Source organism: Trueperaceae bacterium (assembly GCA_002707365.1).
Classification (GTDB): Bacteria; Deinococcota; Deinococci; order Deinococcales; family Trueperaceae; genus UBA6957.
In genome coordinates this window covers 112501-170171 of the sequence record PAMQ01000007.1, presented here as the reverse complement: position 1 = coordinate 170171, position 57671 = coordinate 112501, and the positions used below count along the sequence as shown (strand labels likewise).

Annotated in this window: 52 protein-coding genes and 3 tRNA genes (2 of these 55 only partly in view); 40 read left to right on the top strand and 15 right to left on the bottom strand. The window is 47.3% G+C overall.

Annotation, left to right across the window (positions count from 1 at the left end; genetic code table 11):
- The 7 genes from CMO31_02945 to CMO31_02915 all read left to right on the top strand — a co-directional run.
- On the top strand, nucleotides 1-824 hold the 3' portion of the coding sequence (locus CMO31_02945; GenBank protein ID MAZ52954.1) for a hypothetical protein. 226 nt of this gene lie to the left of the window's left edge; only the last 824 of its 1050 coding nucleotides appear in the window; its start codon lies off the left edge, out of view; its stop codon occupies nucleotides 822-824.
- The gene (locus CMO31_02940) at nucleotides 787-1791 is read left to right on the top strand and encodes a hypothetical protein (protein MAZ52953.1); all 1005 of its coding nucleotides are present in this window, start codon (nucleotides 787-789) and stop codon (nucleotides 1789-1791) included. Before CMO31_02945 ends, CMO31_02940 begins: the two co-directional genes overlap by 38 nt.
- A gap of 58 nt (nucleotides 1792-1849) precedes the next feature.
- Nucleotides 1850-3004, top strand: coding sequence for a hypothetical protein (locus tag CMO31_02935; protein MAZ52952.1), 1155 nt, complete (start codon nucleotides 1850-1852; stop codon nucleotides 3002-3004).
- Between the two features lie 40 nt (nucleotides 3005-3044).
- A complete protein-coding gene (locus CMO31_02930) occupies nucleotides 3045-4211 on the top strand; it encodes an erythromycin biosynthesis sensory transduction protein eryC1 (GenBank protein ID MAZ52951.1) in 1167 nt (388 codons plus the stop codon).
- A gap of 42 nt (nucleotides 4212-4253) precedes the next feature.
- Nucleotides 4254-5645, top strand: coding sequence for a hypothetical protein (locus CMO31_02925; GenBank protein MAZ52950.1), 1392 nt, complete (start codon nucleotides 4254-4256; stop codon nucleotides 5643-5645).
- A gap of 652 nt (nucleotides 5646-6297) precedes the next feature.
- On the top strand, nucleotides 6298-7038 hold the full coding sequence (locus CMO31_02920; GenBank protein ID MAZ52949.1) for a 3-oxoacyl-ACP reductase: 741 nt from the start codon (nucleotides 6298-6300) through the stop codon (nucleotides 7036-7038).
- Between the two features lie 81 nt (nucleotides 7039-7119).
- Entirely contained in the window at nucleotides 7120-8148 is a 1029-nt protein-coding gene (locus tag CMO31_02915; protein ID MAZ52948.1) for an oxidoreductase, read from the top strand.
- A 105-nt stretch (nucleotides 8149-8253) separates the two neighbouring features.
- Here the strand turns inward: CMO31_02915 and CMO31_02910 are convergent, their stop codons facing one another.
- Entirely contained in the window at nucleotides 8254-9159 is a 906-nt protein-coding gene (locus tag CMO31_02910; GenBank protein ID MAZ52947.1) for a hypothetical protein, read from the bottom strand.
- A 162-nt stretch (nucleotides 9160-9321) separates the two neighbouring features.
- Nucleotides 9322-10761: a hypothetical protein gene (locus tag CMO31_02905; protein MAZ52946.1), complete on the bottom strand. Its 1440-nt coding sequence runs from the start codon at nucleotides 10759-10761 to the stop codon at nucleotides 9322-9324.
- Nucleotides 10762-11180: 419 nt separating this feature from the next.
- Here CMO31_02905 and CMO31_02900 point away from each other — a divergent pair, with 419 nt between their 5' ends.
- Genes CMO31_02900 through CMO31_02890 form a run of 3 tightly spaced genes read left to right on the top strand, consistent with a single transcriptional unit; the run spans nucleotide 11181 to nucleotide 13791 of the window.
- Nucleotides 11181-12011, top strand: a complete 831-nt coding sequence (locus CMO31_02900; protein MAZ52945.1) for a D-mannonate oxidoreductase — start codon at nucleotides 11181-11183, stop codon at nucleotides 12009-12011.
- Nucleotides 12011-13273, top strand: a complete 1263-nt coding sequence (locus tag CMO31_02895; protein ID MAZ52944.1) for a hypothetical protein — start codon at nucleotides 12011-12013, stop codon at nucleotides 13271-13273. The genes CMO31_02900 and CMO31_02895 overlap by 1 nt, the downstream gene beginning before the upstream one ends.
- Before the next feature lie 35 nt (nucleotides 13274-13308).
- Complete coding sequence (locus CMO31_02890) at nucleotides 13309-13791, top strand: gluconate kinase (protein MAZ52943.1); 483 nt, start codon at nucleotides 13309-13311, stop codon at nucleotides 13789-13791.
- 127 nt (nucleotides 13792-13918) lie between these two features.
- Here CMO31_02890 and CMO31_02885 read toward each other — a convergent pair.
- From CMO31_02885 to CMO31_02875, 3 genes are all read right to left on the bottom strand, one after another.
- Nucleotides 13919-13994, bottom strand: a tRNA-Val gene (locus CMO31_02885).
- 206 nt (nucleotides 13995-14200) lie between these two features.
- Nucleotides 14201-14275 (bottom strand) — tRNA-Glu (locus tag CMO31_02880).
- 5 nt (nucleotides 14276-14280) lie between these two features.
- Nucleotides 14281-14356 (bottom strand) — tRNA-Lys (locus CMO31_02875).
- A gap of 307 nt (nucleotides 14357-14663) precedes the next feature.
- Between CMO31_02875 and CMO31_02870 the strand changes: the two genes are divergently transcribed.
- From CMO31_02870 to CMO31_02805, 14 genes are all read left to right on the top strand, one after another.
- Nucleotides 14664-14960, top strand: a complete 297-nt coding sequence (locus CMO31_02870; protein MAZ52942.1) for an NADH-quinone oxidoreductase subunit A — start codon at nucleotides 14664-14666, stop codon at nucleotides 14958-14960.
- Nucleotides 14961-14962: 2 nt separating this feature from the next.
- Nucleotides 14963-15499, top strand: a complete 537-nt coding sequence (locus tag CMO31_02865) for an NADH-quinone oxidoreductase (GenBank protein MAZ52941.1) — start codon at nucleotides 14963-14965, stop codon at nucleotides 15497-15499.
- A gap of 77 nt (nucleotides 15500-15576) precedes the next feature.
- Complete coding sequence (locus CMO31_02860) at nucleotides 15577-16116, top strand: NADH-quinone oxidoreductase (GenBank protein MAZ52940.1); 540 nt, start codon at nucleotides 15577-15579, stop codon at nucleotides 16114-16116.
- Nucleotides 16038-17342: an NADH-quinone oxidoreductase subunit D gene (locus CMO31_02855; protein ID MAZ52939.1), complete on the top strand. Its 1305-nt coding sequence runs from the start codon at nucleotides 16038-16040 to the stop codon at nucleotides 17340-17342. Before CMO31_02860 ends, CMO31_02855 begins: the two co-directional genes overlap by 79 nt.
- 36 nt (nucleotides 17343-17378) lie before the next feature.
- Nucleotides 17379-17969 carry an NADH-quinone oxidoreductase gene (locus tag CMO31_02850; GenBank protein ID MAZ52938.1) on the top strand — a complete coding sequence of 197 codons (591 nt, stop codon included), beginning with the start codon at nucleotides 17379-17381 and terminating at the stop codon, nucleotides 17967-17969.
- Nucleotides 17970-19313, top strand: coding sequence for an NADH-quinone oxidoreductase subunit F (locus CMO31_02845; protein ID MAZ52937.1), 1344 nt, complete (start codon nucleotides 17970-17972; stop codon nucleotides 19311-19313).
- A complete protein-coding gene (gene nuoG, locus CMO31_02840) occupies nucleotides 19310-21754 on the top strand; it encodes an NADH dehydrogenase (quinone) subunit G (GenBank protein ID MAZ52936.1) in 2445 nt (814 codons plus the stop codon). Before CMO31_02845 ends, nuoG begins: the two co-directional genes overlap by 4 nt.
- Complete coding sequence (locus CMO31_02835; protein MAZ52935.1) at nucleotides 21754-22767, top strand: NADH-quinone oxidoreductase subunit NuoH; 1014 nt, start codon at nucleotides 21754-21756, stop codon at nucleotides 22765-22767. The genes nuoG and CMO31_02835 overlap by 1 nt, the downstream gene beginning before the upstream one ends.
- A 51-nt stretch (nucleotides 22768-22818) precedes the next feature.
- Complete coding sequence (locus tag CMO31_02830; GenBank protein MAZ52934.1) at nucleotides 22819-23346, top strand: NADH-quinone oxidoreductase subunit NuoI; 528 nt, start codon at nucleotides 22819-22821, stop codon at nucleotides 23344-23346.
- Nucleotides 23346-23909: an NADH-quinone oxidoreductase subunit J gene (locus CMO31_02825; GenBank protein ID MAZ52933.1), complete on the top strand. Its 564-nt coding sequence runs from the start codon at nucleotides 23346-23348 to the stop codon at nucleotides 23907-23909. The genes CMO31_02830 and CMO31_02825 overlap by 1 nt, the downstream gene beginning before the upstream one ends.
- Nucleotides 23910-23942: 33 nt before the next feature.
- Entirely contained in the window at nucleotides 23943-24263 is a 321-nt protein-coding gene (locus tag CMO31_02820; protein MAZ52932.1) for an NADH-quinone oxidoreductase subunit NuoK, read from the top strand.
- A gap of 16 nt (nucleotides 24264-24279) precedes the next feature.
- Nucleotides 24280-26199 carry an NADH-quinone oxidoreductase subunit L gene (locus CMO31_02815; protein ID MAZ52931.1) on the top strand — a complete coding sequence of 640 codons (1920 nt, stop codon included), beginning with the start codon at nucleotides 24280-24282 and terminating at the stop codon, nucleotides 26197-26199.
- The gene (locus CMO31_02810) at nucleotides 26196-27668 is read left to right on the top strand and encodes a hypothetical protein (GenBank protein MAZ52930.1); all 1473 of its coding nucleotides are present in this window, start codon (nucleotides 26196-26198) and stop codon (nucleotides 27666-27668) included. Before CMO31_02815 ends, CMO31_02810 begins: the two co-directional genes overlap by 4 nt.
- Nucleotides 27668-29131 (top strand): NADH-quinone oxidoreductase subunit N, encoded by a 1464-nt coding sequence (locus tag CMO31_02805; GenBank protein MAZ52929.1) that lies wholly within the window; start codon nucleotides 27668-27670, stop codon nucleotides 29129-29131. Before CMO31_02810 ends, CMO31_02805 begins: the two co-directional genes overlap by 1 nt.
- A 47-nt stretch (nucleotides 29132-29178) precedes the next feature.
- Here CMO31_02805 and CMO31_02800 read toward each other — a convergent pair whose 3' ends face one another.
- A complete protein-coding gene (locus CMO31_02800) occupies nucleotides 29179-29511 on the bottom strand; it encodes a sulfurtransferase (protein ID MAZ52928.1) in 333 nt (110 codons plus the stop codon).
- Between the two features lie 274 nt (nucleotides 29512-29785).
- Between CMO31_02800 and CMO31_02795 the strand changes: the two genes are divergently transcribed.
- Together CMO31_02795 and CMO31_02790 are read left to right on the top strand one after the other, a co-directional pair.
- Nucleotides 29786-30193, top strand: coding sequence for a nucleoside-diphosphate kinase (locus tag CMO31_02795; protein ID MAZ52927.1), 408 nt, complete (start codon nucleotides 29786-29788; stop codon nucleotides 30191-30193).
- Between the two features lie 281 nt (nucleotides 30194-30474).
- Complete coding sequence (locus tag CMO31_02790) at nucleotides 30475-31629, top strand: aspartate aminotransferase (protein MAZ52926.1); 1155 nt, start codon at nucleotides 30475-30477, stop codon at nucleotides 31627-31629.
- Nucleotides 31630-32030: 401 nt separating this feature from the next.
- On the opposite strand, the gene CMO31_02785 is transcribed toward CMO31_02790, so the two are convergent.
- Complete coding sequence (locus CMO31_02785) at nucleotides 32031-33518, bottom strand: phytoene dehydrogenase (protein ID MAZ52925.1); 1488 nt, start codon at nucleotides 33516-33518, stop codon at nucleotides 32031-32033.
- Nucleotides 33519-33886: 368 nt separating this feature from the next.
- On the opposite strand from CMO31_02785, the gene CMO31_02780 reads away from it, so the two are divergent.
- The gene (locus CMO31_02780) at nucleotides 33887-34345 is read left to right on the top strand and encodes a hypothetical protein (protein ID MAZ52924.1); all 459 of its coding nucleotides are present in this window, start codon (nucleotides 33887-33889) and stop codon (nucleotides 34343-34345) included.
- 12 nt (nucleotides 34346-34357) lie between these two features.
- On the opposite strand, the gene CMO31_02775 is transcribed toward CMO31_02780, so the two are convergent.
- A complete protein-coding gene (locus CMO31_02775) occupies nucleotides 34358-35635 on the bottom strand; it encodes a hypothetical protein (protein ID MAZ52923.1) in 1278 nt (425 codons plus the stop codon).
- A gap of 178 nt (nucleotides 35636-35813) precedes the next feature.
- On the opposite strand from CMO31_02775, the gene CMO31_02770 reads away from it, so the two are divergent.
- The 5 genes from CMO31_02770 (at nucleotide 35814) to CMO31_02750 (ending at nucleotide 43625) form a co-directional block, all read left to right on the top strand.
- Nucleotides 35814-37082 (top strand): adenosylhomocysteinase, encoded by a 1269-nt coding sequence (locus CMO31_02770; protein MAZ52922.1) that lies wholly within the window; start codon nucleotides 35814-35816, stop codon nucleotides 37080-37082.
- Nucleotides 37083-37487: 405 nt separating this feature from the next.
- Nucleotides 37488-40208: a pyruvate dehydrogenase (acetyl-transferring), homodimeric type gene (aceE, locus tag CMO31_02765; GenBank protein MAZ52921.1), complete on the top strand. Its 2721-nt coding sequence runs from the start codon at nucleotides 37488-37490 to the stop codon at nucleotides 40206-40208.
- A gap of 42 nt (nucleotides 40209-40250) precedes the next feature.
- On the top strand, nucleotides 40251-41564 hold the full coding sequence (locus CMO31_02760; protein ID MAZ52920.1) for a branched-chain alpha-keto acid dehydrogenase subunit E2: 1314 nt from the start codon (nucleotides 40251-40253) through the stop codon (nucleotides 41562-41564).
- An 86-nt stretch (nucleotides 41565-41650) separates the two neighbouring features.
- Nucleotides 41651-42427 (top strand): LPS export ABC transporter ATP-binding protein, encoded by a 777-nt coding sequence (gene lptB / locus CMO31_02755; GenBank protein MAZ52919.1) that lies wholly within the window; start codon nucleotides 41651-41653, stop codon nucleotides 42425-42427.
- Nucleotides 42387-43625 (top strand): hypothetical protein, encoded by a 1239-nt coding sequence (locus CMO31_02750; protein MAZ52918.1) that lies wholly within the window; start codon nucleotides 42387-42389, stop codon nucleotides 43623-43625. The genes lptB and CMO31_02750 overlap by 41 nt, the downstream gene beginning before the upstream one ends.
- Nucleotides 43626-43830: 205 nt before the next feature.
- On the opposite strand, the gene CMO31_02745 is transcribed toward CMO31_02750, so the two are convergent.
- The 3 genes from CMO31_02745 to CMO31_02735 form a co-directional block, all read right to left on the bottom strand.
- Nucleotides 43831-44349, bottom strand: coding sequence for a hypothetical protein (locus tag CMO31_02745; GenBank protein MAZ52917.1), 519 nt, complete (start codon nucleotides 44347-44349; stop codon nucleotides 43831-43833).
- A gap of 88 nt (nucleotides 44350-44437) precedes the next feature.
- The gene (locus CMO31_02740; protein ID MAZ52916.1) at nucleotides 44438-44815 is read right to left on the bottom strand and encodes a glyoxalase; all 378 of its coding nucleotides are present in this window, start codon (nucleotides 44813-44815) and stop codon (nucleotides 44438-44440) included.
- A 14-nt stretch (nucleotides 44816-44829) separates the two neighbouring features.
- Nucleotides 44830-45654 carry an rRNA methyltransferase gene (locus CMO31_02735; GenBank protein MAZ52915.1) on the bottom strand — a complete coding sequence of 275 codons (825 nt, stop codon included), beginning with the start codon at nucleotides 45652-45654 and terminating at the stop codon, nucleotides 44830-44832.
- Nucleotides 45655-45688: 34 nt separating this feature from the next.
- Between CMO31_02735 and CMO31_02730 the strand changes: the two genes are divergently transcribed.
- Genes CMO31_02730 through CMO31_02720 form a run of 3 tightly spaced genes read left to right on the top strand, consistent with a single transcriptional unit; the run spans nucleotide 45689 to nucleotide 47991 of the window.
- The gene (locus CMO31_02730) at nucleotides 45689-46531 is read left to right on the top strand and encodes a sulfurtransferase (protein ID MAZ52914.1); all 843 of its coding nucleotides are present in this window, start codon (nucleotides 45689-45691) and stop codon (nucleotides 46529-46531) included.
- 52 nt (nucleotides 46532-46583) lie between these two features.
- Nucleotides 46584-47147 carry a DNA-3-methyladenine glycosylase I gene (locus CMO31_02725; GenBank protein ID MAZ52913.1) on the top strand — a complete coding sequence of 188 codons (564 nt, stop codon included), beginning with the start codon at nucleotides 46584-46586 and terminating at the stop codon, nucleotides 47145-47147.
- A 37-nt stretch (nucleotides 47148-47184) separates the two neighbouring features.
- A complete protein-coding gene (locus CMO31_02720; protein MAZ52912.1) occupies nucleotides 47185-47991 on the top strand; it encodes a phytanoyl-CoA dioxygenase in 807 nt (268 codons plus the stop codon).
- A gap of 44 nt (nucleotides 47992-48035) precedes the next feature.
- On the opposite strand, the gene CMO31_02715 is transcribed toward CMO31_02720, so the two are convergent.
- Entirely contained in the window at nucleotides 48036-48920 is an 885-nt protein-coding gene (locus CMO31_02715; GenBank protein ID MAZ52911.1) for a phytanoyl-CoA dioxygenase, read from the bottom strand.
- Between the two features lie 284 nt (nucleotides 48921-49204).
- Between CMO31_02715 and CMO31_02710 the strand changes: the two genes are divergently transcribed.
- The 4 genes from CMO31_02710 (at nucleotide 49205) to CMO31_02695 (ending at nucleotide 52880) form a co-directional block, all read left to right on the top strand.
- A complete protein-coding gene (locus tag CMO31_02710; protein MAZ52910.1) occupies nucleotides 49205-49402 on the top strand; it encodes a hypothetical protein in 198 nt (65 codons plus the stop codon).
- A gap of 267 nt (nucleotides 49403-49669) precedes the next feature.
- The gene (gene fabF, locus CMO31_02705; GenBank protein MAZ52909.1) at nucleotides 49670-50905 is read left to right on the top strand and encodes a beta-ketoacyl-[acyl-carrier-protein] synthase II; all 1236 of its coding nucleotides are present in this window, start codon (nucleotides 49670-49672) and stop codon (nucleotides 50903-50905) included.
- Between the two features lie 275 nt (nucleotides 50906-51180).
- Nucleotides 51181-52104 (top strand): cation transporter, encoded by a 924-nt coding sequence (locus CMO31_02700; GenBank protein MAZ52908.1) that lies wholly within the window; start codon nucleotides 51181-51183, stop codon nucleotides 52102-52104.
- Between the two features lie 38 nt (nucleotides 52105-52142).
- Nucleotides 52143-52880: a 5,10-methylenetetrahydrofolate reductase gene (locus tag CMO31_02695; protein MAZ52907.1), complete on the top strand. Its 738-nt coding sequence runs from the start codon at nucleotides 52143-52145 to the stop codon at nucleotides 52878-52880.
- Nucleotides 52881-52936: 56 nt separating this feature from the next.
- On the opposite strand, the gene CMO31_02690 is transcribed toward CMO31_02695, so the two are convergent.
- Together CMO31_02690 and CMO31_02685 are read right to left on the bottom strand one after the other, a co-directional pair.
- Nucleotides 52937-56647, bottom strand: coding sequence for a methionine synthase (locus tag CMO31_02690; GenBank protein MAZ52906.1), 3711 nt, complete (start codon nucleotides 56645-56647; stop codon nucleotides 52937-52939).
- Nucleotides 56613-57032: a hypothetical protein gene (locus CMO31_02685; GenBank protein ID MAZ52905.1), complete on the bottom strand. Its 420-nt coding sequence runs from the start codon at nucleotides 57030-57032 to the stop codon at nucleotides 56613-56615. The genes CMO31_02690 and CMO31_02685 overlap by 35 nt, the downstream gene beginning before the upstream one ends.
- A 185-nt stretch (nucleotides 57033-57217) precedes the next feature.
- On the opposite strand from CMO31_02685, the gene CMO31_02680 reads away from it, so the two are divergent.
- Complete coding sequence (locus CMO31_02680) at nucleotides 57218-57553, top strand: FmdB family transcriptional regulator (GenBank protein ID MAZ52904.1); 336 nt, start codon at nucleotides 57218-57220, stop codon at nucleotides 57551-57553.
- 30 nt (nucleotides 57554-57583) lie between these two features.
- On the opposite strand, the gene CMO31_02675 is transcribed toward CMO31_02680, so the two are convergent.
- Nucleotides 57584-57671, bottom strand: the 3' portion of a protein-coding gene (locus CMO31_02675; GenBank protein ID MAZ52903.1) for a glutaminyl-peptide cyclotransferase. It continues 788 nt past the right edge of the window; 88 of the gene's 876 nt are visible here — the last part of the coding sequence; its start codon lies beyond the right edge, outside the window — the gene reads right to left on this strand; its stop codon occupies nucleotides 57584-57586.

Genomic DNA, 57671 nt, shown 5'->3' with positions numbered 1-57671 from the left:
GTAACGTTCTTGCCGTGCCGGTAGTTAATCGTGTTGGATTTGAGCTTGGCGAGCGAGGCTCAAGCGTTGATAACAAAGATATTAGTCGCTTGTTCCCGGGCAAATCTGATGGGAGCGTTTCTGACCAGATTGCTCACGTTTATTTTGAAGAGGTTGTACGTCAAGCAGACGTAATGCTTGATTTTCACGCTGGAGCTCGTACCGCGTACGAGCGTTATGTCCTTTTCGGGGCTGAAAAAGATCCAAATAACCTTACTGCGATGGAGGCTAAACGCCGTAAGCTTGTGGTTGCATTCGGACTCGATCAAGCAGCATTTTTTCCACCAAATACGTTTGGTGCAAATTTAGCTAAGGATGCCATTGAGAATGCTGGTGTATTGCAAATCACTTTGGAATTCGGCGGAGGCACTGGTTGGTTTAAGAACGGTGCAGATAATGTAGCTGATGCTGAACGCGGAATCTGGAACACGATGAAAGCCATGAGGATGATTGATGGCGAACTCGAAGCTGATACCCCTGAATGCACTGTTTATAACGCCAACGTTGTCCTATGGAAGCCTGATGTCGACGGTCTTTTTGTTCGCCAACGGCGTTTCGGCGAACATGTTTCTGAGGGTGAAGTTTATGCGACTTTGGTGGATCCCTATACTGGCGAGTTGCTAGCTAATATTCCCAATACAGAGGATGCAATAGTTATCCCGAGTGGTCAAGAGTGGGTCACTATCGGTGCGACTTCTATTGGCATATTAGGTGAGATAGATCGAGTTGAGGATCGACGTAGTATGGATGTATACGTATCATTCGACGAACAAGGAGGTGAATAAGATGAAAATTGGGGATATCCAGGCTCAACCAGGGGAGAAGGTTTTCGGTAAGTTCGAAGTTGGAAAGACTCACGCGCGGTTTCCGGTACATGTTCCTATTCACATAATTCAGGGTCAGTCTGAGGGCCCAGTGTTACTGGTGCAAGCGGGACTTAGTGGACTTGAGGTCGAGCCATCATTGACACTACCTGGTTTGGTAGCTGAACTGGATCCAGCCAAAATCACTGGAACGCTAATCGTCGTTCCGTTACTCAACACCTCTGGTTTCGAATTTGAACAAGTCAATGCGATTTGGGACGATAAGGATCTTAACGCTCTGGGGCGGGGTAACGCTGATGGAACCGTAAGTGAGCAGTTGATTTACCGCTATTACAACGAAGTTATATCCCAAGCTGATGCAGTGATCGATATACGAACTGGTGCTCAGTGGGGCTACTTCCGCTATGCCGGGATTTATCGGACTGGCGCCATACAAGCTTCCACCGATCTTGCTATTTCACTTGGTTTGCCACAGGTGCTTCTAGGTCAACCCGATGATGCTTCTAGTTCGTTTGAGGCAGCTCAGGACGGTAAGGCAGTGTGTTCTACCTGGATTGGTGGTGGACCAGGTTTACGTGACTACCGTGATGACGACATGAGGCGCACCCGAAATGCAGTCTTAAATGGCCTCCGACACCTCGGGATGATTGAAGGAGAACTCGAGTCAGAAGGGCCTGTAAAAATCATAGATGGTCACACCTTTATTAAACCTAACGGCGAGCGCGGGTTCACATTTATGGATTCCGAAAAGCGTGGTGAATCGGTGGCAGCCGGCGAGCAGATTGGTTACGTACTGCACCCCTATACGGGAGAAACACTAGAGGAGATCCGGGCTCCTAGGGATGGCGTAATGCTGCATGCAGGCGCGTCCTGGCCGTTGTTGCCGGAAGGAGTCACTCTAGCGATACTAGGTGACCCTGTAACTTAGGGGCAATCTTGAGGCACCTCAACTTTTACACTCGACCTGAAACTAGAAGGGAAAAGTAATGCTAACTCACGATGCTTTAACACGCGACGTTTCTCAACGTATCAATAGGATACAGGCCATGATGGCAGAAAAAGATCTAGGAGCGATAATTATTGTTGGGGGTGGGGCCCCTGGCGGTCTCGGTGCACTCCGTTACATTACAAACGTACACCTCTGGGGTGGCGCAGCGTACGGAGTATTAGGTTCTGAAGATCCTGACCCGTGGCTCTTGGTGTGGAGTAGTTATCAGGGAGTTTGGAGTCGAAATGAAACTACCACCCAGAAGGATCGCGTGATTTCACCAGGTGACATAGTCGGTGAAACTACCAACCTTGCCCGCAATTACGCAGAAAAGAGCCGGCGCATCGGGATGGTAAATATGAATAAATTACTGAGCGTTGGTGAGCACGCCAAGTTCATGGCGGCACTTAACGGTTACGAGGTAGTCGAGGTTACTGACGCCTATAACACTATTAGGCAGATTAAGACGCCATTTGAGTTGGAAGCCTTACAGCAGAACGGAGCTATTCTCGATGGTTGTTTAGATGTGTTTAGGGATTCTGCATACGTTGGTGCGCGCTATTGGGATGTTTGCGCTGCAACCGAAGCTTACGTGAAGTCACACGGTGCTTTCTGGGGACGGACAAAACTGTCTCTAGACATTACCCCTTATACGGTTCCTACCGACAAGAACCATAGAATGGGCGTAGACGACATCATCAATTTTGAAATAGTGTACGAGTCTCCCTGGGGATATTGGCTCGAAATGACGACCGTGTTTTCCTTTAACGAGCTTCCTGACGAAATCGATAGCCTCTTACAGGGTTATTTAAGAGCGGTCGAGGCTTCTTCCTCCGCCGCGCGGACAGGAAACACTTTTGCAGATGTATCGGCAGCCAATGACGACACACTCCGAGGACTTGGTTTTCCCGTTGCAGGTAAACATACTCCTGATTGTCACAGTACTGGGCTTGATGGTAGTGATGGGCCTAATTCCCTAGGGGCACCCGATTTCGAGTTGAAAAGTAATATGGTCTTGTCGTTCCACCCTGGAACTGTTCTGGAAAACGATCGAGGTTTCCTAATATCCGACAATTTCCTAGTGACTCCTGAAGGTGCGGTTAGGCTCTCGCCTCACAACGCGAGCAGATACTACATTCGTCTCGACAAATAACCTAGTTCCATAATTAGCATAGGTAAGGAGGGCCTAAAATATGCACCCGACCGAAAAATACCCTACAGGGTTTAAGGTCCCCCGATCTCGTGTTCATGAAACGCATCAAATTTTGCAAGACGAGATACGATCCGCCCTTGAGCCACTACTCTTTGGTCCGGTAGGAGGCGAAGGTCGAGATATACGATTAGAACTGGAACGTTCTTTTGCAAAGCTTGCGGGTCGGGCTTATGCTATTTCAGTCCACTCAGGTACGATCGGATTGGTAATTGCACTACGAGCCTGTGGTGTCGGTCCGGGAGATGAAGTTATTACCGTGGCTAACTCCGATATTTCCACGACGGGAGCGATTTCTCTCTGTGGGGCTGTACCAGTTTTGTGTGACGTTATAGCTGCTGATTACACTATAGATCCTAGCTTGGTTGAACCTCTGATTACAGATCGTACGAAAGCAATTCTTCCAGTCGACCTTCACGGACACCCAGCTGATGCCAAGGCTCTTTCCGGGGTAGCCCAGCGCCACGGCTTAGCCATTGTAGAAGATGCTGCACTGGCAACGGGCGCTGAGGATCACAACCGGCCTATAGGTGCTTTTGCTGACGCTGCTGTGTTTAGCTTTGCCCCGATGAAGCCATTGGGAAGTGTCGGTAGTGGCGGGATAATAGTTTGTGACGATCCGGGTATAGCGGAACGGCTAGAGTTACTAACTGGATATGGACATGATCCAACTCCAAGTGAAGATCCGGGTAGCCAGAATTATCTTGAGGAGGGCTACAATGTACCTCTTGATCCGTTGCAGGCTGCTCTTGTCCGGATCAAGTTACCGCATTTAGCAGGTTGGACTCAGAGGCGTCGTGAGATTGCGGAGGCATATAAGCAAGGTCTTGCTGATACTAACGCAATTCTTCCGGATTTCCGTTCAGAATCAAACCCTACGTTCCGTTCTTACACGATTAGGGTCCCCAATCAAAAGTTTACTCACGATGCCCTTAGACGGGTTGGAGTGGAAGCAGTATTACATTACACTCCTCCTGTTCATCATTACACCGTGTACGATGAAGGCTTAAAGGGGTCACAGTCCTTACCAATAACGGAAAAGTTATCTAGAGAACTTCTTTCTCTGCCGGTAACGGTCGAGTTGACTGATGATGATGTCAGGTTTGCGATAGATGCATTACGGCCACTTATAGGCGGCAATGCCCAATAGGTGCAGTAGACTTTAAGAAACAAGTTGATAGGGAGGCAATACATGGCGGCAAGCGGAACTTTAGTTCATCGACTGGTCGATTATGCGCTTGGACTAAGGTATGAGGAGATCAGTGAGGAAGCCATTCGCATTGCGAAATGGCTCGTATTCGATTCTATTGGCACTGGACTAGGTGGATACCAGACAGAACGTGGTCGTAAGGCATTCGCTTACGTTAACGCTATGATGCCAGGTGACCAAGCCACGGTATTAGGTAATGGAAGTCGCTCAACAACAGAAGGAGCTGCTTTCGCAAACGGAACAATGATAAAGGTACTAGGAATGGACGATTCCCATCGAGGTGCCGGCCACATAGCTGCTGAAGTGATTCCTGCTGTTCTAGCTACAGCTGAAGTATACAGGACCCCAGGTCGTACCGTGATAGAAGCCATCGTTGCGGCCTATGATTTAGCTGTTCGACTCGGAATGGCTGTTCGAAAAGAGCAGCGCAGCCGTGGCCTTGATTTGAAAGGTACCCTTGGACCGATTGCTGCTGCTTTGGCAGCTGGTAGGTGTGCAGGGTTGGAGGGAGAAACCCTTGCTAATGCGGTAGGCATAGCAGCCGATATGGCTTCGGGAACTGAACAATACGTATATGAGTCTGGTAATTGTGATACTAAGGATCTGATATCTGGCTTTGCGGCCCGTAATGGCGTGTTCGCTGTCCAACTCGCACAAGCTGGATTCTTTGGACCCGATGGAGCTATTGATGGGGAATATGGTTTCCTAAGGGCATTTGGTGATGGTAGTGGCACCGAATTATTCGATGATCTTGGCAGTAGCTTTTCTATTGTTTCCACTGCTTTTAAGCCACACGGTGGATGCCGTCACACTCACCAAGCTGTGGATGCTGTACAAAACATCCTTGCGACAGAAGAGCTAGATCCTTCCGATATTGACCGGGTTTTGGTCCGCACATACCGTTATGCTCTCCAACCCTCGTTTCGCGTTGATCCTAACCCAGGTTCACGTGAGGTAGCAGGTTTAAGTATAAGGGTAGCTACCGCTGTCGCACTAACAAGGGGAAGTACGTGGCCAGCAGATTTAGTTCACTGGGATGACCCAGATGTACGTCGATTACGTCAGCTTGTTGACATTGAGGTTCACCCAGAGATTGAAAGTAAATATCCTGACGGTAATGGCGCTTCGGTCGAAGTCTACCTTCGTAATGGCCGACAATTGGAAGGTAGCGTACCGTTCGCTAAAGGCGAGCCAGAATTCCGAATGACTGAAGACGAACTCCGCACTAAATTTGCTGCCTTAACACAAGATATCTTGCCTCTCGATCAAGGGAACGCATTGTTCGAAATGTGCTCCGATCTAGAAAAAGCAGCGATTGTTAGCCCAATTTTGGAGTTAACGGCAAGCAAGTTACCGGTTGGGATGAACGCCTGAGTATTGCAGAAGGTTAACTCAAAGATACTTGGCTATTGATTAAGCAACTCCGTAGTCTTAGCTAATAGCCAAGTATGTAGTGGTCCTGTTGGGGATTTGTCGCCTATTCTTTCAAAGTTTTGCTGGCTTTATCTTAAGCGCATAATTGATTTGGTCAATAGTATTTTCTCAAAACAGACCTTTCGTTACGTTGCTTAACTTTGGGCATAAAACTGTGGGTCGATTCAATTGACTCACTGTTTAAATAGGGGAGATGCCCAATCGAGGTAAAGGTAAACCGTGGCGTAGTTTAAGGGTACTGAATCGAGGTGATAGCATAGCTTATAACTAGTAAGCCTCGGAGGTGCAAGTGAGTCAATGTGTGCCCCACTTAGCCAGATTGCAATCGGTGTTGGTGCAGGTACCTACCGGGAGTGTCGAACGGCCTTAGAGGCTGACGTAGGGGATCAAAAGGAGGGTGCTCACCAGACATAGCAGAGACCACTATAGGGCCCTAAGGAATGATTGAGTCGTTAGCTCACGAGGTCAGAATGTTTCTTTAGCCTTCTAATGCCAGGATGATGTTAAGCCAGAAGGGTGTTGAGGTGTCTTTGTCAATTGATTGCCACCAGCATTCTTTACTGCCTTCAGGGTTATAGGGTAAGGAGTAACTATGAATCGGTTGCGAGGTGTAGTCACGATAGTGACAGGGGCAAGTAGTGGGTTCGGTTGGGTTATTGCGAAGACATTGGCAGCCGAGGGTGCCCTTGTCGGACTGGTTGCCCGGAGGAGAGATCGGCTTGAAGCCCTGCAAGCTGAGATCGAGGGAGCAGGTGGTAATGCCCTGGTTTGTCCTGCTGATATCAGTTCTGAACAAGAAATATTAACTGTCGTAGAAGAGGTAAAAGAAGCTTGGGGAACCGTAACGTTGCTGGTAAATAATGCAGGAACCAACGTAACTACGCGCAGCATTACGGATACCGACGTTCAAGCTTGGCGAATGATTCTCGAGGTAAACCTCACTAGCGCTTATATATTAACGAAAGCAGTTTTACCAGGGATGATGAAACAAGAGTGCGGAACTATTATTAATATTGCATCTAAGGCAGCCTCAAACCCAAGCCTCCTGGGTGGCGTTGCGTATAGTTCGTCAAAGCGTGGTATGGAAGCTTTAACGGTTGTGACTAATCAGGAGGGTAACCCCCGAAATGTTCGGGCTACGGTTCTGAACCCTGGAGAGGGTAACACCCCAATTCTGGATAGGCGATCGGCACCTCCTAATGCTGAGTCAAGATCAGTCATGATTCAACCTCAGGATCTCGCTGATCTTGTTGTTTTAGTGGCTACCCTTCCTCAGAATGTAACCGTCGAGACAGTAGACCTTAGGCCAACTAAAAAACGGTCAGCCCGTTAAATCATCGTTTCTACGGAAAGTTCGACAGATCAAACAGAAAACGAGCCGAGCTGTCATATCAAGAGTTAAAGAAAGGATTACATGCCTCTAGGATTTGCTATCGTTGGTGCTGGCAACATTGCAGGTGTACAAGTTGAAGCCATAAAACATATTACTGAGGCCCGGGTTGTGGTAATTACAGGTCGAGGTGAGGAAAATGGTCGTGCATTAGCCGCTACTGCCGAGGCTGACTGGATTCGTGATTTGGCGTCTGCCGTAAGTCACCCGGATGTTGACATCGTTTCAATATGTACTCCAAGTGGTGCTCATTTGGAGCCTGCTTTGGTTGCAGCCAAAGCAGGGAAACATCTTATGATTGAGAAGCCCCTAGAAATTACGACTGATCGCATGGATTCTATAATTGCGGCAGTTAAGGAAGCTGGGGTCACCTTAACTTGTTTTTTCCCTAGTCGCTTTATGATCGGGGTTAAAAAGGTTAAAGAGGCAATTATTGAGGGTAGGCTCGGGAAAATAGTCCTTGCAGATGCATTCGTGAAGTGGTACCGCTCACAAGAGTATTACGATGTCGGTTGGCGCGGTACTTGGGCGTTAGACGGTGGTGGAGCTTTAATGAATCAATCGATACACAGTATAGATATGTTGCAATGGTTAGCTGGCCCAGTTGAAAGTGTTTTCGGCTTGACCCAAACTTCTAGGCATGGAATGGAGACCGAGGACACTGCGACAGCAGCCCTCTCCTTCCGTAGTGGTGCGATGGGGGTAATCCAGGGAGCTACGAGTTGCTGGCCAGGTCAGCCCGCAAAAGTAGAATTACGCGGTACAGAAGGCACCATTGTGCTTCAGGAAGGAAGGATTGTCACTTGGAAGCTCAAGGATTCTAGCGAAGACGAAGAACTTGAAATGCTTTCTCTAGAGGCACCCCTTGGCAGCGGATCATCCGATCCCTTGGGTATAGGTTTTGAAATGCATCAACGTCAGATTTCTGAAACCATCGCAGCGATTCAATCTGGTGACAAGCCCAGTATCGATGGTATTGAGGCTAGGAAATCAGTAGAGATAATTCTGGCGATCTATCAATCGGTACGTGATGGAAGTCCAGTGTTACTGTAAGAAGAGTACGGTGCGACTTACGAATTACCTAATGGGATTTTGGGTATAGAACCGTCTATGGGAACCTAATAGACAGAGTGACTTTTCGAATGTCCATGATCAGCCCTACCGATCATCTAGGGCTTGCCGAAGAACCTCTTTAGCTGCAACTACACACACATGCGCTGCCCACTCTTTAGTGTGACCCTCAGGGTGGAAATGGGGTTCTAGAACTAGGCTTCCTTGATAACCGTTTTCCTTGAGATTTCTCAGTTGTTGAACGTAATCTATGGTTCCGTGGCCCATTGGCACATATTGTCGATTTCCGTCTTTGTCAAGTGTCGAATCCTTCAAGTGAATGTGTTTGATACGGGTAGGGTCTAGGAAATCGTAACCGTCAGGATAGGGAGTCTCGCTGTTACCGTAAGAAGCATTACCAGGATCCCAGAGCATTGCTATATGCTTCCGAACTTCGATATCCGTTTTCTGGTCAATTACTTGGAAAAGTTGCCCCAGTTCCTTGCCTGATCCCACTATGCATACAGGTTCGTTTTCCACCAACAGAACAATGTCCAGGTCACGTGCTAGCCGAGCTGCTTCGATCAGTTTATCGCTAACATCATCGACTAAAGCTGTGCTCCAAAGTTCGCGCCAAAAAGTGAATATCCGAATAAAATTAGTGCCGAGCTGTTTCGCAATATCAGATGCCTTACGAATTAAATTAAGTTGCTCTTCAAAGCTATTGAACCCTTCTAGTAGAAAGTCACCCTGCGCCTCCTTGCTAATTTTGCCATCACGGGAAGACTTAAATATCGGAGAAGCAACCGCAGTGACCGTAAGGCCATGTCGTTTTACTATCCCCGCAGCGTGTTCAACCTCTTCAGGATTTAACTCGAGAATGTTTTTGCCCCACATTCGTCGGAGTTCAACGTGGTTCAAGCCCCACTCGCGGATTAGATTGCAAGCGCAGTCAACATCGTCACTAATTTCGTCACTAATAATGCCCAGTTCAAACACTGTTTCGGGATTCATTGGTTAATATTAACCTCCGTGATCAGTGGCTGGACCCTCAGTGGCTGCCAAGACCTTTCCTTCTAGCGTTGCGAGTGAACATTTAATGACTTCACAGGACGCCGGTACCTTTAATAGGCTTTAAATAAATTAATTCTATGGGTTAGTTATTGCGGTTAGCTACTAATACTCTCGCGCCAGTGGTTCGAGCTCGGAAATTACTACTTCAGAAAGATGCGTCTGCCCGGAATCACAGAGTATGCCGAACTGGCCTGATAAGGGTAGATCCGACATGTCCATCGAGAACACCCATACATCGTTGATATAGATTTCCACTTGATGCGCTCTCGAGATGATTCTGATCTGGAGTTTTCCGCAATTGAGCGTCCCAAAGGCATAGTTATCGCGTAGATATCTCGGGTACGTATTACCATTGAAGCGACGAATACTTTGTTCAAGGTACCGAACCTCCATCAAAGAGATGGTGTTCTGTTTGGGATCGATGTGAAGGCCTGAGGCGACAATGGTGCTTCCCGCTCTATGTGAGTGGCGAACAGGTTGGACGTGCCAGAGCAATGTTGCACTATTTGCGTGAGATACGTCGGCAGTGCAGGTCAGCATAAAGTCTTCGACCGTCGTGTCGATCAGCTCACACGCTGTCTCATTTGAAGCGGCATGCACGGAGAAATTCCGATTAACTGTGGCGGCACCTGTTATCAAGCGATCAAGGTCTGGCCAATAACGGAGAACGAGATTGTCGTTGGCATCTTGGGTTATGAGCTTCGGTGTGGCCCAGGAGACTTTGCCTTCACCCCAGGTATGATGGTAGAGCAACCGCTGACCACGAAACATTACCGTGCGACCTACGTAGTTGTCGAATCTGCCCTGGCCCGAGCCCAGAAGTAGAGGCGCTGCAGGCAATTCCCAGGATTCGTTCCCCACATCTGCTCTTATGTACCATGTGCCCATGGCGTCGGTTCTGCCCGAGGTTGAGTGTTTTCTGGACTGGCAGCTCGAGAAGAGCATGTAGCGAGTGCCTTCCATCTCGAAATAGTCTGGAACCTCGAGGTCCACGAATCCGTTGTTGGTCCGACTGTAGGTCTCTTCGCTCATGTAGATCGGTTCGTGATAAGACCAGGTGAAATAATCCTTTGACCGGATGTGGGCGATCGCTGGTTTTCCGGTTTCTCCATGGATCGCATACAGGTACCCATTCCAGACCCCGGCTTCTTCGTCGAGGTATGCCGTAAGGTCACGCCAGGAGTTGCCAGCGTCGTAGGGTGTTTTCGAGGGCAGAATCGGATGATCTCCCACTCGCGTCCATGTCACGAGATCCTCGGAGCGGATCAACCCGATTGGAGTACCCTCACCACGGGAGCCGTAGCACAGATAATACGATTCACCGACCTTGGCTACGCTACCGGTCATCCTCATCCCTGTTTCGTCCCAATCCCCGACGACGGCCATATTCTTGATAGGTGGCAAATGGTTCCAGTGGATCAGATCTGCTGAAACTGCCCTACCTATGTTGCCTTCCGAGAGGAAGAACAGGTGGAACTCGTTTCCGGCCTGGTAGATCCACGTATCCCACATTTTCTCGGGAGAAACGTAAACGATGCCCACGAATTACCTCCTAAATAAACGTCGTCTAATGCCAGATGGGTGCGACCCAGTGTGAACCGAAGAGCATCTCTGTATATGGAGAGGGCCGAGTTCTTTCGTTCTCCAGGTTTACTTTGTGCCCATCGGTCACGGGAGCAAGTATAGCAGTCACCTGGCCCTCAAGGACTTGTTGAATTAGTACAATTCAGGCTTAAGGAGGCCCATAGTTGGCTCCGGTCAGTGTCTGAGGGTATTCCAGAAGCTGACCCCGACTAATGATGTTGTCAGGTATATGCTGCTTGGAGGTTGCAAGATTATGAGCGGAACAAGTAGTCCTGAAATTCCACTTTGCTTACGGACTAAGGGAAGTATAAACAAGTGTCCGTAGGGTATCAAATAGGTCTCGTAGTGGCGTGTAAGGCTTTAGAGTTGGTTTTGTTTTGAGAGGGGAGCCTGATGTGATTTCGTTCCAGCTGGAAGGAAAGACCGCAATAGTGACCGGCGGAAGTGGTGCGTTAGGAGGAGCGATGGCTCGAGGTCTAGCCGCCGCCGGAGCAAGGGTAGTGATTATTAGTCGGCGTCCTGAGGCAGCAAGCCAGGTAGTTGAAGCAATTCGGTTGGAAGGCGGTGCAGCTATGGCCGTTATTGCAGATGTAACTGACAGGAAACAACTAAAGGGAGCTATTGGACAGGTTTTGAAAGCTTGGAACCGTATAGACATCCTAATAAACGCCGCTGGCGGGAATTTACCCGAAGCCACTGTCTTCGATGAAGTCACGCTTTTCAACCTTTCTGATGACGCTTTCCGTTCAGTGGTCGAACTCAATCTCACGGGAACCCTTCTCCCCATCCAGGTGTTTGGCGAAGTTATTGCGTCTGAAGGATATGGGAGCATTGTCAATATTTCTTCAATGGCTGCTCAGAAACCACTTACTCGCGTTCTTGGTTATAGTGCGGCTAAGGGAGCTGTTGATAACCTCACCCGCTGGCTTGCAGTACACATGGCGCAAACTTATGGGCAAGGGGTGCGCGTCAACGCTATTGCCCCAGGATTTTTCGTAGGCGAACAAAACCGGGGATTGCTCCTAAACCCAGACGGTAGTCTTACTGAGAGAGGTACGCAGATAGTCAAGCAAACCCCAATGGGGCGGTTTGGAGAACCTGAAGAGTTGATTGGTACAGCAGTTTGGTTAGCCTCAGATGCTAGTCGTTTTGTGACTGGAGTTGTTGTACCTGTAGATGGAGGGTTCTCCGCGTTCGGAGGCATATGATGGACGCCGCTGTCACAGCTCCGAGAGGAGAAATCCTTACTAAAGAAGTATTGATCGATACATTTCAAAAGGGATTAGCCCAACGTTTTACAGGCAAACATGTTCTGGTGTTGGTCCCAGATCACACTCGTACTTTACCCCTACCTGAGTTGTTTCGTCTAACAACTGACGCTCTTGGAGGGGCTGCGAAGGTTGATTTTATGGTGGCACTTGGTACGCACCCACCTCTCACTGAACAGGACCTTTGCCGCCTATTCGGCCTTGAGTTGTCGGAGCGGAAAGGCCAGTACGGGCATATTGGACTTCTGAACCACCGATGGGATGACCCTAATCAACTCGCAACTATAGGAACACTCACGCAAGACCGCATTAAGAGCGTCGCATCTAACTATTGGCACCCAACTCTTTCCGGTGACGTGGAAATTCGAATTAACCAACTTGCAATCCAAGCCGATCACATATTGATACTGGGTCCCGTTTTTCCCCACGAAGTAGCAGGCTTCTCTGGAGGGGTTAAGTACCTTTTCCCCGGAATAAGTGGACCTGAGATGATTAACTCAACCCATTGGCTTGGCGCTCTGGCAGGCGTGGTTGACACAATTGGTATCGCTGAGACCCCAGTGAGGGCAATGATCAATGCCGCTGCCGAGTACGTACCTACTCCAATTACACTTTGTGGTCTAGTAGTCGAGGATGGAAGTCTATCGGGAGTATTTATTGGGGATCGGGACGAGGCTTGGGAAGCAGCAGCTGCGCTTTCTTCTGAGCGTCACATCCGTTGGGTTAAGCGGCCTTTTCGCAAAATCCTTTCGTGGGCCCCGACCATGTATGACGAATTATGGACTGCTGGCAAGGCAATGTACAAGTTAGAACCAGCTTTAGCTGAGGGTGGCGAAGTGATAATATTTGCTCCCCATCTTTCGGAAGTAAGTCGTGTTCACGGCGCTTATATACATAGGATTGGTTACCACGTACTTGACTACTTTCTATCGCAATGGAATCGCTTTAAAGACGTACCTCTTGGCGTGATTGCGCACAGCACTCATGTGAGAGGGGCTGGACGTTATGAGGGAGGTATTGAACACCCAAGGGCAAAGGTTACTTTATCAAGCAAACTAGATGCTGAGACATGCCAACGGCTTGGTTTAGGCTATATCGATCCACACACTATTGATCCCCAATCCTGGAAAGACAGAGAAGATGAGGGCATTCTGTTTGTTCAAAAAGCGGGCGAAATTTTGTACCGAGTTGAGCCTGAATGAAATTTGACCGGCAAGATCCCAAAGCTGTAGTCCTAATGGGCGTATCGGGCTCCGGGAAGACTGTTGTTGGTGGTCTACTAGCTGAACGTTTAGATTGGCTTTTCCTTGATGCAGATGACTACCATCCGGCAACTAATATCAGCAAGATGTCTTCAGGTAAAGCTCTGAGCGACGAAGATAGAAACCCTTGGTTGTTCAATTTGCGCGAACTCGTACAACAACGGTTAGCTGAAGGCCAATCCTCTGTATTGGCCTGTTCTGCCCTAAAAAAGAGTTATCGAGAAATACTACTTGCGAACGATAACCGTATTCATTTAGTTTATTTAGCGGGTGACTTTGATTTGATCTATTCTCGAATGCAGTCCCGTGAGGGTCATTACATGAAAGAGGGCATGTTGCGGAGTCAATTTGCTACTCTTGAACCCCCTAAAGATGCAATAGAAGTATTAATTACCAGCGGCCCGGAGTGCATAGTAGACACGATTATTGGTGCTTTAATCCAACACAAAGGTATATAAGTTAAGTTATCGGAGTCCAATGGTTTCTTAAGGTTCTGAGACTAAGAGATGTAAGTCGGATGTTGTTCCTTATACTTTGCAGTCTAGAAAAACAATCAAATGCGTCCGGTGATGGCCAGAAATGTTCTGGTGGGCGATGACGGGCTCGAACCGCCGACCTTCCGCTTGTAAGGCGGACGCTCTTCCAACTGAGCTAATCGCCCGGACCAACAGAGAGTTTAAACCATTCTGCACAACATGTGACAGCCCTCTGGCCTAAAAAGGTTCTATCGCCAAAAGTAACCGGGCCATGAGATGAAGGCTTTAGTCACTCCCAAAGGCAACTTGTAAGTAATTAACGTTTTAGAGTCATTCAGCGTTTAAACCAATTTTTGGGATGGTCGGGAGGAGAAACTGCTCCTCCCGATTCTGGTGACCCCTACGAGATTCGAACTCGTGCCGCCACCTTGAAAGGGTGGTGACCTAACCGCTAGTCGAAGGGGCCCTGGGTGGTGGGTCGTATAGGACTCGAACCTATGACCCGCTGATTAAAAGTCAGCTGCTCTACCAACTGAGCTAACGACCCTTCCAGCGGTGGCCGTGATGGCCGCGCAGCCACGTCAGTATATGGAGGAGATCTGAGGCTGTCAAGGGAATCATTTGCACTCTACGTAATCACAGGGCTTTTCGGTAGCTAGAAGCCTACTGTACTGTTGTCTTTCGATACCTACTTGAGTGCTTTGCAGCCCGATGGTACGATAGGTAGGTTGTACGTTGTGAAATGCAGCACAAGGTGGAGTCAATAGCCTTTTGGGTGCGGCCGAAGGGAGACAAGAAAGTCCTTGTATACAGCACTATTTCTTTTATTTCTAGTTGCGGGTTTTATTGGAGTGATGGCACTCATAGTAGGTGGTTTGCTTGGGCCTAAAAAGGGAGGCCAAGTAAAACTAGATGCCTATGAATCCGGTGTACCTGTTTCAAGTAATGCTAGAGAACGCTTTCCAGTACATTTCTACCTTGTTGCTATGCTTTTCATCATCTTTGACATTGAGACGGCTTTCTTCTATCCGTTGGCAGTTAAATTCAAAATGGCGCCTGAATTCCTCTTTGCGCAAGCCATCGTTTTCGTCATCATACTGGCGATTGGTTACGTTTACATATTGCGCAAAGGTGTACTGAACTGGAAGTGAGTATGGCGATACGAGATATTTTTGAGAAAGATTTTCAGGAACTTGAGGCGGAGGGCATTTTATTCTCGACAATAAAGGGCCTCGTTGCTTGGGGCCGTAGTAATAGCCTTTGGCCAGCAACATTCGGACTGGCTTGTTGCGCCATTGAGATGATGCAATCAACAAATTCGCGTAATGATTTGGCTCGATTTGGTTCCGAAGTTTTTCGAGCTAGCCCTCGGCAGGCAGATGTGATGATCGTTGCTGGGAGGCTCTCTAAGAAAATGGCACCCGTAATGCGACGAGTTTACGATCAAATGCCCGACCCCAAATGGGTTATTTCGATGGGAGCGTGTGCTAGCTCCGGAGGCATGTTCAACAATTACGCTGTTGTTCAGAATGTGAATTCGGTAGTACCAGTTGATATTTTTGTTCCAGGATGTCCACCAAGGCCCGAAGCTCTTGTTTACGGTGTTATGCAGCTGCAAAAGAAGGTACGTGGCCAGGTATTTGACCAAGAAGGTATTGCCCTTCCAATGGTAGAGGGTTGGTCACAATGAGTGATGAGACAAGACTTCTCGAGGTGGTTCTTAAAGATCTTGAGGCTGCAGGGGGCAAGAAGTCTGAGTTCAAGGGAATGGTATCTGTCAACTTTGAGAGGAAAACAATACTTGAGGCGGTAGGTGTAGTTAGAGATCATGGGTTTAACCACCTTTCAGATATCTTCGGGATTGATTACGAAAGCTATCCTGGTCATCAGGGCCCCCGGTTTACTGTCGCGTACAACCTCTATGCCATCGCTGAGGGAGAAAGGCTCTTTCTCCGTGTCGATCTCAATGAGACTGAGGAACTACCAACATTAACCGGTTTCTGGCGAGGAGCCAACTTCATGGAGCGTGAAGTGTTTGACATGTTCGGCATTTCTTTTCAAGGCCACCCAAACCTTAGAAAGATAATCACTCCGGAAGACCTTGACGGGCACCCACATCGGAAGGATTTTCCGTTAGATGAGACTGCAACTTTGTTTAACGAAGGGCGATTTCTAGATCCAGCAGCTTTTCGTGCAGGAATGATGGGGCGTGACCCCGGACTTACAGGATGGGCAGGCGGAGCGAGAAAGGGCGTCCGAAGTGGGAATATGTCTGGTGTAGATGCCTCGCAAAAGGAAACCGAGTGAGCATACCTAACACTGGTTACGACGTCCGGGAGATTAGTCGGGAGACAACAGGTTCTTTCGACACGCGCCACATGCGTATTAACGTAGGTCCTCAGCATCCTTCTACCCACGGCGTTTTGCGTTTAGTAGTAGATCTCGATGGCGAGCGTATTGCTAGAATAATGCCGCAAATAGGTTATTTGCATACTGGGTTCGAGAAAACTATGGAGAACCGAACCTACCAACAGGGTGTGACGTATTCCAACCGAATGGACTATCTCCACGGGTTCGGTCATGACCTTGCTTATGTCCTTTCCGTCGAGACCTTGATGGACGCTCAGGTCCCGGAAAGAGCTCAACGAGCACGAGTAATACTCACCGAGCTTAATCGTATAGCTAGTCATCTGGTCTTTTTAGGTACTGGCATTCTCGACATGGGAGCCTTGACCCTATTTTTTTACACCATGCGAGAACGAGAACGGCTCCTAGACATTTTTGAGTTGGTATCCGGCGTCAGAATGAATTACGGTTACTTCCGAGTCGGTGGCCTTTCAACTGACTTGCCAGAAGGGTTCGAGTCAGCTGTTCGTGAGTTTATTTCAGAATTTCCAACCATGATGGAACAATATGCAACCATGTTTGTACAGAATGATATCTTTGTAAATCGTACAAAGGGTGTAGGAGTTATTTCGCAAGATCTTGCGCTGGACTATTGCCTTACGGGACCATCCTTGCGGGCTAGCGGGGTTTCGCTGGACTTCCGGAAAGCACAGCCATATAGTGGCTACGAAAGTTACGTGTTTGATGTCCCCACCTCCGAAGAGGGGGATGCATACGCTCGGTTTATGATGCGATTTCTCGAGATGGAACAGAGTCTCGCTATTGTAAAACAGGCATTAGACGCACTGGAACCAGGACCAATTAAAGACCCTGACCGTCGAATATCCCTTCCACCTCGACATGAGCTTGAAAACTCGATGGAAGCTGTAATTTTCCATTTCAAATTAGTAACAGAGGGCTTTCACCCACCACGTGGCGAGGTCTACGTTGCTACAGAATCGGCTCGAGGTGAACTTGGTTACTATCTTGTTTCGGATGGTGGTTCGATGCCTTATCGAGTCAAGGTACGAGTGCCAAGCCTTATTAATTTGCAGAGCCTTGAGCCGGCGTGCGTAGGGGCCCTGTTTGCTGACATGGTCGTCAATATAGCAACCATGGATCCGGTAATGGGGGACGTGGATAAATGAGGCATACCCTGTATAACTCCCAGTGGGGCGCCAAAGATGATTGAATTGGATGTCATCACGCCATTCTTTGCTGATAAACAAGATCTACTTCTTGAGATCCTTAATAGGTACCCTTCTTACGGACGGCGTACCGCTATCATGCCGCTTCTGTGGGAAGTACAACGCGCGGAACGCCATATATCTGATCATCGCATAGAGGAGATTGCTCAGATTCTCGATATGACCGCTACCGAGGTTAAGGGCGTAATGAGCTTCTATTCGACATATCACGAACAACCGATAGGACGTTTTCACTTACAGATATGTTCAACTCTGTCCTGCTCTCTAGCAGGATCGGATGAAATGTACGATTTCATCACTGAGGAACTAGGTATCGTAAATGGAGAAACAGATAGTGACTCACATTTTTCTCTACAAAAGGTTGAATGTCTTGGTTCTTGCGGTACGGCCCCCGTCTTACAAGTTAACGATACATACTACGAGCGAGTTTCGAGGTCTAGGTGCAGGACGTTGCTTGAAGCCTTGAGTCGGGGCGAAATGCCCGAGTCAACCCGTGAACGTGGTGGCGATAACGTTGAGGGGTCTCCCGCAAAACCTTTTAGCGACAGCAGGGAAGCTGGTAACTAAATGGCGGAACCTGCACAAGAATCTCCTGTGCAAATTACGAGTCGTCACGATCCGCGGTACGAAGTGACACTGTACCGGCATGTGGGTGTTTCTAATTCTCATACTCTCGATTACTATCTTGGTCATGACGGTTATGAGTCAGCACGAAAGGCGTTAACTGCCATGACGCCCACAGAGGTGGTTGAGGAGGTTAAGGCTTCAGGTCTCAGAGGTAGAGGTGGAGCTGGTTTCCCCACAGGTGTGAAGTGGTCCTTTATGCCACCCCCTGATGGGAGACAACGTTTCATTCTCTGCAATGCTGACGAATCAGAGCCCGGCTCTTTTAAAGACCGGTATATCCTAGAAGACGATCCACATCAGCTCATAGAGGGAATGATTATCGCCGGTTATGCAATAGAGGCAACCCGCGGCGTGATCTACGTTCGAGGCGAGTACATGACAGGTTATGAGAGACTGTACGAAGCAATCCAACAGGCTCGTAATCATGGTTTGCTTGGAACAGGATTGTTCGGTACAGACTTCGACTTTGACATAATCCTCCATCGGGGTGCAGGTGCCTACATTTGTGGCGAAGAAACTGCACTAATGAACTCTTTCGAAGGATTGCGTGCTAATCCGCGCCTTAAACCCCCATTCCCCGCGCAGGCAGGAATATATGGGTTACCAACAACCATTAACAATGTCACCTCACTTACCAGTGCAGTTCATATCATTGCCAAAGGTTCAGCCTGGTTTGCTTCAATGGGAACAGAGGATTCCCGAGGTACGAAGCTATACCAGATTAGCGGTCCGGTGCGACGGCCTGGCGTGTATGAATTACCTATGGGAACAACTTTTCGTGAGTTAATTTTTGATCACGCAGGAGGCCCAACAATGCGGGCTAAAGCGTTCATTCCAGGTGGGTCATCAAGCCCAATGTTTCCTTTTCAAAACGAGTATTTAGATGCTTCTATGGAATACGGTACCCTCGCTCGTTTGGGTTCGATGCTAGGTACCGGCGGAGTGATTGTGATACCAGAAGAGAAATGCATGGTTACTGCCATGTATAACGTGGTTCGCTTTTATGCACACGAGTCCTGCGGAAAGTGCACTCCCTGCCGCGAGGGCGTTGCTACTTGGCTTCCAAAGATGTATCAAAAGTTATTGGCTGGCATGGGTACCAAGGAGGATTTGGTTCTAATAGAAGAGATGTCACAGCGGTTACAGGGCACAGCTTTTTGTGTCTTAGCAGACGCTTGTGCAATGCCTGTTGAAGCTAGTTTTAAACATTTCAGGCACGAGTACCAATACCTAGTCGATCATGGAGAACGTATGTACAAGAAGTCGGACTGGTGGCAGGAATGAAAGTAAGAATTAACGATGTGGAGTTAGAGCTCGCTCCTGGAACCAGCGCTATAGATGCTGTATTCGCTGCTGGCCATGATGTGCCGTATTTTTGTTCTGAGACGTACATGTCCCCAATTGGTGCTTGTCGAATGTGCCTAGCCAAGGTCGGTGCTCCTCGCCAAGACCGATCTACTGGAGAGTGGATCCTAGATGAGGAGACGGGAGAGCCTAAAGTCTTTTACTTTCCCAATCTGATGGCTACCTGTACGACGACCGTGATGGAGGGAATGGTAATCGATACTCTCTCTGAGGAAGTTAAAGATGCTCAAAACAGCATGGTCGAGTTTACACTTATTAATCACCCGCTTGATTGTCCCGTGTGTGACAAAGGTGGTGCCTGTGAATTGCAGGATAGAGCCTACGAGTACGGCACTGGCCTAAGTCGATTCCCCTTCGATAAGCGTCATCAAGAAAAGCACCATGCGCTCTCGGAACTAATTACGCTCGACCGAGAACGCTGCATTCACTGTAAGAGATGCGTTCGTTATTTTGAGGAAGTTCCAGGAGATGAGGTTCTTGACTTCATAGAACGCGGTGGCCACACGTATATTGGTACTGCAGATGAGGATTTACCGTCTAATTTTACGGGCAATATCACCGATATTTGTCCCGTAGGTGCACTTCTCGACACCACAAGTCGCTTTCGAGGTCGCAACTGGGAATACCACCACACCCGTACGACGAGTCTTGACGACTCTAGTGGCACACCAATTGTAGTGGATGCCCGCACCGGGCACATTGAGCGCATTAAAGCTGGATTACACCCAGATATAAACAAGCGGTGGATTGATGATGGAATTCGGTTTGGTCACGAGTATGCTAACGCTGACGACCGGATACAAAGCCCCATGATCAGAAAAGACGGAGAGCTTACTCAGGCTACATGGGACGAGGCTATGGCTTTCATTGCTACCAAGATCAACGGTCTTGCTGGTAAGGAGGTGGGTCTAGCCATCAGGGCAGACGCTACTTTAGAAGAAGGTGTTGCGGTACTGGCACTAGCTGAGCACCTTCAAACTGGCCAGGTTGACCATTATCCGCGGCCAAACGCCTCGGTGATTCCACCTGAAACACCAGCTACGTTTGATGATCTTGCTCGGGCTGATGCAATATTTGTCTTGGCTGATGTTACTGAAGAGCTTCCTGCTGCAGATTTAAGAATCAAGGATGCTCTCAAAGGGGTTGTGCCTCCTGAATTAATGGAACATGGAGTTCCTATTGCTGATTTGAGATTGAAAGAGAGAATGGCTCGAAAACGAGATATTCTAACTGTGGGCGCTCCTTTTATTACAGATTTGATGAGCCACTCAGGAAAATCCGTGCTTTACCAACCAGGCTCCGAAGCCGATCTATTGGAAGCCCTAGTTGCTGTAGCAGCAGGAGAATCACTGACTTCTGACACTGATCATTTGGGTTTTGATCAGTCGGAAATGCAGTTATTGGTGACTCAACTAATCGAGGCTCAGAAGCCGGTTATAGTTTGTGGCGGTTTAGTCCTGGCTAACGACGCAGCTGTTGCTGCAGCCAAGACTCTGGCCAAGACCGTTGATGCCCGGCTCATGTTAATCGGACCTATGGCCAACAGCTTTGGACTCGAAAGGATAGGATTATTTCCAAGTCACGATAAATACGACTATGAAGCAATGATCAGTGGTGGGGCTAAAGCTCTAATTCTTTCTGGTCTCGATCCAGCACAGGCTCCAGCTGTAGCTACGAAACTAGAAGACCTTGATTTACTCGTAGTGCACGATCTATTTCTTACAGAAACCGCTACCAAGGCCCACGTTGTCTTACCGGCTCGTACTGGTTATGGCAAAGAGGGAACCGTTATGAATCTTGAAGGGCGACTGCTCCCAGTTAGGTCGGCTCCAATCGAGAACAATCACGCTGAGGATTTCACTGGACTTGTAAGACACTTTGGTGAGGCTTCAGGAGTGCGCCTTGAAGGTAGAAGTACCCGCAGTGCCCGCCGGGTACTCCGGAAGAAATTTGACGTCGACTTAAATGATCTTAATGACCAAGGTGTTCTTGGTGAGGCAGGGACCGAATCGTCTCGTCAGGACAGTAGTAAGGTCAACCGAGGTCAGAAGGGTAATGCTTTTCTAACTAAGGCTATGGTTCGCACCGAATATTTAGACAAGAATCCAAGCCTCCGTGCTTCGAACGGGGGAGTCTTATTACGCATTAACCCCGCCGAAGCCAATGCTTGGGGCCTACACGATTCGGATGTTGTCAGTGTAATGGTTGGAAAACTCCGGCGTCTTGTTACGATCCAGAGTAGCGAACTAATTCCAGAGGGGTTCATGCATGTACCATCTTTACCAGATCAACCAGCAGGCCTAGTTCAGGTCGACTTGGGAACTATTCAGATAGAGCGTTCAGCACTGGAAACAGTCTGATGGATTCTTTGCTTGCCACCCTCATTAAGGCTCTATTAATGTGCGTCATCTTGCTGGGTGTATTCGCTTATATGACGGTTATTGAGCGCCGCCTTTTGGCTCGCATGCAAAACCGTATTGGTCCGAATCGAGTAGGACCCTTCGGCTTGCTACAACCGATTGCTGATGCTATTAAGTCTATTTTCAAGGAAGACATTGTCGTGTCAGCGGCTGACCGATTCGTATATATTTTGGCGCCCTTTGTATCGATTACTTTTGCATTAGCTGCTTTTGGAGCGATCCCAGCAGGACCTGCAGGGAGTTTATTTGGTCTTGATCCATGGATCGTAGATCTTGACATAGGCTTACTATTCATTTTTGCTGCAACATCGATTGGGGTATACGGTATCTTTCTAGGTGGGTGGGCGTCTAACAGTAAATATTCACTGCTAGGTAGTCTTCGATCAAGCGCTCAGCTGATATCGTATGAGCTCGGTTTGGGATTCTCAGCGCTTACTGTACTCATGATAGCGGGAACACTAAACCTACGAGAGATCGTTGACCTTAATGTATGGTCCGTTCATCCGCTTTTATGGGTTCCCCTCGCCGTTGCTTTTGTAACTTTCCTTATTTCCGGAATTGCTGAGGTTAACCGTACGCCATTCGATTTACCTGAGGCGGAGCAGGAGTTAGTAGCGGGTTATTTAACAGAATATTCATCTATCAAGTGGGCGCTTTACCAGATGGCCGAGTATGTCAACATGCTGACTGCATCTGCTGTTGTGAGCACATTATTCCTTGGTGGTTGGCGGGGACCAGAGTTCCTGGATTTTTTCATACCAGGTATTTCGCAATGGCCGTTTATCTGGTTGATACTTAAGATGGCCCTGTTTATGTTTCTCTTCATTTGGTTGCGGGCAACATTACCAAGATTACGTTACGACCAGCTGATGAGGTTTGGTTGGGTCTACCTTTTCGAAATTGCCTTAGGTGCAGCGCTCGTCACTGGGGCGGTGATCGCATTTGTGCTTTAAATATTCTCCTCAACATTGCTCAGCAGGTTTCTCTCTACAGGAGGCGCACACATGAGTGTTCTCGATATAGCTAAAGGGATGGGAGTGACTCTAGGCCATCTTTTCAAGAGACCTGCCACTGTCAGTTACCCGGAGGAGTTAGTAGACATCAAGCCCCGGTTCCGAGGAAGGCATCATTTACTTCGTCACCCTGATACCGGTTTAGAAAAATGCATTGGATGTAGTCTTTGTGCTGCTGCCTGTCCGGCTTACGCAATTTACGTTGAGGCTGCTGAGAATGATCCAGAGGACCCAACTTCGGCTGGGGAACGCTATGCCAGCATTTACGAGATCAACATGTTGCGATGTATTTTCTGTGGCATGTGTGAAGAAGCCTGTCCTACAGGAGCGATAGTCCTTGGTCACGAGTTTGAACTAGCTGATTTTCGTTCTGAAGATTTCACATATGGCAAGGACGACATGATGGTGGGCGTCCAAGGAAGTAAATGGCAACGCCGTGAAGCCGAGCGTCGCAACAGCGATGTTCGGGTAGGATTTAAATCGGGTCCGCGCCCTGAGTTGGAGGGTGTGGATTACTGATGGTTACATTTGTAATCCTAGCCGCCATAATGCTGATTGGTGCTGTTGGGGTCATAACCCTTCGGCAACCGGTGCATGCGGCTTTGTCGCTTGTTGGGACGCTACTTACCCTAGCAGTAGCTTACGTAACTCTTCAGGCTCACTTTTTAGCAGCTGTCCAGGTCATAGTTTATGCCGGAGCCATTATGGTTCTCTTCCTGTTTGTGATCATGCTCCTAAACGTTGAGGGAGACGAGCCTGCACCAACCCTGCGATGGATGCCTCCCTTAGCCTACTTTGCAGCTGTCGGAGCAGCAGCTACGATAGCCATCGTAGCGTTCAGTAATTCGATGCCACTTTTGGATTTAGCTGTCGTTAATGAGGTCCTTAATGGAGGGGGAGCTGGGGAGATTGCTGAATCGTTATTTACGGAATTTATGCTTCCCTTCCAGCTTGTGGGGGTACTCCTGCTCACTGGGATTATAGGTGCAGTTGGTCTTGTACAACGCCGTGCTATCGAGGATGCTCCGGAGTTTGAGCCGTCTGGATCTGTATCCATTGAGGAGGAATCCAATGTGGCCTGATTCGGTGGCTATAGAGAAGGGGGTTGTGGCTGCATGGTGACGACAGAGTACTATCTTGCTCTAAGTGCAGCTATCTTCGCTATTGGGGCAATAGGGGTTTTGACACGGCGGAGCGCAATTCTTATCTTTTTGTCAGTTGAACTCATGCTTAATGCGGCGAACCTCGCACTTGTTGCCTTTGCTAGACAATGGACGCTTGCGGGGGCTCAGGGTGCGTTTGCCGGCCAAAGTGCAGTATTCATAATTTTGGCGATTGCGGCAGCTGAGGTAGCGGTAGGCTTAGGAATACTCGTGGCGATATTCAGGAATCGTGCAAGTACCGATGTCGACTCCCTTTCAGAGATTAGGCTGTGACTGATGCGAGAGTTTTATGAATGATCCAGTATCCATCGCTGCGTTAGCGCCGTTAATAGCTCTCATAGGTGCTTTAACCAACGGACTATTTGGACGTAATATCCGTCCAGGGGTAATTGGTAGTGTAGCTGTCGGTGTGAGTTTTGCCCTATCATTGATAGCGGCCTTCTCACTGTTTAACCGTGACCCTAGTGGCGTTGTTGTTGAATTGTGGCCCTACCTATCAGCGGGTAATTTTGACCTCTCGCTAGGCTTTATGATCGATCGGCTTAGTGTACTGTTGATGCTTGTAATCACCGGAGTGGGATTACTAATACACGTCTATTCTATTGGTTACATGCGGGCTGATAAGGGCCTTAGCCGGTATTTTGCTGGTCTTAATCTGTTTGTGGCAGCAATGCTAGTTCTGGTTATGGCGGATTCTTTCTTGTTGATGTTTATTGGATGGGAGGGAGTAGGGGTTTGTTCGTATCTTTTGATTAGCTTCTGGTATCAGGATCGACTCAATGCTGATGCCGCCCGCAAGGCTTTCATAGTAAATCGCATTGGTGACGTTGGTTTTTTGCTTGCGATGTTTCTCATGGTGACTGCCTTCGGCACTCTTGATATTGCAACCATTAACCAGGCAGCTATTAGTCTTGTGGTTGGATCTGGTACTTTGGTTTGGATCGGTCTTTTGTTACTAGTTGCTGCTAGCGGCAAGTCTGCCCAGATTCCGTTGCAGGTTTGGTTGCCTGACGCGATGGCTGGACCGACTCCGGTGTCAGCTTTGATTCATGCAGCTACCATGGTTACGGCAGGTGTATATCTCGTAGTACGTTCAGCCCCCCTATTCGTAGGAGCACCGGAAGTATCAGTGATTGTAGCTTGGGTGGGGGCTATAACCGCACTGATTGCTGCTTTCGCTGCCTTCGCACAAACCGATATTAAGAAGATACTTGCCTACTCCACTATCAGCCAACTAGGTTTTATGTTTGTAGCTGTAGGTGCCGGTGCCTACTGGGTCGGTATTTTTCACCTCTTTACCCACGCTTTTTTCAAAGCCTTGCTGTTTTTGGGCGCAGGATCGGTTATACATGCCCTTGATGGTGAACAGGATATCCGACGAATGGGGGGACTGGGGCGTCGCATGCGTGTCACTGGAACTACCTCGTTGATTGCTACGTTGGCAATTGCTGGTGTTCCGTTATTGTCTGGATTCTTTAGTAAGGATGCGATTCTTGCTCATGCCTTTAACAGCAATCTGCTTGCAGGTAACGGAGCTGTTGTTATCTACGCAATTTTGCTGCTTTCAGCAGGAATGACTGCTTTTTACATGTTCCGGTGGTATCACGGAATCTTTGTAGGTCAGGAACGTATTGCCGAGGAGCTTAAGGCCAAAATTCATGAATCGCCACAAGTTATGACAGTTCCACTAATAATCCTATCCATTTTTAGTATTGGTGTTGGCTATGTTGGACTACCAGCATTTGCCTTCCCCAATCTTTTCGCTTCTTGGATTGAACCAGCAGCAAGAACCCTAACAGGATTTGCCCACCCAGCTATCGAAATTGAGTGGGCTTTACTCGTGCTTTCGATTGTTGCAGCAGCTATTGGTCTTGGAGTTGCGTACTGGGTGTATGAAGTCAAGAAGGGTGGACCTGTTGTCCGACTACGTGATCAAACCATAAACCGGTTGTCGCAGACTGGTTTTGGCTTCGATAATTTGTACCGCATTATTTTTGTACGGCCAGTTGAAGCTATAGCCGAAGGTGTACGGATAATTGACAAGGATCTTATAGATCAAGTAATTACTAATAGCATTGGTAGTTTTGGACTCCTTTCTCGAGTAGTACGGCGCCTGCAGAGTGGATTCGTCCGCAGTTACGCTTTTGTGATGCTCTTGAGTGTGAGTGTACTGGTAGTGCTCGTTACTTTATTTGGAGGAAAATTGTGACCCTAGCAGCACTCATGATTCCTCTCTTGGGAGGCTTGGTATTGGGGTTAAGCTCACTCAAGTTTCCTTTAAGCCCAAATTTGCTAAGCCAGCGTGCCATTGCTCTTTTGGTTACCATTCTTACCTTCGTTATTGCAATCTTTTTACCCGGTAGCGAGAGCGTCGAGCGGACCTGGATTCCTAGTTTTGGGGCGTATTTTTCCCTGAGCGCTAATGGAGCAGGTAGCGTTCTAGTGCTAGCTTCTTCTTTGGTAATGATTCCTGTAGTGTTATGTGCTGGACTAAGGATTAGAGAGAGAACCGGAGCGTTCTTATCGTTGCTCTTGTTCATGCAAGCAGGTCTCAATGGATTGTTTCTCGCTAAGGATTTAGTACTGTTTTATGTGTTTTGGGAAGCAACTTTAATCCCGAGCCTACTTATGCTCGGCATTTGGGGCAGAAATGGACGCCGTCAAGCGACTATAAAATATCTCATATATGCCGTAGCAGGGTCACTCCTGATGCTTGTTACGGTTCTTGCGATTAAACCAATCTCCGGGGCTGAGAGTTACCGATTAGCTGACTTGCTTGTAGCTACTACGACTCTTTCACTGAAAACCCAAGTATGGTTATTCCTGGGCTTCTCTGTTGCATTCATGGTCAAGTTGCCCCTTTGGCCGTTGCATTCGTGGTTAGCAGATTTTCACACCCAGAATCACCCTTCCGGAGTGGCCGATGTCGCAGGTACTCTGTACAAAGTAGGTGGTTACGGATTTTTTGCTTGGGCGTTACCTTTGCTGCCAGCAGCAGCTGTCACGGTAGGACCTTTTCTCCTGATCCTCGCTGCATTTACCGCTATCTACGGTGCTATGGTTGCCATCGCCCAAAATGAACTTAAACGCCTACTGGCTTTCGCTTCAATATCGCATATGGGCATAGTCGGCGTGGGCTTGTTTGGTCTTCATCTTGCGGGTCTTAACGGGGCCGTCTATTTATTAGCTGCCCAGATGTTTACAACGGGGGGGCTTTTCTTAATTTCTGGAATGCTGTTTGAGCGTCAGGGTAGTTTCAAGCTCGATAAATATGGTGGCCTAGCGGCTAGTGCTCCGGCTCTAGCAGCCGTTACACTCTTTATTCTTTTCGCGAGCATAGGTGTGCCAGGGCTCGCTAACTTTCCAGGAGAATTCTTGAGTCTAGTAGGCGCTTTTCAGGCTAATCCAGTTGCAGCTGCTTTGGCGGTACTTGCTGTCATTGCGGCCGGAGTTTATGGTGTCAACCTCTTTCAGCGTTTGTACCAGGGTAATCAGGGAAAACCCGTACGTGATATAAGTCCGATGGAGTTATTTGTTTTAGTCCCAATTCTTTCTGGGATCTTATGGCTCGGTGTTGCTCCGGCCCCGCAACTCGAGCAAATCGAGTCACAATCCCGAGTAATTGTTGATCAGGTTAAGGCCTCACCTTCGGGCTTAGCGGTAGGAGGGGACCGGTAATGCAATTTCCCATTCCGGACATTGGCTGGGCTCCACTTTTACCACCACTTATTCTTCTTGTAACGGCCGCATTATGCTTGTTCTTTGCGCTTTTTTTAGAGGGAGGTCGGACCTCTGCATTGCTTGCTCTTGTGGGTCTAGGGACAGCTGCCGTGATAAACCTCTTTCTTTTTCAGGAGGCCCGTTTTGGAGATCCAACTGCGGGGTTCTGGTATCGATACCTCGCAGACCTTCCTGCAGCCGGGTTTAATTTTGTGATTTTAATAGGCACTGCACTTGCAATTCTAATTAGTTACGATTATCTTGAACGGGCCGAATTAGATCATCCTGAATATTACCCATTAATCTTACTAGCGTCGGTAGGTGCAATGGTAATGGCTGCTGCCGCTGATTTAATCGTTCTTCTAGTTGGTCTTGAGATTATGTCGCTAGCGGTATATGTTCTTTCGGCGTGGCGTCAGGGTTCAAGAGAGTCCCAAGAGGCAGGTATGAAATACTTTCTACTCGGCGCCTTTGCTTCGGCATTCTTTATCTATGGGATTGCGTTACTTTATGGCGCTACTGGTGCCTTCCACTACACTGGAATTATTTCCAACATGGGTGGTGAGGCATGGTCCCAAGCCCTAGCTGTGATTGGCGGTATTTTAATTCTAGGGGGCCTTGCGTTTAAAGTTGCATTGGTTCCTTTTCACCAGTGGGCGCCAGACGTATATACTGGCGCACCAACCCCGATTACCGCATTTATGAGTGTGGTTGTTAAAGCTGCAGCATTTGCAAGTCTAATAAGGATCACTACCTTGTTCTTTCCAGATTTTGCGGCAGTCATCACCATTGCGCTTACTGTTCTTGTAGCGCTCACATTAGTGGTCGGAAATTTGGCTGCACTTGGGCAACTTGGTGTTAAACGTATGCTTGCATATTCGGCAGTTGCGCATGCGGGTTACCTTGGGTTAGCCGTGTTGGCTTCGGGTGAACTAGGAATTAGGGCAGTGATTTGGTACCTGACTGCTTACGCCTTGATGAATATTGGGGCCTTTTCAGTATTGACTTTGATCACCGATAAAAACGATCGAGGCGACAACCTTAAGAATCTTGCAGGTCTTGGTAATCGACGCCCTACAATGGCCCTAGCCCTGACACTGTTTCTGCTTTCGCTCGCTGGCATTCCACCGCTTGCCGGGTTTACGGCCAAGCTTCTAGTACTGCAAGCTGCTATTGAGACTGGCTACTTATGGCTTGCTATCCTTGGGGTTATTACCAGCATCGTAGCGGTCGTCTATTACTTCCGTGTTATTAGCACCATGTACTTCCGGGCTCCCGAGGTAGATGTTCCTGAATTCCATAGCCGTGCCACAAATATTGCCATCGGCATTGCTGCTCTAGGTACGATTTTGCTTGGGATTTTTCCTGATTGGTGGCTTCAGTTGGTAAGCGCTGGACGCCAGATCGTTACTAGCCTTTGATTATTTTCAATGCCATAGTTACGCATTAGGTACGGTAAGGGCAAGGTTTACTGATCGTCACCGGGCTCTATAGGTAATCCCGCCTCGTTCCAAGAAAGCATTCCCCCTGTTACGTTGATTGCATCGTAACCGCGCTGGTTCAGGAAAATCGTGGCATCGCTGCTTCTTTGGCCGCTACGGCAATGGATTAGAATCTGCTGGTCCTTTGGTAATTCTTCGTATCTTTCCATAAACTCTGATAAGGGGATCAATACGGTGCCAGGGATTCTAGCCTGAGCAAATTCATGGTCTTCACGTACATCAAGAAACATAGTTCCCTGAGCAGCTCGCCTTTTAGCCTCATTTACGTCTATTGCGGGGATCTCCAGAGAATCATCCATGCCACCATAATAATGCAGAGAGTAATTTGAAATGTTAGTTCAAATTTCCAGACGTGTTGCAAATTCTACTAGAAATCAAAAAACAATTTGACTTACGTTCGACTCAAATTATTTTATGACGGTAAATTCGACTTTTTTTCGCATTGGGGTCTGCATATGAGCTCGAGATGAAGATTAAGGGTTTTGCGTAATAGGCGGAGACTGCTTTTCTTATAATCATTTGTTAATGAAGTTCACGAGTATAACGAAACTCGTGTTATTCTTCACGTCAGTTATGGCTACTGAACAGACATTTGCAATGGTGAAACCTGACGGTGTTAAGAGGGGTCTAGTAGGCAAGATAGTAGAGAGGATAGAGCGGAAAGGTTATAGACTTGCCGCAATGGAACTAATTACTATCTCTCACGAGCTGGCCGAAAAGCATTATGGTGAGCATGCCGGAAAACCATTCTATGGAAACTTGGTCAATTTCATTACAAGTGGACCCGTCATCGCGATGGTGCTCGAGGGTGACGATGTGATAAATGGATGGCGCACGATGATGGGCGTGACAAACCCCTCTGAGGCGGCTCTGGGTACGATTCGTGGCGATTACGCTACAACTATCGACGAAAACATCGTGCATGGATCAGATTCTCCCAAGACAGCTGAACGCGAGATTAGCATTTTCTTCGACCTCTAATACCAAAAATATTCCTCAAAGATTCGGAATACGCGGTGGAGACGGTAGCTAATGTGTCGATAGATAGTGCACCTCAATAGGATTTCCTGAAGCTGACATTTTATGTTGTAAGCTAGTTTCTTTTTCTAAGGCATGTAACCTCCCTTCATTAGAAGACATTACCTTTGAGGTGGTTTTAAGAACGCAATCTATTTTGTAATCGTTCTTAAGGGGGTATCACTGTAGGCCCTAAACAAGTACGATATTGAGGCGTCTAATCGGCGTTAGAAGAAAGAGGTACCATGCCCCAGTTCTCTCAGGCTATTTCTAAATTGAAAGCTTCGTCCACTGTGGTTTTTAACACTCGGGCTCAGGAAATGAAACGTCAGGGTATAGATGTTGTTGCTATGACGGCTGGAGAGCCTGATTTCCAACCTCCTGATCACGTTCTTGAGGCTGCAAGGGACGCCGTTGATCAGGGGCTTACTAAATACACGCCTGCTGAGGGCACGTTTGAGCTTCGGGAGGCTGTATGTGGGAAGTTCGCTCGCGAGAATAATCTTGAGTACACCCCAGAACAAATTATTGTAGGTACTGGGGGGAAACAGATCCTCTATAACGGGTTCATGGCTGTTTTAAACCCTGGTGACGAGGTAATTATTATTGCCCCGTATTGGGTTACATATCCGGCCCAGATCGAGCTTGCAGGTGGCGTACCTGTACCTGTTAGCGCCCCTCCCGAGACCGGGTTTATCCCAGATATAGATGACATAAGGTCAGCCATCACAGCACGGACAAGAGCCATAGTTCTTAACTCACCTGCCAACCCTACTGGCGCTGTTTACCCACCAGAAGTAGTGATATCTATTGCCGAATTAGTAAATGAACACGATCTCTGGCTCTTCGCTGATGATCTCTATGAACACTTAATTTACGACGGTAAATTCACTGCCGCTGCCAGTTACGCGAGAGAACGCACATTAATTATTCACGGAGCTAGTAAGGCCTATGCTTTAACCGGGTGGCGTATTGGGTATGGAGCTGGTCCAATAGATCTGATTAAGGCAATGAATCGCCTTCAGGGACAATCAACTAGTGGTGCTAACTCTATTGCTCAATATGCCGTGACTGTTGCCCTCAACGAGTTCGATAAGACCCGTGCTTTTATCGACATGACGTTAGAAGCTTACAGAGAACGGAGGAACTTACTGGTTTCTGGTTTGAACCGAATGGGTTTAAAGACACCGAATCCCCGTGGGGCATTTTATGTGATGAGCGACCTTACGGTTATTGATCCTAACGAGAACAAAGCTGCATTAAGGCTTTTAGAGGACGCCCACGTTGGGGTCGTTCCAGGTACCGACTTTCTAGCTCCAGGACATGCTCGGTTCAGTTACGCCACCAGCCTCGACAATGTTACTGAGGCATTAGAACGCATTTCCAGGCTTCTTAACTAGAGCAAGGAATTGTGTAACCTAAGCCTTGCGCTCAATCCCCCTCTAGCCTACGTATATATCTGGGTTGGGAAGATATGGGGGGCAATGTTGCCTTGAAAAGATTAAGAAATATATACGGGGAATTTTAACTCTCGTAACGAAGGCTGACACTTCTTATGTTAGGTCCTTTGGTAGGTTTAACATCTAATTAACCTTATGACGGGTTGTAATGTAGTCATCGGTTAACTTGCTAGAAATAGCACAAGAATTTTGTTGACAGCCTAGGGAATAGCTTAAGAGTTAAGGTCAGTCTTTAGCTTAATACTGGAACACTTTTTGGTGGGGGATAAAAATAAGTGGTGGTGATCACCTATCGACGAATATCTGGCACCCTGGGATACGTCGTAAGGTTCTTAAGTAAGTTAAGACATAGGGCCTATTAGGTCACTAGCGATCTTGGCGCTCGACAACACGCCTGGTAGGCCAGCCCCTGGGTGAGTTCCGGCTCCAACAAGGTATAAGTTATCGAGTTCTTCGCTTCTATTGTGAGGCCGGAACCAGGCAGACTGAGTAAGAATTGGTTCGATACTAAAGGCTGAACCTTGGTAAGAGTTAAGAGTATCTTCAAAATGCAAAGGGTCAATAGTGTGCTCGACAACAAGATTTTCTTGTAATCCTGGTAAATAGTTATCTTCAAGGAAACTCATTATTGCGTTCCGGTAGGGGCCTGCTGCTTCATGCCAATTGATACCGCTTTTAAGATTTGGCACAGGAGAAAGAACATAAAATGATTCATGACCCGCAGGTGCCAAGGATGGGTCAGTATAGGTAGGCATATGAAGATAGAGACTGAAATCTCTAGCTAATTTCCCCTTGTTGTGGAAAATGTCTTTCAGGAGGCCCTCGTAACGAGGGCCTAAGATAATGTTGTGGTGTTTAAGGCCGTGTTCGGCGTAACGTTGTTTAGTTCCAAAATAAATAACAAACAGGCTCATAGAATAGCGCATTCTCTTAACACGTCGATCAGTGTATTTACGGCGATGGTTGGATTTAATCATTTGAAGATAGGTGTTGCCCACGTCAGCATTGCATACCACAGCATCAGCCGAAATCATCGTGTCGTCTGTGAGCTTTACGCCCTTGGCTTTACGTGAACTTGAGTCCACGATTATGTCTTTTACCTCCGATTGGAGTCGGATATTTACGCCAAGCTCCTCTAGGAGTTTGGCGAGGGCATCAACCAGGGCACCTGTTCCTCCCATGGAATACCAAACTCCCCATTCACGTTCAAGGTAGTGGATCATGGCGTAAATTGAGGTTGTATCAAATGGATTGCCACCAACTAAAAGCGGATGAAAGGAGAAAACTTGGCGTAAAAAGTCGTGTTTGATAAATTGAGAAACATACTTGTAGACGCTCAGGTAGGAACGTAGTCGGATCAGGTCGGGTGCCACCCGGAGCATATCTCCCAACGTTAAGAAGGGTTTATCAGCCAATTCAACAAAGCCCTTATTAAAGATGGCGCGGGCAGACTCTACAAACCGTTGATAGCCTCTCTTGTCACTAGGCCGGAAACGGTCAATTTCGGATAAAATGAACTCCTCCCGGTCGTTATAATCAAATGATTGTCCATTGCTATCAAAAATACGATAGAACGGATCGCATTTTACGAATTCTACGTAATCTTCTCGACGCTTACCTGCCATCAAAAATAGTTCGTCGAACATCCACGGTGCCGTGATAATCGTGGGCCCGCCATCAAATCTAAAGCCATCCATTTCGTAAACGTAAGCTCGACCACCTAGTTTCTCACGCTTTTCCAGAAGGGTAATTTGATGGCCTTTGCATGCAAGGCGGACTGCTGTAGCTAAACCACCAAATCCAGCTCCAATGACAATTATTTTACTCACGTGAATTAGTATACGCAGACGGGAAAGAAAACACTGTGAACCTCCTCCGTATCACTTGAATTGGGTTTAGCTAAACGACGTTAGTCCAAAAATGCTCTGGGCAACGGTTTACTGTGTAATTTAATAGGGAGTAGGCACCTCAGCCGTCGCAGTGTATTCGCAGTCACCGGTTTAACACTTTTGTCTTTCGAATTGTTTATTACCAGTCAGGTCATGATTAAAGCCTAGCTTCCCCCGGAGACTTAGTAGACCCAGAGCGATTCCTAGATCCCATCTACACCTGTTATGCTGACAGCATGAATAGGCAGCTTCGGCGCGTCCAGAGTAAGCAAGATAAGAAAACCGATCGTGAGAAGGAAAAGCGTCGGATGGCCAGGCGAGAGAGACTGAGTTCTATTCGCCAACGAAGACAGAAATCTCGCCGTAAGCGGGGGGAGGAAGGGTCTGATCTCGTAACACCTCGGGCTGAGAGGAAAGGTAAATTACCGGGGCGCTTTTCTGGTGTTTTAATGGGACTTACTGTAGTTTTCATCATAATGCAGGCTGTTGTAGCTTCTCCTGAGCCAACCACAACCATAAACAGCGTGCTGGGTGCCGCCTTTTTCTTGCTGTTCGGGTATTTTATGCTGCTTTGGCTAAAGCGTCGCGATATTGATAATGCCGCTTTGCTCTCGATATTATTTGGGGGTCTACTAGCTGTTGGAGTTACGGTAGCTAAGAACCTTAGTCCTTCTATTACCTTGGATCCACTTGAGTTGGTGTTGACCCTCCCATTATTGATTCTTGGGGTTTTTCTTGGTCGATTAGTGTTTAACCATTCCCCTTAGGTTTGCAAGGAGTTATTCGACGTCCAGTTGGTAGATCCTAGTCTCAGGTTTGAACGCTGCCCAAGCAAACCAGAGGGTGTTGTCGTGGCTGATTGGTTCTAGCTGTCTTCCCTGGAGAGCACCTTCGATAGCTTGACCTGTAAGGGCCCATTTCGAGTTGGTCTCGATATCGCGAAAGTTGGCCCCATCCCACCGAAAAGTTAACACCGTCTCATCGACATTTCTATTGTAAACGCCAACTGCACCAATTGGTTTACCATTACCAATCTTTGTGGTGTCCAATGCGCTGGTTGTACCATCTTTCCAGAAGACAGTTATCCGTGTATCAGCCACGTAGTGGTTGACGACATGGACTTCTCTTAACAAATTCCAAGGGAAAGCAACGCTGTCTTCTTTGAGGCCAATGCTTACAACGCGTTCTTTGGCTAAAAGACGGTTGTCAGTTGGTCCCCTGAATAAGAAGGCTGGCGAAGAGATGTGATCGTAACCTGGATAGGGATTGTTGCCATAAGGTCGGTTAAAACCTGTTTCTCGTGACAGAACCAACGCGTTTGGATAGGAAGTTTGGAACTCATCGAAGCTAATTATCTGAGCCGGATATTTCAAGAGTCTGGCATCAGTTAATATCCCGATATTCGCTCTTCCCATAATCTGAGACCAAAGTGTACTAGATTTTGAGTCGAACATTAAAAGATTGGAGTTATATAGCAGGCCTGAAGTGCCAAACGTGACTTCGAGGGCTGTTACGAATTGAGGGAGATGGCTGTTCTGAAAGGCATAAGCCTCAATTAGCGTGTCATCAAGGTCCGAAAAGATGAGTTGATCGTTATTCTGGAGTTGTAGTGTGCGATGTTCTTCTGTCAGGAGTATGCGCCGATCGAATGCGATGGCGCTATTGCATAATGGGCAGAAGGTAATGGCTATTGGTATGCCGCCAATAGAATCGTTTACAATTTCGTGATAGGTGAGGATTTGGAGCGGGTAAGCTTTAGCTTCACCGTTCAACATTATTGAGATAACTGGTTCCTGTTCGTCGAGCCACAGAGAAGCTTCCTCTTGCGAAATAAACTCTGGTGGTGAAGTCGGTGATGTCCAATCCAGCCAATCACCCTCGTGGCCTATTGACGGTATCCCATTAGGCTGTGGATTCCCACGGATTACCTCTTCAAGAGGGATGTTATGGGTGCTAAAATCTATGCCAAGGAACGAGGTTTCTTGTTTTTGAGCAGAGACTGATATAACTGACCCAATAACAAGTGACGTAATTACGCCTCTAAATGATCTATTCATCAAGCCTCTTTCCGATTACAGCACGCTCTGGCAAGTATCGATTGCCTTGCATATTGCATACAGTGGAGCTGTCTTTTAGTTTACTGTTCCCTATTGTACTGTAGAGGCTTGGGTCAGTGAAACTGGGCTTTCCTCGGCCTGCGGGGTTACTATGAGAATCTTTGAGGAGGCTCGGTTAATGGGTAAGTTATTGAATGGGGACTTGAACGACGTCTCTTTGGCTGATGAAGGTATGAAGCGTATCGATTGGGCTTATCAAGAGATGCCTGTACTTCGGCGAATTGAGAAAAGGTTTAAAGCTGATAGGCCTCTCCATGGCGTAAAAGTTAGCGCTTGTCTTCATGTCACGACTGAAACCGCGAATTTGATGAGGGTGCTTGTTGCCGGGGGAGCTCAAATTTCTCTGTGTGCGAGTAACCCGTTAAGCACTCAGGACGATGTAGTCGCTGCGTTAGTTGAGCACTTGGATGTACCTACTTTTGCCGTTTTTGGAGCATCCCAAGAGCTTTATTACGACCACATTAATCAAGCTCTAAGGGATGGGCCTCAAATCACTATGGATGATGGGGCAGACTTAGTTACTGAACTTCACCGTGGTGGCCGAGAGTTGCTCAAGGATGTGTTGGGGGGGACTGAGGAAACCACGACTGGGGTTATACGACTTCGCGCTATGGAAGATTCCGGAGCGCTTTCTTTCCCTGTAATAGCTGTGAACGATGCTATGACTAAACATCTTTTCGACAACCGCTATGGTACCGGACAAAGTGTTTTGGATAGTCTGATGAGAGCTTCGAATGTGTTGCTTGCTGGTAAGACTTTTACTGTAGTGGGGTATGGGTGGTGTAGCAGAGGAGTAGCCCGTCGTGCCGACGGCATGGGGGCTAACGTTGTGGTTACAGAAGTTGATCCCTTGCGAGCCTTGGAGGCCCACATGGATGGTTTCAGAGTTATGCCTATGATCGAAGCTGCGCCTATATCAGATTTCATCGTTACTGCTACGGGGGACAAGCACGTTATAGACGACTCGCACTTTGAGGTTATGAAGGATGGTTGCATGATTGCTAACGCGGGACACTTCAATATTGAAATAAACATCCCTGCACTTGAGGAAATGGCTATCGAGAAACGTAAGCCACGACCATTTATTGAGGAGTTCGAGTTGGCTGATGGGCGTCGTGTGCGACTACTCGCCGAAGGACGTCTTGTCAATTTAGCGGTTGCAGAGGGGCATCCAGCTGCAGTCATGGACATGAGTTTTTCTAATCAAGCTCTATCTCTCCGACACATAGTGGAGCATGCAGGTGAACTTAAACCAGGTGTCCATTCGGTTCCGAAGGAGATCGACAGACGAGTTGCTCAGTTCAAACTAGAGGAAATGGGCATTGCTATTGACATTCTTACATCCGAGCAGGAAGAATATTTGTCTTCATGGGAAGAAGGGACCTGAGCTTTGTTGACCGGATGAGCCTCTAACCCTAATTGGTAGAAGGATAGATAAATATTCTCAGGAAAATTTATTTTGAGTTATCTTTATCTAGCATAGTTGGGTTTTTCTCGGAACCTCTTCATTAAGGAAGCTAATGTTAGTAAAGACTTCGACTTTAGATCCTCTGATTTCGAGTTGGAGTTAGTCGATAGTATCCGGTCAGTTGGGGTTAAAAACCTCTAATTTCCGGTAGTCGCATTCTTTAGAATAGTTACAGGAGTCAGTTTTAAGTCACTTATGGTTACTTCCTGGTTAACGCGTCCTAGCAACCAATAGGTTTGTTAATTGAGTTGTACAATAGCCTGAAGGAAGCTAGTTTTATTTGGGACGTAGTACCAAGGGTGTGTGTTAAAGAGAGGGGGGCAAATGACAGATGTCTTAGACGAAATTCTGAACCTAGATCGCTCCCAATTGGAACCCTCTGAGCTCGAACGACTCAATAGTATTGAGATGCGTGAGTGGTTAGAGTCGCTTGACTACGTTCTTGCTTCCGGAGGGGTTGAAAGGGTAGTTGACCTTTTAGAGGGGCTTAGGGAACGCGCACAACAATTTGGTGTGAAGATACCGTTTTCCGCTACCACGCCTTACATCAATACGATATCTCCGGAAGAGGAACCAGAGTATCCAGGTGATTTAAGAATTGAACGAAATATTATGAGGTTAATCCGGTGGAATGCAATGGCTATGGTGGTTCGAGCGAATAAGTTTTCGGATGGTTTAGGTGGTCATATTTCAACCTTTGCTTCTGCTGCTTCGCTTTATGAAATCGGGTTTAATCATTTCTTTCGTGGGCCTAAAGCAGGAGTTGATGGGGATCAGGTATATTTTCAAGGGCACGCTAGTCCAGGTATATACGCTCGTAGTTACCTGGAGCGGCGACTTGATAAGGAGCACTTGAGGAATTTTCGGCGGGAGCTTCAGGAACACCCGGGCCTGTCGAGTTATCCACACCCCTGGCTTATGCCGGATTATTGGCAGTTTCCAACTGTCTCAATGGGGTTGCCACCGATCCTATCGATCTATCAGGCACGTTTTAATCGTTATTTAGAAGATCGGAGTCTAAAGAAACGCGGAACTGGGAAAGTGTGGGCTTTCCTCGGGGATGGAGAAACAGACGAACCCGAGACAACAGGGGCCATAAAATTCGCTGCTCGTGAGGCTCTTGATAACCTCATATGGGTCATTAACTGCAATCTCCAGAGGCTTGATGGTCCTGTGCACGGGAACGGGCAGATAATTCAGGAGCTCGAGGGAATTTTCCGAGGTGCTGGTTGGAACGTTATTAAAGTTCCTTGGGGCAGTAAATGGGATGAATTACTAGCTAAGGATCGTGATGGGATTCTAGTAAAGAGATTTGGTCAGCTTGTTGATGGTGAATCACAACGCTACGCTGCTTTTGGGGCCCCAGAGTTGCGAGAAAAGTTTTTCAACACCCCTGAGCTAAAAAAGTTAATCGAGGATTGGAACGATGATGATATTGGTCGTTTAAATCGTGGGGGTCATGACCCAATTAAGGTGTATTCCGCATACCAAAGGGCAGTAGAACATACTGGTTCACCAACCGTAATTCTTACTAGGACCGTCAAAGGCTATGGGCTTGGGGAATCAGCCGAAGGGAAAAACGTTACCCATCAACAGAAAAAACTAAATGAGGAAGAATTAAGGGCTTTCCGCGATCGTTTCAAAATTCCTATCACTGATGATGAAATTGGTCAGTACCCGTTCTTTAGGCCAGATCAGGATAGCGAAGAATACCGCTACCTGATTGAACGACGCGAACAACTGGGAGGATTCCTCCCACAACGTGCAGTTGAAATCGAACCCGTTAAGGCGCCTGACAGGACACTATTTGAGGAATTCATGATTGGGACCGAAGGTCGTGAAGTCTCAACCACGATGGTGTTTGTATCCATTCTCCGAAAACTACTACGTGATCCGATTTGGGGTAAACTTGCTGTTCCAATTATTCCAGATGAGGCACGTACTTTCGGCATGGAAGCTCTTTTTCGCCAGATCGGTATTTATTCTTCTGTTGGTCAACTATATGAACCGGTAGATCGGGACAATCTGTTGTACTACAGAGAATCCAAAGACGGGCAAATCTTAGAGGAAGGTATTACTGAAGCTGGTTCTATGGCTTCATTCATCGCGGCGGGTACTGCTTACGCCACACATGGCGTAAGCACAGTTCCCTTTTTCATCTATTATTCGATGTTTGGGTTTCAACGTATTGGTGACTTAATTTGGCTAGCAGGCGACATGCGTACTAAGGGCTTCATGCTTGGCGCAACTGCAGGTCGAACAACTTTAAATGGTGAAGGACTTCAGCACCAGGATGGTCACAGCCATGTACTCGCATACGCGTACCCAAATGTAATGGCTTATGACCCAACCTTTGCATTTGAAATGGCGGTCATCATTAGGGATGGCCTTAGGAGGATGTACGAACTTCAAGAGGATCTTTTCTATTACCTTACTATTGAGAATGACAACTATCTGCAACCACCTCCGCCAGAGGCGATAGGACGCGATGAGTTGGAACTGGGGATTTTACAGGGTATCTATCGATTCCGGGCCTCAGAAAGAGATTTTGAGTTGCGAGCCCAGCTACTTGGTTCGGGCGCCATCATGAAAGAAGTGCTTAAAGCGCAAGAAATGCTTGAGCAGTACAATATAGCTGCTGATGTTTGGAGTGTAACTAGCTACAAGGAGTTGCATAAAAACGCTCTGGAAACAGAACGTTGGAACCGACTTAATCCCACTGAAACTCCACGCAAGGCCTTTGTGGCTGAGGCTTTAGCAGAAGCGAAAGGAGTTCTGGTAGCTGCTTCAGACTACATGAAGATCCTGCCGGATTCTCTTGCACGCCATCTCCCGATTCCCCTTACTTCATTAGGGACTGACGGTCTTGGTCGAAGTGAAGGTCGTGAGGAATTGCGAGATTTCTTTGAGGTTGATGCGAAGCACATTGTCCTCGCCACAGTGAAAGCTCTAACGGACAATGACATGGTCGATGTGGCGATGGTCGCTAAGGCGATCAAAGACCTAGCGATTGATCCTGGTAAAGTGAACCCCTATAGCGCGTGACTTCTTGTTGTGCGATTTGGAAAGGCCGAAAGGATTTGGTGCGTGACAACTGATATTACACTCCCCGAAGTGGGCGAGGGAATTGAAAGCGGAACCGTCGTAACTTTACTTGTTTCTTTAGGTGATCGTGTCGAGGTTGATCAGCCAATTCTCGAGCTAGAAACTGACAAGGCCGTCGTGGAAATGCCAGCTACTGCAACCGGAGTGGTCGAGATTTTACATGTAGAAGTGGGGCAAGAGGTCAAAATTGGGCAGATCATTGTTACCCTTAATGATCAGGCTGAAAGTAAGCCAGAAATAACTGATAAAGCGTCAGAGCATATAGAGGCAAAAGATAAATCAAAAACAGAACCTGAATCAGACCTTAGTGCAGCACAAGTTCCAGATCATCACGATGATTCAGGGGTAAAGCTTACGATTTCACAATTGTCGTCTGATCCCAAAAGACTCATACCTGCAGCTCCTTCAGTTCGCCGTTTAGCCCGTGAGATCGGTGTAGATATTAATTTGGTCGATGGTAAGGGAATCCTCGGTAGGATTTCCGCTGCTGATGTTAGAAGATTTGCAGAAACTGGGACAGTGTCTGTATCGACAGCCGGACCAACATCAACAACAACAGCATTCAAGCTACCTGATTTTCAGCGCTGGGGCGAAACTGAACGGAAGCCGATGTCTGGGATTCGGAAGGCTACTGTTCGTTCCATGACTACAGCTTGGGCAACAGTGCCAATGGTCACTCAATTCGATAAGGCGGATATTACGGAATTTGAAGCTATAAGGAAAAGTCATCAACCTAAGGCAAAAGAGGTTGGGACAAAACTAACGCCTACGGCTATGCTTATTAAGGTCGTGGCTTCTGCCCTTTGCAGATTTCCAGATTTCAACGCCAGCATTGACATAGGCGCTGAAGAGGTGGTTTACAAGAGCTATGTCAATGTTGGTGTAGCCGTTGACACTGATAATGGGCTTCTTGTTCCAATAATTAAAAATGCTGATACGAAAAACGTGATCGATTTGTCTAAAGAACTTGGTGAATTAGCTGAAAGAGCTCGTACGCGTAAACTTTCTTTGGAAGAAATGCAGGGTGGCAATTTTACTGTTTCTAATCTAGGTGGGATCGGTGGTACAGGATTTACCCCAATTGTTAATCCACCTGATGTGGCCATTCTGGGTATTTCTCGTGGGGTTTATGAACCCGTATACAATATAAAGACTAACGACTTTTCCCCACGTCTTATTATGCCGATGGCCCTCACCTACGATCACCGCCTTATAGATGGAGCTTCAGCCGCCAGGTTTCTTCGGTGGGTGTGTGAGGCTATTGAGGAGCCGTTTCTTTTGGCGTTGGAAGGCTAAGAGGGTTACCGGGGAGAGTTGATCTTTGTGATATCCAGGAAGCCTCCTTTTTGCATCTCATGTAACCCGTGATAGCATGAGCCGTTATGCGATCTATCCAGGTTCCTGACAGGAATATAGAGGTTGATCACGGATCTGACTTAGCTTTAAGGGCCCAAGGCCTCGTTAAGCGATATGGTAGCCGCAACGTCGTAGATGGTGTAGATTTTAGTCTTTTTCCTGGAGAAATCGTTGCCTTGCTTGGGCCGAATGGGGCTGGCAAGACTACTAGTTTTTACACTATGCTTGGTTTCGTAAAGCCAAACGCGGGAACAATTTTTCTTGGCAATCATGATATTACGAATTGGCCAATGCATAGACGGGCGCGTCACGGCCTTGGCTATCTGGCTCAAGAGCCGAGTGCGTTTCGTAGGATGAGTGTACGGGACAACCTACTTGCGATTTTAGAATTCCAAGATCTAAGTAAAACTGAACAACAAGAACGAGCTAGCAAGTTGCTTGAAGAATTTCACCTTAGTCATCTTGAGAGTCAGCGAGCTGACACCCTATCAGGTGGTGAGCGAAGACGAATGGAGATTGCTCGTAGCCTTACGATTGATCCAACATTCATTTTGCTAGACGAGCCCTTTACGGGTGTAGACCCGAAATCTATCCATGAGATACAAAAGCTAATTGCCGATCTTCGTGAGAGCCGCGGCTTGGGTGTTTTGCTGACTGACCATAGTGTGCGTGAAACTCTTGCAATAGCAGATCGTGTTTATTTAATGTTTGACGGAAAAGTTCGTTTCGAAGGGTCCCCGGCAGAGTTTGCTGAAAATCGTGATGTGCGCAACTTTTACCTGGGCAACGAATTCCGGGTTTGAGGAAGCGACGTTCGTGATTAGTCTACTGGGTCTCATAGTTTTATTGATTTTTCTGGCTGGCGTTACTGCCTATGCCGGTGATCGCCTTGGCATGTTTGTAGCACGTCGTCGTTTAAGTTTGTTTGGTATAAGGCCAAGACGAACTGGCCAGATAGTTGGAGTTGTTGCAGGAATTCTTATTACGTTGACTACCCTTATTGTTCTTTCGCTTGCTTTTCGTGGCGCCACACAGACGATTATCAACGCGCAACAGGTCGGTGAGGAACTAAATCGATTAAGAGCAGAACGCCTGACTCTTGAGGGTGAAATCAGAACCCTTGGCGGAATAATTAACGAACTAGATGGTGAGGTTGGAAATCTAAGCGTTCAAGCTGAAAGCCTTCGGGCTGAAAATCGAGATTTACAGTTCCGTAATCAACAACTAGGTGATGCGAATGCTACTCTTGGAAGCCGAAATATCAACCTGCAGGTGGTGAATGACCAGCTTCGTAGTGAAATCTTAGATTCTAATGATCAGGTGAGAGGACTAAAGTCACAGGTTGATAAGCTTCAAGTTGTCCTTGAGGGCCAGGCCGCAGAGCTCGATCGGATTCGGGTACAGTTTGATCAGGTTACCAATACCCAAATTGTGTTTGCTGATAACGAACTTGTCTATAGCGGGTTATTAAGGGCAACTTCTCCGATCGAAGCCCGTGATGAGTTATCTAAATTAGTTCTTGATGCAAGCGAGAAGACCCTTGCAGAAGGAGCGGGTGCTGTCCAGCTTCTTACAGAACAATTTGATCGTCTTGTAGAAGCCGTTACGCAAACACCAGTAGTAGACTTAGTCCTGTTTATTTCCCCCAAAAACCAGTTTTTGTCTGAAGACATATTCGTATCGGTTGAGGTATTGCCAAACACTAAGTTGCTACCAAGAGGCCATCTTGTACTTAGTAGGCAGATTCACCTTGGCAGCGGTGAATTGAAAACTAGCCAAGCGGAGGTGGGGAAGGTCCTGGCAGGACTTCTCTTAGAAGCCCAGAAGATCTTAGAAAGCACCGGTCTTGTATCTCCTGATCCTATTCATCTCAGGCAGGAGGAAGAAGAATTTCTAACCCAACTACTTCGTCTCACCGGTCCTGTTAGCATTGGGGTAGTAACTACGGAAGATATTTACCGTGGCGCTCCAGCACGCCTGGAACTACTGATACTCCATTAGGGTTTAGTGAACTGAGTTTGCTAGGCTTCTTAACAGTATCTTCCCTTTAGGTCGTCTAGACAAAGTAAGCGGTGGATGTTGCCCTGTGATTCAGGTACGTACCCCCGATTGGGGGCATAATATGGGGTTTTGGTAGTGGGTAGGGAACAACAGTTTGGTCTATTGGAGGTTTTGGCTTAAAAATATTCTGGTTGGCCAGCTACCTTCAGTTTTTGGATACGAGTTTTGTTGGTCTGGTAATCAAATATATGCTCACTGCCAGGCCAATGAATACAAGTAAGATTCGGGTTATACCGTTTGATATGAGTAAGACGCTCGTGGTTATACCAAACGTGATTGAAAATATAGCGAAAAATTTAGCGCGCCGAGTGATTCCTAGGCCGGATTTCCAATCCCGAATCAGTGGTCCAAATAAACGGTGATTCATAATCCAGTTGTAATATCGGGGACTGGATCTTCCAAAGAAGAATATAGCCAATAGAATCCAAATTGTTGTGGGCAAGCCAGGTACAAATACGCCGAATATGCCCAGACAACAACACGCGAACCCAAGTGAAGCATAAACGACGCGGAGGGTTGGATTTTTTGTTACTCGGAGATCTTTACTATAGTCTGTCCAGGTCCCAGATTTAAGGTTCGTTGGATTTTCATTCACGTTAAATAATATACCTAGTCTGGAGATGTGAAACCTGTTACTGCTTGGTTCTTGAATGATAGTTTTTATACGAGGCGAAGATACTCTAAATTAGTTTGACGGTTAAAGAATTGTAGGAAGCCATAAGAAAGACTGAAGTTACCAAAGTTATGGCGGTTTAAAGCGGTTCAAGGAACTGTTGTACTTCGACTCTATTTCCATCAGGGTCAGCAGTAAAGAAGTGATAAATTCCAAAAAACTCATTAAGGACCGGTTTCCCTTCGCATTGAATTTCGTGTTTGCACATGCGCCGGTAAACCGTGTCTACGTCTTTAGTGACAAAAGTAATAATCGAACAAGCGTTGTTAACAAAAGGACCCTCTCGCAGACAAAAACCAATAAAGGCTTTGTCCGTAACTCTATAAATTAAACACCTCTTCTGATTACGGGCCAAAGTTAGTCGGAGCAAACCCTCATAGAATTCCCGAGTTTTCTCTAAATTGGTAGATCCATAAAAACCTATGAAACCATCAAAGTTGATAATTTTTTCAGCCATTACTAATAACCTCTTTATCTCGTCGAGTCGCTTTGGGTTGTCCGTTGCCGTAAGATCTCGTAAAGAATTACTGCCCCAGATGTTGCAACATTCAGACTGTCCGCGGTTCCATGCATAGGTATTTGGATTAACGTCTCTGCGGTTTCTAACCAGGCGTTATCAAGGCCCGTGTCTTCACTTCCCACTACCAGTGCCATGGGCTCGAGGAAGCTTGGCCCCCAGTGTGGTTGGCTAGCGCTTGGAGTTGCAGCAACCACCGAGATCCCTCGACGCACTAAAAACTCTTGGACCCTAGTGGAATCCTCTTGAATGACCCTTGTAGTGAAGAGGCTTCCCATACTAGCTCTTACTACGTTGGGATTGAATAAGTCGGTTCCTTTACCTGTGAGAATAACGGCATCGATCCCAACGCTGTCAGCAGTCCGTAGCAAGGCCCCAATATTGCCCGGCTTTTCAAGGCCATGGATAACCAGTATGAGCGACAAAGTAATCGTATTCAGATCAGCCAGATTGCCGTTCCAGGAGGCCATTACAGCAGCGATGCCATCTGGATTTTGTCGCAAACTAATTTTGTTGAATGCCTCTTCGGAAACACGAAAACATTTCGTGTTTGATGCAGCCAACTCCATCGCGATGGTTTCTGTTGTTGGGCTACACACCTCAGTGCAGAAGAAAACTTCTATAGGATTATGCCCTGCTTGTACTGCTCTGGATATTTCACGTGCTCCTTCTACGAGGAAGCGACGCTTCTCGTCGCGGAAACGTCTATTTTGGAGCCGAAGAACTCCTTTTATGCGGGGATTTCTCGCGCTCTCGATTAAATCCGGTGGTTTTCCCATCTCGGGATTGTAGCCCACAAGCTAAACTAGTGCTATGAGTCAACTCATCACTGCTAAATCCTTATATGACCTGTTAGGTACTCCTGATTTGAGAATTGCTGACACACGGTTTGATCTCACCAATTTGGATGCGGGACGTCAGGTTTATGATAGCGGTCACATTCCAGGAGCAATATTCTTCGATCTAGATAAGGACCTTTCTGGACCTCTTGATTTGCATGGAGGAAGGCACCCTCTTCCTGATATTAATGTTTTTGCAGAGGAACTTGGAAAGCGTGGCGTTAGTAATAATCACCAGGTAGTTGTTTATGATGACGGTGACAGCATGTTTGCTGGGCGCCTATGGTGGATGTTGCGCTATCTTGGCTTAAACAATACTCGTGTCCTCGACGGAGGATTCAAAGCATGGTCAGCCTCCGGATATTCATCCTCTCTAAATCACCCACTTTACCCGACCTCGACTTTTGTTCCTTCTCCCCGCCATTCTATGGTAGTAGACCGGAACTTTGTTCTCAAGAATATTGAGAATAAGAAAGTCCTTCTTATAGATGCTCGTGCCGGTGAGCGTTACAGTGGTGAGGTCGAACCAATCGATCCAGTTGCGGGTCACATACCTAGTGCGATTAATCTACCGTATGAAGATAATCTCCATGCCGGCCGCTTTCTAGCTTCCGAGAAGCTAAGACAACGGTTTACTATTGCCCAAGAAGCTGACGAGGTAGTGGTGTATTGCGGTTCGGGGGTTACCGCAACTCACAACATTCTAGCTCTGGAAGAAGTTGGTTTCACAAGTGCCAAGCTTTATGTTGGTTCCTGGAGTGATTGGGTCAGCTACGATGACGCACCTGTAGCTACTAGCCAGCAAATTAGTGATTAATCCTAAAGTTATCCGGAGTTTACACTGTCAAACTACCATTTAGAATGGTCTCATGGATTTTGAGGTCCAACGGTGCGCATGGGTGATCGACGACCCGCTTTATGTTGCCTATCACGATCAGGAATGGGGTTTACCGACTCATGACGACCTAATCCTGTTTGAATTCTTGGTTCTTGAGTGTTTTCAGGCAGGCCTAAGTTGGTGGACAATCCTCAAAAAGCGTGAGAACTTCCGTAAGGTTTTTGACGGATTTGATCCAGAAATTGTTTCAACTTATACCCGAGCCAGGATCGACACCCTTCTGTTAGATTCCAGCATAATTCGTAATAGAAGAAAGATTAACGCAGCTGTTACCAATGCCCAAGCTTTTCTGGCTATACAGAATCATTTTGGTAGTTTCAGTAAGTATTTGTGGAGTTTCGTTGATGGTAAACAGATTGTTAATTCCTGGAAACATCAAGACGAGGTTCCCACTTATACTGTTGTAGCTCTTCAATTAAGTCAAGATATGAAACGGAGAGGGTTTGTCTTTGTAGGTCCAAAAGTTGCTTATGCCTACATGCAAGCTAATGGGCTAGTTAACGATCACACCACGAATTGTTTTTGCTATCATTGATGCGTTTCAAGGTGGATAGTTAGTTTGGAGATCCATTATGACACTGAGCAAAAAAATACTGAGCTCTAACCAGATCGCTTTTTACCACGAAAATGGTTACCTTCATATTCCCGAAATGTTCAGTCTTGAAGAGACAGAGGAGCTGTCTCACGAGTTAGATCGCCTGGTGGAAGAATGGTCATTCACGAGTCCGGGTTGGACAGGTCCTTGGCGCCAGGCCTATATGGATCCTGAGATCGAAAAGAAGTCCAAATTGACTGCTATGCATGATCTTCATTTCTACTCTACAGCCTGGGCAAGAGCGGTAACTAAGCTTAAGCTAACCGAGGCCATGGCTGGTTTGCTTGGTCCTAACGTAGAGCTTCATCATTCGACGATGCACATCAAACCTCCTCAGACCGGTCACCCTTTCCCAATGCATCAAGACCACCCCTTTTACGCCCACGAGAACGAGAAATTCATTGATGTTCTAGTGCATTTAGACGATACTAACCACGAAAATGGTGAGATTCGTTTCCTTCCTGGATCAAACAAAAATGGGGCCTTAAAGCATGTTATAGAGACTGAGGACGGTCCTTGCGAGCCGCATTTGCCAACAGAAGTATGGAGATTAGAGGAAACCATACCTGTTCCGGCTAAGCGGGGGGATGTAGTCTGCTTCTGTTACTACACGGTTCACGGATCGTATATCAATACTACTGATCAACCAAGGCGCATGGTCCGGATCGGTTACCGTGATCCGCACAATACTCAGTTAGCAGGGCAGAGCCTCGGGAGGCCAGGTGTTATGGTTCACGGTTATCGGGAGCGGCGTGGCGAAGAAGCGCTTCTATCACAAGGCTAAAGACAACAGTGTATTTAGAAAAACCCCCTAGAGGTAAAAGCTCTTCATAAAAGACGTGGCGTGATTGGACTATCAATCACGTCACCACGTTTTAGTCCCGTAGTAGCTTTCCCGTGTCTGTCAGCCTTGGGATTAGATTCAGGGAAGTCGTATATCGCATCATGCACCATGTATACGATAGTCATAGCTTCCCTCATCATGCTCGTTCTGTTTCCTGCTGCTCGGTGGTAGGTAACTCCCGAGTGGAAAGTACAATCTCCGCTTGCTAGGGGTACCCATTCCCAGTCAAGCTGCTGCATGTTGTCCCCTAATTCAATCTCTTCTTGGGCATTGAAGATATCAATGAACTCGGTCTCTCGAGAGAGCAGGTGACTACCTTTAGCAAAAGACATGCAGCCTTTAGCTTGTGAAACATCGACTAGAGCCAACCACATGGTTGTGGTCTTTTGTGGCGGGTGCACAGGCCATAGGCCAGCATCTTGATGGTAATCAGTGATACGACCTCCTGGCTGCTTGTAGAGTGCTTGGTCGAACCAAAGCCTTACGCCGTCAACTCTCATTAGATCCCGAGCTAATTGAGCAAAGCGGGTGCTGAACACGAAGTGCTTAATGGCTGGGTATTCTAACCAGAGATTAAAAGCCTGCAAAAAGCTTCTCTCATAGACAGGTTTATCGCTTAGAGGTCGACTGTCGTCTTTAAAAACGTGTCCAACAGCGAAACCGATAAGTTCCCGGTAGTATTCCAGAGCACGACCACTGATAACCTTCTCAAGCTTCACAAAGCCTTTTTCCTCGTACTCATCAATTTTTGTCCGCTCAATAACGTAAGGTTGACTCAGGAATTCGTCGATGTCTTTTGGTGGTGGCTCATGAAGTAACGTAAGAGCCTCGGGCGTGAGGTCAGGCTTAAGGCCCGGCATATTATCCATACCGATTATGTTAGCAAGCGCTGGTCTTTGCTTCGGTAATTAGTGTAGATGGATATTGCGAACTCCTCAGTTGTGACCTGAGCCCGTTCCATAAAATCGGGTAAGATCTCTTGGGTTTTTTGAAAGCGACCTGTTTTGTTACTCCGCCTAACTATATGTTCTGGATTGCTGCCAGCGTTCTTATGTCGTATTTGTGGGTTTGGGTTCATTAATCTAAAATAGGATACCCGTAGTAAACAAGAAAAGCTGCCATTTAAGTGAACATGGCTATAATGAGTTCGATGATGGACGAGGATTCTCGACGGACTTACAGAAGGATAGCCTTAGCTTTTATGGGAATAGGGTTGTCATTTCTATTTGTCGCGTTATTAGGGATTGTTTTCCAGTTTGAATTTTTTAATGCTAGCCCTGTTAGAGTCGCTTTTTTAGTACTAGGAATTGGTGGTTTATTGTGGTGGACAGTCCGGGACAGGGCCGAATAGAATCTTTATGGAGTTACAGATCGGGTCAATTTTCTATGTCTATAAAGCGTGTAACTTTGAGCGATGGTTAACCCGAACTATTGCAAGTCGAATGCGGAACATGAGTATCTGGAACATACATACAAATGATTGCAAGCGACACCAAACAAGAGGCGTTATTAGCTCTTTCACAAAATTGTTTCCGAGAACAAGATTGTTATTATTCTGTGAAGCGCGGAGGTCTCTTAAGGCCATTCGATTAGAGCATGAACTTATCGAGACTAACCTGTGAATCGGGTGGTTGTGACAGGTATGGGCCCTGTTACTCCTATCGGAGTTGGTACGCTTGATTTTCATGAGGGGCAACTTAAAGGTCATAGTGGTGTAGGTCCGATCCGACGATTTGATGCCTCGGATTACCCTGTACGTATAGCAGCCGAAGTAGACGTTCCAGTGGACCGGTGGCTTGACACAAAAGAACAACGGCGGATGGATCGATACGCACAGCTTGCAGTTATTGCTGCAGAGCTTGCAATAGAAGAAAGTGGACTGATCCCAGATAGGGAAGATAGAACCAGAATAGGCACGTTAGTAGGTAGCGGGATAGGTGGGATGGAAACTTGGGAAGCCCAGAGTAGGGTTGCCGCTGAACGTCATCCGTTAAGGATAAGTCCTTTCTTCATTCCAATGATGATTAGTAACATGGCCGCGAGCAAAATAGCCATGAGGTTTGGGTTTATGGGTCCCAGTTCAACTGTAGTGACAGCTTGTACGACAGGTGCAGAAGCTATAGGAAGCGCCTATAGAATGCTTCAATTCGGGGAGGCTGATGTAATGGTTGCTGGTGGGTCTGAGGCCATAATTACCCCGATGGGCATAGGAAGCTTTTCCGTCATGCGAGCCCTTTCTACTCGTAACGATGACCCTATCCGGGCTAGTCGACCATTTAGTAAAGACAGAGATGGCTTTGTTTTAGGCGAGGGTTCGGCAGTCGTGCTGCTTGAAACTTTGGAACATGCCAAAACCCGAGGAGCGCACATTCATGGAGAACTGATTGGTTTTGGGCGTAGCGCTGACGCCTACCACATGACTGAACCACGTCCCGATGGTAGGGGCGCAGCCTTAGCTATGCAAGCTGCTTTAAAAGAGGCTTGTTTAGAACCGTCTGAGATCGGTTACCTCAACGCCCATGGAACTTCAACGCCTTTGGGTGACCGGGCTGAGGCTGAAGCTATTCGGGCTGTATTCGGAAGGTACGCCAAAATGCTCCCTGTCTCCTCTACAAAATCTATGACCGGGCATCTTCTTGGTGCGGCAGGAGCCGTTGAGGCCATAGCAGCAATCCAAGCGATATCTTCGCAGGTTGTTCCGCCTACGATTAATCATCTTAATTCTGATCCAGATATTGGGCTCGACGTGGTCCCAAATGAGGCTAGGGAAGTAACGGTAAGGTATGCCATTTCCAACTCGTTTGCTTTTGGTGGTCAGAATTGTGCTCTCATATTTGGCCAGTATAAAAATTGAGATTCTAGCTAATCGCACACGGGACTCGAAACGGAAAAGAAGGTTCAAGCCCTTGCTTAGAAGAGAAAGTGAGAATAGAAGGGAGGTCGGAACAAGGGGCTATAAGAATATGCTTAACTTTTGGAAATATTGTTAAGAGCCTCACTCTTTAAGGCTAAATGAGCACAAGATATTTCTTTGTGACCCTTAGGGCGGTGGCTAAGGTGGGCCTCAGAAACCGTTAGGACGTTTATTTCCCATTAGGAGGTTATTAAGAGGGGTATTATGGTTTGTAAATGGCCTCAGAATCTGGAAGTCCCGTTGCTGTATACAGCGCACTCGTTGCGAATTTTGTAATTGCAATCACCAAGTTTTTGGCATCTGCCGTCACTGGTAGTTCAGCTATGTTTTCTGAGGGTGTGCACTCGGTTGTTGACACGAGTAATCAGGCCCTGATTCTACTTGGTCTTCGTCGAAGTCGCAAACCTCCGGATGCTAGGCACCCTTTTGGGTATGGGAAAGAACTGTATTTCTGGAGTTTTGTTGTTGCCATAATACTGTTTGGTTTTGGGGGAGGATTATCTTTTTATGAAGGCATCAAGCACGTAAGGCACCCGGTTACCATTGATAATCCAACCTGGAACTACGTTGTTTTAAGTATTGCGTTTGTAGTTGAATCGGCTGCTTGGATTTTGGCTTATAAGGAGTTACGCAAAGCTGAAGGCGACACTCCCTTTTTTCGGGCCCTGCGGGCGAGTAAGAACCCGGCAGTGTTCACGGTTCTTGCCGAGGATACTGCGGCAATGCTGGGCTTGTTAGTGGCCTTCTTGGGGGTTTTTCTAGGTCAATTATTAGGAATGCCTATTCTAGACGGAGTCGCCTCCATAGTAATCGGTGTTATCCTTTGCCTTGTCGCTGCATTTCTTGCTTTTGAAAGCAAAGCTCTTTTGATCGGTGAAAGTGCTGATATGGAAACTATCGAAAGTGTGCGGGCGATCGCAGAAGCTGACGAAGCTGTCTTGGAAGTATATGACCCGTTAACTATGCACTTTAGTTCTCGACAAATACTGTTAAATCTTGGCGTTAGATTTGTAGCTGATGATGGCCGGATCGACATCGTATCTGCCATTAAAAGGATCGAACGCGCTATTAAAGTTGCACATCCTGACATCCGTCGGATCTTTATAGAGGCTGAGGGACCTAACGAGTTAGAGGAATAGACTAACTGGCCCTGCATTGGTGGGCTAGAATCTAACGTATGCGTGTATCTGTTGAGTTGGTGCCTAGAAATAAAATAGATCTTGAAGGTCAACTTGGCCAGGTACAAAATTACTTTCCCAGCGTCGACACCATAAACGTGCCTGATATCCACCGCTTTGAAATGAGGAGCTGGGAGGCCTGTACGATTGCAAGAAAGTATGTTCCACACGTTATTCCTCATATTAGAGCTATGGATGTAAACCCGGAGGCACCACTTGCGATGGCCAATGAGTTACAGGCTACTGGGGTTACAGAAGTTGTCGTTATTTCTGGCGATATGCCGGCCGAAATGTCACAGACGGTATATGGCACGAGTACGCTAACCGTGATTAAAAAATTTCGCGATGAGTTACCAGGAGTTCGCATTTACGGAGCTCTTGATCCGTATAGGCAGGGATTCCAAGCCGAAATAGAGTACGCTCACCAGAAGCTTGAGGCAGGAGCTTGTGGGCTGTTCACCCAACCCTTCTTTGATCTTCGTCTTTTGGATATCTACTCCGAACTTCTTTCTGGTGTACAGATTTTTTGGGGCTTTACTACCATAACTTCACAAAGATCAATGCGTTATTGGCAGGCTCGTAATCGAGCTATTTTCCCTGTTGATTTCCGACCTAACCTTGAATGGTCTAGACGGTTAGCTGGGGAAGCCTTCAGTTTGTTGCAATCCCGCAATGGGAACGCTTACTTCATGCCTATTGGCATTGACGTGGCTGACTATCTGGCCGGAATAATATAAAGGCAAAGCACCTTTGGTTCATCAGGATGGCGCGCTATTGAAAACATTTCTTCTTATCATTTCGGGGTGTAGCCAAGATTGGGTCCAAGCCAGCGTTCAGTTTCAGTAGTGGTTAGTCCCTTGCGTTGGGCATAATCTTTGACCTGATCTGGTAGGAGGCGCCCTACGCCAAAATAATGAGCCTCAGGATGGGCCAGGAAAAGACCACTAACGGAAGCGGCGGGGGTCATAGCGAAGTTCTCGGTAAGGCTAATCCCTGTTTGGCGTTCTGCACCAAGTAAGCTAAACAAGAGAGATTTTTCCGTATGGTCAGGATAGGCAGGATATCCTGGTGCTGGCCTAATACCTCTATAATCCTCCTGGATTAATTCCTCGTTACTAAGAGATTCGGATAACGCATAGCCCCAGAATTCTTTCCTTACGCGCTCGTGCAGTTCCTCAGCAAAGGCTTCAGCGAGTCTATCAGCAAGAGCTTTTACTAGAATGCTCGAGTAATCGTCGAGGTCGGCTTCGAAGCCAGCTGCTAACTTTTCCACACCGAATCCTGCTGTAACGGCAAAAGCCCCTACGTAATCAGGGGTTCCGCTGGTACGGGGTGCGACGAAGTCAGCCAGACACAGATTAGGTTGGCCATTTCGCTTCTTCATTTGCTGTCGGAGCGTATGTAAAACCGTGAGAACCTCATCCGGTTGATCTTCCCGGTATAGGACTAGGTCGTCACCATCAGAGTTGGCAGGAAAGAGTCCAAAAATGCCAGTAGCCTGCAAAAGGTTTTGCGCGAGGATACGATCAAGAAGTCTGAGAGCGTCATTGTAAAGCTTACGAGCCTCAGTACCAAATTCATGGTGGTCGAGTATATTAGGGAATCTTCCCTTCATTTCCCAGGTCATGAAAAATGGTGTCCAGTCGATTCTCTCTATTAACCTTTCGAGCGGGTAATTTGCGAGGGTTTCAATTCCTAGTTTGGATGGAGTTGTGATAGCGGCTGCTTTAAGATCAAAAGCGAACCGGTTTGCACGAGCTTCATCGAGAGGAATCAGTTGCCTCTCTGCGCGTCTGTTCGAGTGCGTTTCGCGTAAATTGGCGTACTCTGTGGCGACTTCAGTCGAGAAAGCCTTACTTTCATCCCCGAGGACACGTGACACTACCGGAACGCTACGGGATGCGTCATTGACATGGATTGTCGGACCATCATAGGCCGGGCTTATCTTAACGGCTGTGTGCAGGCGCGAGGTTGTGGCTCCACCTATGAGTAGCGGGAGGTTAAATCCATTGCGTGTCAATTCTTTTGCGACATGTACCATTTCATCTAGAGAGGGGGTAATTAGTCCTGATAGGCCGATTATCGAAACTTGTTTACTTTGGGCTGCCTCAAGGATGCTGGCTGCTGGTACCATGACACCTAGATCAATTACTTCGAAACCATTACAGGCTAGAACCACGCCAACAATGTTTTTGCCTATGTCGTGAACGTCACCTTTTACAGTCGCGAGGAGTATCGTGGGGGCTTTTTTAGCTCTTTCAGGATGTGCAGCGCGTTCGGCTTCTAGGTAGGGTGTCAGTCGAGCTACAGCTTTTTTCATTACCCGTGCACTCTTTACTACCTGCGGAAGGAACATTTTCCCTGATTGAAACAGGTCCCCAACCTCATTCATGCCGTCCATTAGCGGTCCTTCGATTACAGCCAGAGGAGATCTATAAGCTTGATAAGCTTCTTCTGCATCATCATCGACATGTTCAACTATTCCACGTACCAAGGCATGTCTGAGGCGTTCGTCGACTGGCTGCTTACGCCATTCGTCGTTTTGTTCTTTGCGGCGGGCCCCACTTTCAACTGTGGCGGCGAACTCTACTAATCTCTCGGTAGCGTCGTCTCTTCGGTCGAAAAGTACGTCTTCAACGCATTGAAGTAGTTCAGCGGGAATTTCTTCGTATACCTCAAGCATTGATGGATTTACAATGCCCATGTCTAGGCCCGCTTGACGGGCGTGATAGAGGAACGAGGCGTGCATCGCTTCTCGTACTGCCTGGTTACCCCTGAACGCAAAGCTAACGTTGGATATTCCTCCGGAAACTAGGGCGCCAGGTAGGTTTTCTTTGATCCAAGATACGGTTTGGAAATAGTCAACGGCGTATCGTCGGTGCTCCTCGAGGCCTGTTCCTACAGTAAGGACGTTAGGGTCTAGTATTACCTCATTAGCCGGGATACCTATTTCGTGTACAAGAATGGTGTATGCCCGCTTGAGTATTTCAATACGTCGTTCAAACGTGTCTGCTTGACCCTGCTCGTCGAAAGCCATAACAACTATTGAGGCGCCATATTGGCGAGCCTTTACGGCATTGTGTCGGAATTCCGTCTCGCCGTCTTTTAAACTAAGAGAATTAACTAGGGCTTTACCCTGTACTCGTTGTAGTCCAGCCTCAATTACTTCCCATTTTGAGGAATCTATCATTAGTGGAACCCGGGCAATGTCGGGTTCGGATGCAACAAGGTCAAGAAAGTGGACCATAGCCGCCTTCGAGTCAAGCATCCCTTCATCCATATTAACGTCGATTATCTGGGCTCCTCCTTGTACCTGGGATCTAGCTACTTCGAGGGCGCTGTCAAAATTGCCTTGTAGGATGAGTTTTGCAAAGCGACTTGATCCAGTAACATTCGTTCGTTCGCCGACGTTGACAAAATTGGTTTCGGGCCGGATTACAAGTGATTCGAGACCGCTAAACCGGGAATAAGGGGCTGGTTGTTGTGGTACTCGAGGATCGTAATCTCGGGCTGCTTCAGCAAAAGCGCGGATGTGTTCGGGTGTGGTGCCGCAACAACCACCTAGGATGTTGACCCACCCTTGGTCAAGATAATCCCGCATTGTTTCGAGCATCCGTTCAGGTGTTTCATCGTAACCACCGAAGGCGTTGGGCAGACCAGCGTTAGGATACGCAGCCGTAAACAATCCNGTGAGGTGCGAGAGTTCCTCAACATAGGGACGAAGTTCAGTTGGTCCGAGGGCGCAGTTAAGTCCAATTGCAGTCAGTTTCCCATGGGAGATGGAAGTNACGAATGCCCCTAATGTTTGCCCTGATAGAGTACGCCCACTCGCGTCGGTGATAGTACCGGACATCATGATCGGTATCCGTTTACCGTGATTCGCCAAAACCTGTTCGATGCCAAACAATGCAGCTTTCGCATTGAGGGTATCAAAGATGGTTTCGATTAGCAGGAGATCAGCCCCGCCATCAATTAGTCCTCGAGCCTGCTCCGCGTACGCTTTCTGAAGACCGTCAAAGTCAATGGCTCGGAAGCCAGGATTTTCGACATCAGGACTTAAGCTGGCAGTACGATTTGTCGGTCCCATAGAGCCTGCAACGAATCTTGGTCTGTCTATGGTCGTAAACTTTTTAGCGGCTGCGCACGCTATTGATGCTGCAGAACAGTTGATTTCGTAGATTTCGTTACCGAGTCCATATTCCGCGAGGCCAATCGACGTGGCGTTAAAAGTGTTGGTTTCAATGATGTCAGCGCCTGCATCAAGATAAGCCTCGTGGATACACTGTATAAGTTTAGGTTTGGTAAGTGAGAGTACGTCCATGGCGCCCTGGAGGTCTGTAGGGTGTTTTGCGAACTGTTTACCGCGAAAATCGGCCTCCTCGAGCTTTTCTTGCTGGATCATGGTTCCCATTGCACCGTCTAATATTAGGATGCGCTTCTGTAGAGCTGCCCCGAGTGGGTGTTCTAGATTAGGTGTGAGTCGGGTTGATTGGGTCAATTTCATCCTTAAGGCTTCTGAGGCCACTTTCAACGCTCATATGCGAACTGGTCGAAGCTATTTTGGCGACAAGTGCATGTTCAGCGATGCAAGGGGCGCCATTCAAAGTGGAACAAGTGGTTTGGCGTGGCCAACGCTTAATCACTTGAGTAGCTGTATTCTCTATCAGCGTTTTAGCGTCGTCAAGCTTTCCTTGGGTTGCTGTGTCTAAATTTGAGGCAAGTCGCCAATAAAGTTCCACTGCGGCTATGGAGATATTACCGACATAAGGAGGCATTGAGAAGCCCGAGTGTAACAGAAATGCGAGGTTGGCGTGCGGTACCCTTCCAGTGATAACTCCCTGTGGGGTAAAAAGTTGCTGATAGTTAGTAATTTGTGAATGTAGGTTCACAAGCGACAGCCTCCTTCTAACTTTGCGTTTTTTGAATTCAGGATAGAACTAACGTTGTTATGTCGTAACCAACCATGAATTGTTCCCTATGTTTTAGATATTGCGACACTACGGTAAGCAGTGGGTGCTAGAATGCGGCCCGACAGACCTGCGTGTTGACTGCAGGCTGTCTCGGAGAAACATTGATGCCTGTTTATGTTTATAAGAACCTTGTGACTGATGAAATTTTCGAGTTTGTCCAACGCATTACGGATCCTGCTCTCCGTGTGCATCCGGAGACGGGGGATCCGGTTAAACGTCTGATACAGCCTGTCGGAATTGCTTTTAAAGGATCCGGTTTTTACGTCAACGATTCTAAGAACAGCCAAAGAGGGGCTAAGACAACTACTGATAACCAGGCCTCTGCTGGTAAGGGTGATTCTGCTGGTAAGGGTGATTCTGCTGGTAAGGGTGATTCTGCTGGTAAGGGTGATTCTGCTGGTAAGNGTGATTCTGCTGGTAAGAGTGAGAAAAAATCTTAATTTCTTTTCATTAGGCGGATTTGTTAGTCACTAAGGGGATCCGACGGCCCAGCGTACTTCGAAAAGCGTAGGCCAATTCTTCCCTGTAATATAGAAACTTTCAGCTTCTTTATCGTAA

Bases quoted from the DNA above. Each gene is read 5' to 3' on its own strand.
- CMO31_02940 (MAZ52953.1), top strand. From the start codon at position 787: ATGTATACGTATCATTCGACGAACAAGGAGGTGAATAAGATGAAAATT.
- CMO31_02935 (MAZ52952.1), top strand. From the start codon at position 1,850: ATGCTAACTCACGATGCTTTAACACGCGACGTTTCTCAACGTATCAAT.
- CMO31_02930 (MAZ52951.1), top strand. From the start codon at position 3,045: ATGCACCCGACCGAAAAATACCCTACAGGGTTTAAGGTCCCCCGATCT.
- CMO31_02925 (MAZ52950.1), top strand. From the start codon at position 4,254: ATGGCGGCAAGCGGAACTTTAGTTCATCGACTGGTCGATTATGCGCTT.
- CMO31_02920 (MAZ52949.1), top strand. From the start codon at position 6,298: ATGAATCGGTTGCGAGGTGTAGTCACGATAGTGACAGGGGCAAGTAGT.
- CMO31_02915 (MAZ52948.1), top strand. From the start codon at position 7,120: ATGCCTCTAGGATTTGCTATCGTTGGTGCTGGCAACATTGCAGGTGTA.
- CMO31_02910 (MAZ52947.1), bottom strand. From the start codon at position 9,159: ATGAATCCCGAAACAGTGTTTGAACTGGGCATTATTAGTGACGAAATT.
- CMO31_02895 (MAZ52944.1), top strand. From the start codon at position 12,011: ATGGACGCCGCTGTCACAGCTCCGAGAGGAGAAATCCTTACTAAAGAA.
- CMO31_02890 (MAZ52943.1), top strand. From the start codon at position 13,309: ATGGGCGTATCGGGCTCCGGGAAGACTGTTGTTGGTGGTCTACTAGCT.
- CMO31_02870 (MAZ52942.1), top strand. From the start codon at position 14,664: ATGGCACTCATAGTAGGTGGTTTGCTTGGGCCTAAAAAGGGAGGCCAA.
- CMO31_02865 (MAZ52941.1), top strand. From the start codon at position 14,963: ATGGCGATACGAGATATTTTTGAGAAAGATTTTCAGGAACTTGAGGCG.
- CMO31_02860 (MAZ52940.1), top strand. From the start codon at position 15,577: ATGGTATCTGTCAACTTTGAGAGGAAAACAATACTTGAGGCGGTAGGT.
- CMO31_02855 (MAZ52939.1), top strand. From the start codon at position 16,038: ATGGGCAGGCGGAGCGAGAAAGGGCGTCCGAAGTGGGAATATGTCTGG.
- CMO31_02850 (MAZ52938.1), top strand. From the start codon at position 17,379: ATGATTGAATTGGATGTCATCACGCCATTCTTTGCTGATAAACAAGAT.
- CMO31_02845 (MAZ52937.1), top strand. From the start codon at position 17,970: ATGGCGGAACCTGCACAAGAATCTCCTGTGCAAATTACGAGTCGTCAC.
- nuoG (MAZ52936.1), top strand. From the start codon at position 19,310: ATGAAAGTAAGAATTAACGATGTGGAGTTAGAGCTCGCTCCTGGAACC.
- CMO31_02835 (MAZ52935.1), top strand. From the start codon at position 21,754: ATGGATTCTTTGCTTGCCACCCTCATTAAGGCTCTATTAATGTGCGTC.
- CMO31_02830 (MAZ52934.1), top strand. From the start codon at position 22,819: ATGAGTGTTCTCGATATAGCTAAAGGGATGGGAGTGACTCTAGGCCAT.
- CMO31_02825 (MAZ52933.1), top strand. From the start codon at position 23,346: ATGGTTACATTTGTAATCCTAGCCGCCATAATGCTGATTGGTGCTGTT.
- CMO31_02820 (MAZ52932.1), top strand. From the start codon at position 23,943: ATGGTGACGACAGAGTACTATCTTGCTCTAAGTGCAGCTATCTTCGCT.
- CMO31_02815 (MAZ52931.1), top strand. From the start codon at position 24,280: ATGAATGATCCAGTATCCATCGCTGCGTTAGCGCCGTTAATAGCTCTC.
- CMO31_02805 (MAZ52929.1), top strand. From the start codon at position 27,668: ATGCAATTTCCCATTCCGGACATTGGCTGGGCTCCACTTTTACCACCA.
- CMO31_02800 (MAZ52928.1), bottom strand. From the start codon at position 29,511: ATGGATGATTCTCTGGAGATCCCCGCAATAGACGTAAATGAGGCTAAA.
- CMO31_02795 (MAZ52927.1), top strand. From the start codon at position 29,786: ATGGCTACTGAACAGACATTTGCAATGGTGAAACCTGACGGTGTTAAG.
- CMO31_02790 (MAZ52926.1), top strand. From the start codon at position 30,475: ATGCCCCAGTTCTCTCAGGCTATTTCTAAATTGAAAGCTTCGTCCACT.
- CMO31_02780 (MAZ52924.1), top strand. From the start codon at position 33,887: ATGGCCAGGCGAGAGAGACTGAGTTCTATTCGCCAACGAAGACAGAAA.
- CMO31_02775 (MAZ52923.1), bottom strand. From the start codon at position 35,635: ATGAATAGATCATTTAGAGGCGTAATTACGTCACTTGTTATTGGGTCA.
- CMO31_02770 (MAZ52922.1), top strand. From the start codon at position 35,814: ATGGGTAAGTTATTGAATGGGGACTTGAACGACGTCTCTTTGGCTGAT.
- aceE (MAZ52921.1), top strand. From the start codon at position 37,488: ATGACAGATGTCTTAGACGAAATTCTGAACCTAGATCGCTCCCAATTG.
- lptB (MAZ52919.1), top strand. From the start codon at position 41,651: ATGCGATCTATCCAGGTTCCTGACAGGAATATAGAGGTTGATCACGGA.
- CMO31_02750 (MAZ52918.1), top strand. From the start codon at position 42,387: ATGTGCGCAACTTTTACCTGGGCAACGAATTCCGGGTTTGAGGAAGCG.
- CMO31_02740 (MAZ52916.1), bottom strand. From the start codon at position 44,815: ATGGCTGAAAAAATTATCAACTTTGATGGTTTCATAGGTTTTTATGGA.
- CMO31_02735 (MAZ52915.1), bottom strand. From the start codon at position 45,654: ATGGGAAAACCACCGGATTTAATCGAGAGCGCGAGAAATCCCCGCATA.
- CMO31_02730 (MAZ52914.1), top strand. From the start codon at position 45,689: ATGAGTCAACTCATCACTGCTAAATCCTTATATGACCTGTTAGGTACT.
- CMO31_02725 (MAZ52913.1), top strand. From the start codon at position 46,584: ATGGATTTTGAGGTCCAACGGTGCGCATGGGTGATCGACGACCCGCTT.
- CMO31_02720 (MAZ52912.1), top strand. From the start codon at position 47,185: ATGACACTGAGCAAAAAAATACTGAGCTCTAACCAGATCGCTTTTTAC.
- CMO31_02715 (MAZ52911.1), bottom strand. From the start codon at position 48,920: ATGGATAATATGCCGGGCCTTAAGCCTGACCTCACGCCCGAGGCTCTT.
- CMO31_02710 (MAZ52910.1), top strand. From the start codon at position 49,205: ATGGACGAGGATTCTCGACGGACTTACAGAAGGATAGCCTTAGCTTTT.
- CMO31_02700 (MAZ52908.1), top strand. From the start codon at position 51,181: ATGGCCTCAGAATCTGGAAGTCCCGTTGCTGTATACAGCGCACTCGTT.
- CMO31_02695 (MAZ52907.1), top strand. From the start codon at position 52,143: ATGCGTGTATCTGTTGAGTTGGTGCCTAGAAATAAAATAGATCTTGAA.